This is a genomic window from Erwinia sp. GW821-FHT03D09 (assembly GCF_059420805.1).
Map to the genome: position 1 here is coordinate 196,055 of NZ_JBWKUK010000005.1, position 57,671 is coordinate 253,725.

At 55.1% G+C, this 57,671-nt stretch carries 53 protein-coding genes (2 of these 53 running past the window's edge); 36 read left to right on the forward strand and 17 right to left on the reverse strand.

Features of this window, described 5'->3' with window-relative positions:
• From pcnB to thpR, 5 genes are all read right to left on the reverse strand, one after another.
• Window positions 1-152, reverse strand: the start of a protein-coding gene (pcnB, locus tag AC07U6_RS06705) for a polynucleotide adenylyltransferase PcnB (protein ID WP_494764438.1). It extends 1,273 nt beyond the left edge of the window; only the first 152 of its 1,425 coding nucleotides appear in the window; its start codon is at window positions 150-152; its stop codon lies off the left edge, out of view.
• Window positions 153-210: 58 nt separating this feature from the next.
• On the reverse strand, window positions 211-1,119 hold the full coding sequence (gene gluQRS / locus AC07U6_RS06710) for a tRNA glutamyl-Q(34) synthetase GluQRS (RefSeq protein ID WP_494764439.1): 909 nt from the start codon (window positions 1,117-1,119) through the stop codon (window positions 211-213).
• Window positions 1,120-1,190: 71 nt separating this feature from the next.
• Window positions 1,191-1,646, reverse strand: a complete 456-nt coding sequence (gene dksA, locus AC07U6_RS06715; protein ID WP_494761610.1) for an RNA polymerase-binding protein DksA — start codon at window positions 1,644-1,646, stop codon at window positions 1,191-1,193.
• Window positions 1,647-1,915: 269 nt separating this feature from the next.
• Entirely contained in the window at window positions 1,916-2,620 is a 705-nt protein-coding gene (gene sfsA, locus AC07U6_RS06720; RefSeq protein WP_494761611.1) for a DNA/RNA nuclease SfsA, read from the reverse strand.
• Window positions 2,621-2,629: 9 nt separating this feature from the next.
• On the reverse strand, window positions 2,630-3,157 hold the full coding sequence (thpR, locus tag AC07U6_RS06725) for an RNA 2',3'-cyclic phosphodiesterase (RefSeq protein WP_494761612.1): 528 nt from the start codon (window positions 3,155-3,157) through the stop codon (window positions 2,630-2,632).
• Between the two features lie 76 nt (window positions 3,158-3,233).
• Between thpR and hrpB the strand changes: the two genes are divergently transcribed.
• From hrpB to fhuB, 7 genes are all read left to right on the forward strand, one after another.
• Window positions 3,234-5,675 carry an ATP-dependent helicase HrpB gene (hrpB, locus tag AC07U6_RS06730; protein WP_494761613.1) on the forward strand — a complete coding sequence of 814 codons (2,442 nt, stop codon included), beginning with the start codon at window positions 3,234-3,236 and terminating at the stop codon, window positions 5,673-5,675.
• A 121-nt stretch (window positions 5,676-5,796) separates the two neighbouring features.
• Window positions 5,797-8,331, forward strand: coding sequence for a bifunctional glycosyl transferase/transpeptidase (mrcB, locus tag AC07U6_RS06735; RefSeq protein ID WP_494761614.1), 2,535 nt, complete (start codon window positions 5,797-5,799; stop codon window positions 8,329-8,331).
• A 276-nt stretch (window positions 8,332-8,607) separates the two neighbouring features.
• Window positions 8,608-9,339 (forward strand): acid phosphatase, encoded by a 732-nt coding sequence (locus AC07U6_RS06740; protein WP_494764793.1) that lies wholly within the window; start codon window positions 8,608-8,610, stop codon window positions 9,337-9,339.
• A gap of 252 nt (window positions 9,340-9,591) precedes the next feature.
• The gene (gene fhuA, locus AC07U6_RS06745) at window positions 9,592-11,793 is read left to right on the forward strand and encodes a ferrichrome porin FhuA (protein ID WP_494761616.1); all 2,202 of its coding nucleotides are present in this window, start codon (window positions 9,592-9,594) and stop codon (window positions 11,791-11,793) included.
• A 48-nt stretch (window positions 11,794-11,841) separates the two neighbouring features.
• Window positions 11,842-12,636: a Fe3+-hydroxamate ABC transporter ATP-binding protein FhuC gene (fhuC, locus tag AC07U6_RS06750; RefSeq protein ID WP_494761617.1), complete on the forward strand. Its 795-nt coding sequence runs from the start codon at window positions 11,842-11,844 to the stop codon at window positions 12,634-12,636.
• 9 nt (window positions 12,637-12,645) lie between these two features.
• Window positions 12,646-13,527, forward strand: a complete 882-nt coding sequence (gene fhuD / locus AC07U6_RS06755; RefSeq protein WP_494761618.1) for a Fe(3+)-hydroxamate ABC transporter substrate-binding protein FhuD — start codon at window positions 12,646-12,648, stop codon at window positions 13,525-13,527.
• The gene (gene fhuB / locus AC07U6_RS06760) at window positions 13,524-15,503 is read left to right on the forward strand and encodes a Fe(3+)-hydroxamate ABC transporter permease FhuB (RefSeq protein WP_494761619.1); all 1,980 of its coding nucleotides are present in this window, start codon (window positions 13,524-13,526) and stop codon (window positions 15,501-15,503) included. The genes fhuD and fhuB overlap by 4 nt, the downstream gene beginning before the upstream one ends.
• Before the next feature lie 122 nt (window positions 15,504-15,625).
• Here fhuB and hemL read toward each other — a convergent pair whose 3' ends face one another.
• The gene (gene hemL / locus AC07U6_RS06765; protein WP_494761620.1) at window positions 15,626-16,906 is read right to left on the reverse strand and encodes a glutamate-1-semialdehyde 2,1-aminomutase; all 1,281 of its coding nucleotides are present in this window, start codon (window positions 16,904-16,906) and stop codon (window positions 15,626-15,628) included.
• Window positions 16,907-17,180: 274 nt separating this feature from the next.
• On the opposite strand from hemL, the gene erpA reads away from it, so the two are divergent.
• Entirely contained in the window at window positions 17,181-17,525 is a 345-nt protein-coding gene (gene erpA, locus AC07U6_RS06770; RefSeq protein WP_105595431.1) for an iron-sulfur cluster insertion protein ErpA, read from the forward strand.
• 74 nt (window positions 17,526-17,599) lie between these two features.
• On the opposite strand, the gene AC07U6_RS06775 is transcribed toward erpA, so the two are convergent.
• The 3 genes from AC07U6_RS06775 to mtnN form a co-directional block, all read right to left on the reverse strand.
• Window positions 17,600-17,857: a hypothetical protein gene (locus AC07U6_RS06775; RefSeq protein WP_494761621.1), complete on the reverse strand. Its 258-nt coding sequence runs from the start codon at window positions 17,855-17,857 to the stop codon at window positions 17,600-17,602.
• A gap of 146 nt (window positions 17,858-18,003) precedes the next feature.
• On the reverse strand, window positions 18,004-18,798 hold the full coding sequence (gene btuF / locus AC07U6_RS06780) for a vitamin B12 ABC transporter substrate-binding protein BtuF (RefSeq protein WP_494761622.1): 795 nt from the start codon (window positions 18,796-18,798) through the stop codon (window positions 18,004-18,006).
• Window positions 18,791-19,489, reverse strand: coding sequence for a 5'-methylthioadenosine/S-adenosylhomocysteine nucleosidase (gene mtnN / locus AC07U6_RS06785; RefSeq protein WP_494761623.1), 699 nt, complete (start codon window positions 19,487-19,489; stop codon window positions 18,791-18,793). Before mtnN ends, btuF begins: the two co-directional genes overlap by 8 nt.
• 89 nt (window positions 19,490-19,578) lie before the next feature.
• On the opposite strand from mtnN, the gene dgt reads away from it, so the two are divergent.
• Window positions 19,579-21,084 (forward strand): dGTPase, encoded by a 1,506-nt coding sequence (gene dgt, locus AC07U6_RS06790; RefSeq protein ID WP_494761624.1) that lies wholly within the window; start codon window positions 19,579-19,581, stop codon window positions 21,082-21,084.
• 147 nt (window positions 21,085-21,231) lie between these two features.
• Window positions 21,232-22,668: a serine endoprotease DegP gene (gene degP, locus AC07U6_RS06795; RefSeq protein ID WP_494761625.1), complete on the forward strand. Its 1,437-nt coding sequence runs from the start codon at window positions 21,232-21,234 to the stop codon at window positions 22,666-22,668.
• 105 nt (window positions 22,669-22,773) lie between these two features.
• Here the strand turns inward: degP and AC07U6_RS06800 are convergent, their stop codons facing one another.
• The 4 genes from AC07U6_RS06800 to map form a co-directional block, all read right to left on the reverse strand.
• Entirely contained in the window at window positions 22,774-23,166 is a 393-nt protein-coding gene (locus tag AC07U6_RS06800; protein WP_105595436.1) for a DUF3461 family protein, read from the reverse strand.
• Between the two features lie 336 nt (window positions 23,167-23,502).
• The gene (dapD, locus tag AC07U6_RS06805) at window positions 23,503-24,327 is read right to left on the reverse strand and encodes a 2,3,4,5-tetrahydropyridine-2,6-dicarboxylate N-succinyltransferase (protein ID WP_494761626.1); all 825 of its coding nucleotides are present in this window, start codon (window positions 24,325-24,327) and stop codon (window positions 23,503-23,505) included.
• Between the two features lie 96 nt (window positions 24,328-24,423).
• Window positions 24,424-27,081, reverse strand: coding sequence for a bifunctional uridylyltransferase/uridylyl-removing protein GlnD (gene glnD / locus AC07U6_RS06810; protein ID WP_494761627.1), 2,658 nt, complete (start codon window positions 27,079-27,081; stop codon window positions 24,424-24,426).
• Window positions 27,082-27,167: 86 nt separating this feature from the next.
• Window positions 27,168-27,962 (reverse strand): type I methionyl aminopeptidase, encoded by a 795-nt coding sequence (gene map, locus AC07U6_RS06815; RefSeq protein ID WP_494761628.1) that lies wholly within the window; start codon window positions 27,960-27,962, stop codon window positions 27,168-27,170.
• Here map and AC07U6_RS06820 point away from each other — a divergent pair.
• The 23 genes from AC07U6_RS06820 (at window position 27,950) to AC07U6_RS06930 (ending at window position 53,470) form a co-directional block, all read left to right on the forward strand.
• Complete coding sequence (locus tag AC07U6_RS06820) at window positions 27,950-28,144, forward strand: hypothetical protein (RefSeq protein ID WP_494761629.1); 195 nt, start codon at window positions 27,950-27,952, stop codon at window positions 28,142-28,144. The genes map and AC07U6_RS06820 overlap by 13 nt on opposite strands.
• 187 nt (window positions 28,145-28,331) lie before the next feature.
• The gene (rpsB, locus tag AC07U6_RS06825) at window positions 28,332-29,057 is read left to right on the forward strand and encodes a 30S ribosomal protein S2 (protein WP_205066781.1); all 726 of its coding nucleotides are present in this window, start codon (window positions 28,332-28,334) and stop codon (window positions 29,055-29,057) included.
• 199 nt (window positions 29,058-29,256) lie between these two features.
• On the forward strand, window positions 29,257-30,108 hold the full coding sequence (gene tsf / locus AC07U6_RS06830) for a translation elongation factor Ts (protein WP_105595441.1): 852 nt from the start codon (window positions 29,257-29,259) through the stop codon (window positions 30,106-30,108).
• A gap of 157 nt (window positions 30,109-30,265) precedes the next feature.
• Complete coding sequence (pyrH, locus tag AC07U6_RS06835; RefSeq protein ID WP_105595442.1) at window positions 30,266-30,991, forward strand: UMP kinase; 726 nt, start codon at window positions 30,266-30,268, stop codon at window positions 30,989-30,991.
• Window positions 30,992-31,236: 245 nt separating this feature from the next.
• Window positions 31,237-31,794, forward strand: a complete 558-nt coding sequence (frr, locus tag AC07U6_RS06840; RefSeq protein ID WP_205066813.1) for a ribosome recycling factor — start codon at window positions 31,237-31,239, stop codon at window positions 31,792-31,794.
• Window positions 31,795-31,943: 149 nt separating this feature from the next.
• Window positions 31,944-33,149, forward strand: coding sequence for a 1-deoxy-D-xylulose-5-phosphate reductoisomerase (gene ispC, locus AC07U6_RS06845; RefSeq protein ID WP_494761630.1), 1,206 nt, complete (start codon window positions 31,944-31,946; stop codon window positions 33,147-33,149).
• Window positions 33,150-33,328: 179 nt separating this feature from the next.
• Window positions 33,329-34,081 (forward strand): (2E,6E)-farnesyl-diphosphate-specific ditrans,polycis-undecaprenyl-diphosphate synthase, encoded by a 753-nt coding sequence (ispU, locus tag AC07U6_RS06850; RefSeq protein WP_494761631.1) that lies wholly within the window; start codon window positions 33,329-33,331, stop codon window positions 34,079-34,081.
• 18 nt (window positions 34,082-34,099) lie between these two features.
• Complete coding sequence (gene cdsA, locus AC07U6_RS06855) at window positions 34,100-34,957, forward strand: phosphatidate cytidylyltransferase (RefSeq protein WP_494761632.1); 858 nt, start codon at window positions 34,100-34,102, stop codon at window positions 34,955-34,957.
• A gap of 9 nt (window positions 34,958-34,966) precedes the next feature.
• Window positions 34,967-36,316, forward strand: coding sequence for a sigma E protease regulator RseP (gene rseP / locus AC07U6_RS06860; RefSeq protein ID WP_494761633.1), 1,350 nt, complete (start codon window positions 34,967-34,969; stop codon window positions 36,314-36,316).
• Between the two features lie 96 nt (window positions 36,317-36,412).
• A complete protein-coding gene (bamA, locus tag AC07U6_RS06865; RefSeq protein WP_494761634.1) occupies window positions 36,413-38,824 on the forward strand; it encodes an outer membrane protein assembly factor BamA in 2,412 nt (803 codons plus the stop codon).
• Window positions 38,825-38,947: 123 nt separating this feature from the next.
• Window positions 38,948-39,445: a molecular chaperone Skp gene (skp, locus tag AC07U6_RS06870; RefSeq protein WP_494761635.1), complete on the forward strand. Its 498-nt coding sequence runs from the start codon at window positions 38,948-38,950 to the stop codon at window positions 39,443-39,445.
• Between the two features lie 3 nt (window positions 39,446-39,448).
• On the forward strand, window positions 39,449-40,471 hold the full coding sequence (gene lpxD / locus AC07U6_RS06875) for a UDP-3-O-(3-hydroxymyristoyl)glucosamine N-acyltransferase (RefSeq protein WP_494761636.1): 1,023 nt from the start codon (window positions 39,449-39,451) through the stop codon (window positions 40,469-40,471).
• 159 nt (window positions 40,472-40,630) lie between these two features.
• Complete coding sequence (gene fabZ / locus AC07U6_RS06880; RefSeq protein ID WP_105595450.1) at window positions 40,631-41,086, forward strand: 3-hydroxyacyl-ACP dehydratase FabZ; 456 nt, start codon at window positions 40,631-40,633, stop codon at window positions 41,084-41,086.
• A gap of 3 nt (window positions 41,087-41,089) precedes the next feature.
• A complete protein-coding gene (gene lpxA, locus AC07U6_RS06885; protein WP_494761637.1) occupies window positions 41,090-41,878 on the forward strand; it encodes an acyl-ACP--UDP-N-acetylglucosamine O-acyltransferase in 789 nt (262 codons plus the stop codon).
• Window positions 41,879-41,881: 3 nt separating this feature from the next.
• Window positions 41,882-43,027 carry a lipid-A-disaccharide synthase gene (gene lpxB, locus AC07U6_RS06890; protein ID WP_494761638.1) on the forward strand — a complete coding sequence of 382 codons (1,146 nt, stop codon included), beginning with the start codon at window positions 41,882-41,884 and terminating at the stop codon, window positions 43,025-43,027.
• The gene (gene rnhB, locus AC07U6_RS06895) at window positions 43,024-43,647 is read left to right on the forward strand and encodes a ribonuclease HII (RefSeq protein ID WP_494761639.1); all 624 of its coding nucleotides are present in this window, start codon (window positions 43,024-43,026) and stop codon (window positions 43,645-43,647) included. The genes lpxB and rnhB overlap by 4 nt, the downstream gene beginning before the upstream one ends.
• 30 nt (window positions 43,648-43,677) lie before the next feature.
• Window positions 43,678-47,160: a DNA polymerase III subunit alpha gene (dnaE, locus tag AC07U6_RS06900; RefSeq protein ID WP_494761640.1), complete on the forward strand. Its 3,483-nt coding sequence runs from the start codon at window positions 43,678-43,680 to the stop codon at window positions 47,158-47,160.
• Window positions 47,161-47,172: 12 nt separating this feature from the next.
• Window positions 47,173-48,132, forward strand: coding sequence for an acetyl-CoA carboxylase carboxyl transferase subunit alpha (gene accA / locus AC07U6_RS06905; protein WP_494761641.1), 960 nt, complete (start codon window positions 47,173-47,175; stop codon window positions 48,130-48,132).
• Between the two features lie 131 nt (window positions 48,133-48,263).
• Entirely contained in the window at window positions 48,264-49,049 is a 786-nt protein-coding gene (locus AC07U6_RS06910; RefSeq protein ID WP_494761642.1) for a hypothetical protein, read from the forward strand.
• Window positions 49,050-49,155: 106 nt separating this feature from the next.
• Window positions 49,156-51,306 (forward strand): lysine decarboxylase LdcC, encoded by a 2,151-nt coding sequence (locus AC07U6_RS06915; protein WP_494761643.1) that lies wholly within the window; start codon window positions 49,156-49,158, stop codon window positions 51,304-51,306.
• Between the two features lie 83 nt (window positions 51,307-51,389).
• Window positions 51,390-51,785, forward strand: coding sequence for a VOC family protein (locus tag AC07U6_RS06920; protein WP_494761644.1), 396 nt, complete (start codon window positions 51,390-51,392; stop codon window positions 51,783-51,785).
• 54 nt (window positions 51,786-51,839) lie between these two features.
• Window positions 51,840-53,141, forward strand: a complete 1,302-nt coding sequence (tilS, locus tag AC07U6_RS06925) for a tRNA lysidine(34) synthetase TilS (protein WP_494761645.1) — start codon at window positions 51,840-51,842, stop codon at window positions 53,139-53,141.
• A gap of 14 nt (window positions 53,142-53,155) precedes the next feature.
• Entirely contained in the window at window positions 53,156-53,470 is a 315-nt protein-coding gene (locus AC07U6_RS06930) for a c-type cytochrome (RefSeq protein ID WP_494761646.1), read from the forward strand.
• 49 nt (window positions 53,471-53,519) lie between these two features.
• Here the strand turns inward: AC07U6_RS06930 and rof are convergent, their stop codons facing one another.
• Window positions 53,520-53,783: a Rho-binding antiterminator gene (gene rof, locus AC07U6_RS06935; protein WP_494761647.1), complete on the reverse strand. Its 264-nt coding sequence runs from the start codon at window positions 53,781-53,783 to the stop codon at window positions 53,520-53,522.
• The gene (locus tag AC07U6_RS06940) at window positions 53,770-53,970 is read right to left on the reverse strand and encodes a YaeP family protein (RefSeq protein WP_105595462.1); all 201 of its coding nucleotides are present in this window, start codon (window positions 53,968-53,970) and stop codon (window positions 53,770-53,772) included. Before AC07U6_RS06940 ends, rof begins: the two co-directional genes overlap by 14 nt.
• 130 nt (window positions 53,971-54,100) lie before the next feature.
• On the opposite strand from AC07U6_RS06940, the gene AC07U6_RS06945 reads away from it, so the two are divergent.
• Genes AC07U6_RS06945 through AC07U6_RS06955 form a run of 3 tightly spaced genes read left to right on the forward strand, consistent with a single transcriptional unit; the run spans window position 54,101 to window position 55,521 of the window.
• Entirely contained in the window at window positions 54,101-54,655 is a 555-nt protein-coding gene (locus AC07U6_RS06945; RefSeq protein WP_494761648.1) for a YaeQ family protein, read from the forward strand.
• A complete protein-coding gene (gene arfB / locus AC07U6_RS06950) occupies window positions 54,652-55,068 on the forward strand; it encodes an alternative ribosome rescue aminoacyl-tRNA hydrolase ArfB (RefSeq protein WP_494761649.1) in 417 nt (138 codons plus the stop codon). The genes AC07U6_RS06945 and arfB overlap by 4 nt, the downstream gene beginning before the upstream one ends.
• Before the next feature lie 39 nt (window positions 55,069-55,107).
• Window positions 55,108-55,521 carry a copper resistance protein NlpE N-terminal domain-containing protein gene (locus tag AC07U6_RS06955; protein ID WP_494761650.1) on the forward strand — a complete coding sequence of 138 codons (414 nt, stop codon included), beginning with the start codon at window positions 55,108-55,110 and terminating at the stop codon, window positions 55,519-55,521.
• Window positions 55,522-55,601: 80 nt separating this feature from the next.
• Here AC07U6_RS06955 and proS read toward each other — a convergent pair whose 3' ends face one another.
• On the reverse strand, window positions 55,602-57,320 hold the full coding sequence (proS, locus tag AC07U6_RS06960) for a proline--tRNA ligase (RefSeq protein ID WP_494761651.1): 1,719 nt from the start codon (window positions 57,318-57,320) through the stop codon (window positions 55,602-55,604).
• Window positions 57,321-57,411: 91 nt separating this feature from the next.
• Window positions 57,412-57,671: the 3' portion of a tRNA (N6-threonylcarbamoyladenosine(37)-N6)-methyltransferase TrmO gene (gene tsaA / locus AC07U6_RS06965; protein ID WP_494761652.1), read on the reverse strand. It continues 448 nt past the right edge of the window; only the last 260 of its 708 coding nucleotides appear in the window; its start codon lies beyond the right edge, outside the window; its stop codon occupies window positions 57,412-57,414.

Here is a 57,671-nt window from a genome sequence, read left to right on the forward strand (position 1 = left end):
ACCTTGAGGGCATTTTCGCTGATGTCCTTGCGTGAGATATTATGACGATCGCGAGGAATAACGGTCATCTGACGCACTTCCTCGATCCCGGCTGGTGCCACCTCATCGCGACTGAGAACTTTTCGGCAAAAATTAGCAACTCGGGTAAAAATGGGACACCTCGATAGTGACAATGAATTCTGTGCGGTAAAAACAGCGGCTAATCATAGCTCAGAGTGAACCGTTTGAGAATGCCGATGTCGCCGTATCCTGATGCTGTGCGTCGGTAATCGGGATTAAGTTTAGATCCCAGCGACTGACAGCCTGCTGTAAAAGTGCTTCCTGTGTCGCATCACGCCAGTTCTCCGTGACCGGCTGGCCAAGAAAGCGCAGCGCCTGTACCAGTGCGGGGCGCGGATCGCCCTCAGGCAGCGGCGTGGCATGATTCTGTTTCGACAGTTTGTTGCCGTCATGATTGAGTACCAGCGGCAAATGCAGATGGCCGGGGCTGGGCCAGCCAAACTGCCGATAAAGCGTTATCTGCCTGACCGTCGGTTCGATCAGATCGGCCCCGCGTACCACTTCGGTGATCCCCTGAAAACGATCGTCAACCACTACCGCAAGATTATAGGCAAACAGTCCATCGCGGCGGTGAATAATAAAGTCTTCGGCGGCCAGTCGCGCATCGGCCTGCACTACGCCGCGCAGGCGATCGCTGAAGGAGCTGACCGGCGCATCCACTTTCAGACGGAGCGCAGCCTGCTGCGGGCCGTGATTCAGGGCACGGCAGTGACCATCGTACAGACCACCGATCTGCTGGATGCGGCTACGTGTACAGGTACAGTAATAGCTCATCCCCTGCTGTTGTAGCCAGTCAAGTGCGGCGCGGTAGGCATCATGGCGCTGCGACTGCCAGAGCACGTCACCGTCCCAATGCAGGCCATAGTACTCAAGCTGCCTGAGGATGCGGGTGGCGGCACCGGGAATTTCACGGGGAGGATCGATATCTTCAATGCGCACCCGCCACAGACCCTGCTGTGCGCGAGCCTGCAGGTAGCTGCCAACGGCGGCAACCAGAGAGCCGAAATGTAATTCACCGGATGGAGAAGGGGCAAAGCGCCCGATGTAGGATGCTGACATCATGAATGGGGAAGGGCAGTGAAACGGGAACGGAGAACCGTCCCCTGATCCACTGCGCCATCCTTGTGCCGTTAACCGGCCATTTGTTTTTCACGGATTTCCGCCAGCGTTTTACAGTCGATGCATAGATCGGCAGTTGGACGCGCTTCAAGGCGACGGATACCGATTTCAACGCCACATGATTCGCAGTAGCCGAAATCGTCATCCTGCACTTTCTTCAGCGTCTTCTCGATCTTTTTGATCAGCTTGCGCTCGCGGTCACGGTTACGCAGTTCAAGACTAAACTCTTCTTCCTGTGTTGCGCGGTCAGAGGGGTCCGGGAAGTTAGCAGCTTCGTCCTGCATGTGCGAAACCGTGCGGTCCACTTCATCCCGAAGCTGGTTGCGCCAGGCTTCAAGGATCTTCTTGAAGTGCTCCAGCTGGGCTTCGTTCATGTACTCTTCGCCTGGCTTCTCTTGGTATGGCTCCACCCCAGCGATGGCGAGAATACTCAGGGACGATGTTTTACGGTTTTGCCCTTCTTGCATGTTGTTTCTCCTGGATAACACGCACTATACCCTGCACTTCTCAGGCTGCAGATACTGTCAGCCGGCGAAGTACCACACGGCTATTACCTGCCCTGCATCCCGAGACTTTCGGGCATCGATCCCCCGGAGGGGAAAAAACAGGCCGCTATAAATAACAGAAGCGATTAAGGTTGGCAATTATTCCTGAGCATGCCTTGACAGGCATGTGAGGAAGAGCGTATTCGGCCCCTTGCCGAAAGCGTGCTTATAACAGCAAATTGCGCCAATTTTTACAACTCTACCTTCAGGGGTCGAATCAGGCTTATCCCTTCGGGTGATAACTGCGCCTTATAGCAAAGCAGCTCAACGCCATTTTGCTGTGCCTGTACCAGTAGTTCTGCGTAGCGCGCATCAATGTGACTTGCGGGGGCAACGTCCTCAATCCCCGAGTGCAGAACGGCGAAAAACAGAACTGCCCGTTGGCCGGATTGCGCGATCTGGCTCAGCTCGCGCAGATGCTTCTGACCACGCGTGGTCACCGCGTCCGGGAAGTACCCTTTGCCCTGCTGTAACAACGTAACGGATTTGACTTCAATATAGCAGTTACGGCAACCCTCTGCCTGTAACAGGAAATCAATACGACTGTTTTCGGCACCGTATTTAACTTCAGGTTGCAGACGGGTGTAACCGGATAATTCTGCAATCCGTCCTTCTTGCAGCGCTTCACGTACTAACGTGTTAGCACGCAGGGTATTAATGCATATCAATTCTCCGCTTTGCGTTCCGGTCAGCTCCCAGCTGTGGGGATACTTTCGCGTCTGGCTGGCGGAGGTGGAATACCACACGGTATCCCCCGGCGTGGCGCAACCGGTCATCGCACCGGTATTGGCGCAGTGAATCGTCAGCGTCTCACCGTTGGGCGTCATCACATCGGCCAGAAAGCGCTTATAGCGTTTAATTAACGTTGCCGATTGCAGAGCGGGACTGTATTCCATAGGAATTCCTTATTGAAGCGCCCAGTCCTTAATCTCCTTAATACGGGTTCGCCCGCGGGAGAAGTGCGACTGAAACAGCACAAAACGCCCGACGGGCAGCGACCAGCTAAAATGACGTGCGGGTAGCTTTACCGGCTGCGTAGCCTGGCGCAGTAATGTGACATGCGGATGAAAGGGCTGTGGCGATTGATAGCACCCGCTGCGGGCAGCCTGGGAGCGCAGCAATTCTGCCAGCTGAAGCAGGCCCCGCGGGGCGCGATGTGGCCCGAGCCAGATCATCCCGGAACGCGGCCAGTGGCCGGCATCGTCCAGTGTCAGGGTGAATCCGGGCTGCCTGATGCGCCCGGCCAGCTGCATCAGCTGCTGCGCTTTCTCATCGCTCACTTCCCCCAGGTACGCCAGCGTCAGATACAGGCTCTCGGCGGCAACGGGAAAACCTGCCTCAGCGGGAAAGCTGTCGGCGCGCCACTGGATAATCTGCTGCTTCATCTCATCCGGCAGATAGAGGCCGAAGAACAGCCGTTTAGATTCGCCCATCGCGTCCTCCGGTAAATTAAACCCGGGAATGCTACAATGCGCGGAAGATTAAGACCATGTTGTTATGGAGCTAAACGTGAGTTCATTACCGGTCAGTGCTGTCTTGCCTGAGCTGCTGGTGCTGCTGCAATCCTCCCCGCAGGTCCTGCTGGCGGCCCCCACCGGTGCCGGGAAATCCACCTGGCTACCATTACAGATTTTAAATCAGGCTTCCTTTAGCGGGCGCATTCTGCTGCTTGAGCCGCGCAGGCTGGCGGCGCGCAACGTAGCGCAGCGGCTGGCGGAACAGCTGGGGCAGGAGCCGGGCGGGATCGTAGGCTATCGCATGCGCGGTGAAAGCCGCAGCGGGCCGCAGACCCGGCTGGAGGTGGTGACAGAAGGGATCTTAACCCGCATGCTGCAGCAGGACCCGATGTTGGAAGGCGTGTCGCTGGTTATCCTCGACGAATTCCATGAACGCAGTCTGCAGGCCGATCTGGCGCTGGCGCTGCTGCTGGATGTGCAGCAGGGGCTGCGTGATGATCTGAAGGTGCTGATTATGTCGGCGACGCTGGATAACGCGGCGCTAAGCAAACATCTGCCGCAGGCACCGATGATTGTATCTGAGGGTCGGTCGTATCCGGTGGATCGCCGTTACCAGCCGCTGGCGACGAATCAGCGCTTCGAAGAGGCGGTAGCCCGGCAGACGGCTCAGCTGCTGCGTGAAGAGCCGGGTTCGCTGCTGCTGTTTTTACCCGGCGTGGCGGAGATCCAACGGGTACAAACTCAACTGGCGGAGATGATCGCTGCCGATATCGATCTCTGCCCGCTTTACGGCGCGCTGCCGCTTTCTGAGCAGCAAAAGGCGATCCTGCCCGCGCAGGAAGGGCGCCGTAAAGTGGTGCTGGCGACTAATATTGCCGAAACCAGCCTGACCATTGAAGGTATCCGGCTGGTGGTAGACAGCGCGCTGGAACGTAGTGCACTGTTCGATGTGCGTACCGGCCTGACCCGGCTGCAAACCCAGCGCGTCAGCCAGGCTTCGATGACTCAGCGCGCCGGCCGCGCCGGACGACTTGAACCCGGCATCTGCCTGCATCTGCTGGCGAAAGAGCAGGCGGAGCGCGCGGCGGCACACGGCGAACCTGAAATTTTGCACAGCGACCTGTCATCCCTGTGGCTGGATTTGCTGCAGTGGGGCTGTCGAGATGCCGATCGGCTAAGCTGGCTGGATCGCCCTCCGCAGACGGGCATTGACGTGGCCCAACAGCTGTTATGCCAGTTAGATGTGACCGACACCGCCGGCCAGCTGACCGCGCGCGGGCGTAAAATTGCCGCGCTGGGCAGCGAACCGCGTTATGGCGCAATGCTGGCGGCCGCGGGCGAAAATGCTGATGCCGTTGCTACCGCCGCTCAGCTGGTGGCGATGCTTGAAGATCCCCCACGAGGCAGTGTCGATTTGCGCGAGGGGTTCCACCGCCGCCTGCCGCACTGGCAGCGCCGGGCAAAACAGCTACAGCAGAGGCTGGGCATTAACGGCGGCAGCGTGGATGAAGATCGGCTCGCTCCGCTACTGGCGGCAGCTTTCCCCGATCGTATTGCCCGGCGTCGCGGTGATGGTGGCCGTTATCAGCTGGCGAACGGCAGCGGCGCCACGCTGGAAAATGATGAGGCGCTGACCCGCTACGAATGGCTGATTGTGCCGGCTCTGTTACAAAGCGGCAGCCAGCCCGATGCGCGAATATTACTGGCGTTGCCGTTAACGATTGAGTCTCTGATCCGCGAGGATCCGGGGCTGGTACAGCAGCAAACGGAAGTGGAGTGGGACGAAGAAAAAGGCACACTGCGTGCCTGGAAGCGCGAACAGATAGGGCAGCTGATTCTGAAGTCGCAGCCGCTGGCCAAGCCCGATGAGCAGGAACTGCATGCCGCCATGCTGCGCTGGGTGCGCAGCAAAGGGCTGAGCGTGCTGAACTGGACGCCGCAGGCCGAACAGCTGCGCCTGAGGCTGCTGTGTGCCGCACAGTGGTTACCGGAGGGGGCATGGCCCCACGCGGATGAGGCCACACTGCTGGCCTCGCTTGACCAGTGGCTGCTGCCGGCAATGAGCGGCGTACGCGACGGCAAAGGACTGAAGCAGCTGGACGTGGTGGGCGCGCTCTTACAAATGCTGACATGGTCACAGCGTCAGCAACTGGATACTGTGTTGCCAACTCATTACACTGTGCCCACCGGAAGTCGGCTGCCGATCGTCTACCATGATGATAAGCCTCCGGTACTGGCGGTGCGACTGCAGGAGATATACGGCGAAGCGCAGAATCCGAGTGTTGCGCAGGGGAGGGTGCCGCTGGTGCTGGAACTCCTGTCCCCGGCGCATCGACCGTTGCAGATCACGCGTGATTTGGCGGCGTTCTGGGCCGGAGCATACCGTGAAGTGCAAAAAGAGATGAAAGGGCGCTATCCAAAACATCTGTGGCCCGACGATCCCGCCAGCGCGTTACCCACGCGGCGGGTTAAAAAATTTTCCAACCCGTCATAGAACCGGTCTTTTGGCCCGGTGTGACGGTCGTGCTAATTCGGAAGGTTCTTCTTCCGTAATAGCCAGAGTAAGACGAGAGTAGTCGGCGTTGCCGACGCCTGCCTCAGGAGAAATGAAACGAATGTCTGACGATCGCGAGCCTATCGGGCGCAAAGGTAAGCAGCCCAAGCCAACGCGGAAATCTGCGGGAAAAGGTCGCTACAGGGAAGAGGAGTATGACGAATATGACGATCGGGATGATGACGAGGACGACAAGGAGGTAACCCCGGTGCCACGTAAGGGAAAAAATAAACCGCCGCGTAAAAAACGCCGCTGGCTACGCCTGCTGCTTAAACTGCTGCTGATCTTTATTGTGGTGATGGCCGCTTATGGCGTTTATCTGGATTCACAGATCCGCAGCCGTATTGACGGCAAAGTCTGGCAGCTGCCAGCCACGGTCTACGGCCGCATGGTCAGCCTTGAGCCGGGCATGTCCTACAACAAAAAAGAGATGATCGCTCTGCTGGAAGGCACACAGTATCGCCAGGTGACGCGCATGACGCGCCCCGGTGAATTCACCGTGCAGGCGAACAGCATTGAGATGATCCGCCGTCCGTTTGATTTCCCCGACAGTAAAGAAGGGCAGATCCGCGCACGTCTGAGCTTCAGCGGCGACAGCCTGAGCGAGATTAAAAACCTCGACAACGGCCGCAGCTTTGGTTTCTTCCGCCTCGATCCGCGGCTGATTACCATGCTGCAGTCGCCAAACGGTGAGCAGCGCCTGTTCGTTCCCCGAGCCGGTTTCCCGGATCTGCTGGTGGATACGCTGGTAGCAACCGAGGACCGTCACTTCTATCAGCATGACGGTATCAGCCTTTATTCCATTGGCCGTGCGTTCCTCGCCAATATTACCGCCGGTCGTGCGGTGCAGGGCGGCAGTACGCTGACCCAGCAGCTGGTGAAGAACCTGTTTCTGACCAATGAACGCTCGCTGTGGCGCAAGGCGAATGAAGCCTATATGGCGCTGATTATGGACGCGCGCTACAGCAAGGATCGTATCCTTGAGCTGTATCTGAACGAGGTTTACCTCGGTCAGGCGGGCAGCGATCAGATCCGCGGCTTCCCGCTGGCCAGCCTTTACTACTTCGGCCGTCCGGTTGACGAGCTTAGCCTCGATCAACAGGCGCTGCTGGTGGGCATGGTGAAAGGGGCGTCGCTGTACAACCCGTGGCGCAATCCTAAGCTGGCGCTGGAGCGTCGTAACCTGGTGCTGCGTCTGCTTCAGCAGCAGAACGTGATTGACCAGGAACTCTACGACATGCTGAGCGCCCGTCCGCTGGGCGTGCAGCCGAAAGGCGGGGTGATTACGCCGCAGCCTGCATTTATGCAGATGGTGCGTAACGAGCTGCAGGCGAAGCTGGGCGATAAAGTTAAAGATCTCTCCGGGGTGAAAATCTTCACTACTCTGGACTCGGTATCGCAGGATGCGGCGGAAAAATCCGTTGAGGATGGCATTCCGGCGCTGCGTAAACAGCGCGGCCTGAACGATCTGGAAACCGCGATGGTCGTCGTCGATCGTTTCAGCGGCGAAGTGCGGGCGATGGTCGGCGGTGCCGATCCGCAGTTTGCCGGCTATAACCGTGCGCTTCAGGCGCGGCGTTCGATCGGCTCGCTGGCGAAACCGGCCACCTATCTGACGGCGTTAAGCCAGCCGGATACCTATCGTTTGAACACGTGGATAGCCGATAATCCTATCTCGCTGAAGCAGCCTAACGGCCAGATCTGGCGTCCGCAGAACGACGATCGTCGCTTCAGCGGTCAGGTGATGCTGGTGGATGCTCTGACCAACTCGATGAACGTGCCAACGGTCAATCTGGGTATGACGCTGGGTCTGCCGCAGGTGGTGGATACCTGGACCAAGCTGGGCGTGTCGAAAGATCAGCTACAGCCCGTTCCGGCAATGCTGCTGGGTGCGCTGAATCTGACGCCAATCGAAGTGGCACAGGCCTTCCAGACCATTGCCAGCGGCGGTAACCGCGCACCGCTGTCGGCGCTGCGCTCGGTGATTGCTGAAGATGGCACCGTGCTGTACCAGAGCTTCCCACAGGCGGAGCGTACGGTTAGCGCGCAGGCGGCCTATCTGACGCTTTACACTATGCAGCAGGTGGCCAATCGCGGTACGGCGCGTGCGCTGGGTGCCAAATATCCGAAGGCAATGCTGGCGGGGAAAACCGGTACTACCAATAATCTGGTGGACAGCTGGTTTGCCGGTATCGACGGTAAAGAAGTGGCGATTACCTGGATTGGCCGCGATAACAACCAGCCGACCAAGCTGTACGGGGCCAGCGGGGCGATGCAGCTCTATCGCCGCTATCTGGAAAATCAGGCACCGATGCCGCTGCAGCTGACGCCGCCGGAAGATATCGCCCGGATGAACGTTGACTCTGCCGGTAACTTTGTCTGTGGCACTGGCAGCAGCAGCTGGCGCTCCTTGCCGGTCTGGACCACCGACGCCGATGCGCTCTGCCAGCAGCAACAGCAGCAGTTTGAGCAGCAGACCGATGGACAGCAGCATATGTTGCCGCAGCAGACTCAGCCACAGCAGTCTCAGCAGCCCGATCGGCAAAAAGACAGTGACGGCGTCGCTGGCTGGATTAAAGATATGTTTGGCCAGTAACGTGTTATTTTAATCTGATTCCGGGGAATTCATTCCCCGGAAATAATATGTTAATCAATGCCTTTTCTCATTTATAAAAATTATTTTTAATTTAAAATATAACTATTATTGTATTTGTTTTCCCAGGGTAATTTTATTTGGTTTTATTTTTAACAATGTGTGCTTTTTAATTTTCTTCTGACTACTTAATTACGGAAGTAAGATCTTGCCCGCTTTTTTATTTTAGTTCTTCAGTAAGGTTAATCGCTCTGGTTATTTCAATATAAGGGATGTTATATGAAGAACAGTGCGATTGTTTCCGGCCTTTTATTTAGCGCGACCTTATTATCCTGTGCGCTCGCGAGTGCAAAGGAAACTGTTCCTGCAGCACCGCCGCTGCACCCGGAGTCTTATACCGTCGACAGTCTTTATTATTTACCTCCGCCACCTAAGGACGGGGATGCCGCCTTTGAAAACGATAAGGCGGCCTACCTTAACGGCTTCAAAATGAAGGGATCGGAGCGCTGGGCGCAGGCGGCGGAAGATGCCGATCTGCACCAGGCTAACCAGGCGAAAGTCTGGTCTGAAGCGCTGGGGGTTAACATCAGTGAGGCCACGACGCCCGCAACGTGGAAAATGCTGGGGGAATTACTGGTTGTCGGGTCGAACTATGCCAGCAATCGGGCGAAGGAGAATTATATGAGAACGCGTCCGTTCGTGGTGTTTAATAATCCGACCTGTCTGCCAGCTGATGAACCTGCACTACGAAAAAACGGTTCTTATCCTTCCGGCCATACCGCATTTGGTACGGTTACGGCGCTGACATTCTCACAGGCTAAACCGGAGAGGGCGAAAGAATTAATGAAGAAAGGCTATGAATTTGGTCAGAGTCGGGTGATTTGCGGTGCCCATTGGCAGAGCGATGTTGATGCTGGCCGATATGTTGGTGCAGCGGAATATGCTCGTCTTGAAACGCTGCCTGAATTCCATAAACAAATAGCGCTGGTTAAAGCAGAGCTTCATCAGTAATCGTCTTTAATTTAATTTAATTTAATTTCTACAAGATTACTGCTAACGATATTATTTAAAGTCTAACGGACAATAATCTCCTTTCGGGTTACGTGGGTAATGTGCACGTGGCCCTTTCTGCGTTTCCCCCGCGCCGATTTTTTCTTGCAGAGCTTGCTTTGTTTCGCATATGATCTAATCGTTATAATAATAATTCTCGTTTAGCTTCACATTTACCACTCACTCATCACTATTTGTTCAGAGAAAAGCAACATGGCCCATTCGCGTGATTTTTCATCAAATAATTCAATCATAAACACCCGTAAGCATCAGCTGGCAATTTTTGTCGCGATGTCGCTGGCGGGAATTGGCAATGCCATTGCCGCCGGTGAACAGACGATCACCGTGAGTGCTAACGCCGCGAATGGACCGCAGGAAAGTGCATGGGGACCCTCCCCGACGATTGCAGCAAAACATTCTGCGGCCGGAACGAAGACAGATACGCCAATTGAAAAAAATCCGCAGTCCGTTTCTATTGTTACTCGTCAGGAAATGGAAATGCGTCAGGTTCAGTCGGTCAAAAAAGCCTTCGGCTATACGCCTGGCGTGATGGTGGGTAACCGCGGTGCATCAAACGTGATTGATGCGCTGGCGATTCGTGGATTCAGTGAAACCAACACCAACCAGTATCTGGACGGTCTGAAACTGCAGGGGGATAACTACTCCGAGTTTAACATTGACCCTTACTTCCTGGAGCGAGCAGAGCTGCTGCACGGGCCGGCATCCGTACTCTACGGCAAAAGCAACCCGGGTGGCGTTGTCGCGCTGGTCAGCAAACGTCCGACAACCGAGACGCTGCGTGAAGTGCAGTTCCAGATGGGTAGCGATAATCTCTACGCGACCGGTTTTGACTTCGGCGGTGCGCTGGATGACAACAACGAATTCTCTTACCGTCTGACCGGCCAGGCCCGCAGCCAGGATGCTCAACAGGAGATGAATAAAGAGAAGCGCTACACCATTGCGCCGTCGTTCAGCTGGCAGCCAAACGATAAAACCAACTTTACCTTCCTCAGCTATTTCCAGAATGAGCCAGAAACCGGCTACTACGGCTGGCTGCCGCGTCAGGGTACGGTAGTGCCAATTATTGATTCCAACGGGAATCAGCATAAGCTGCCAACCAACTTTGATGAAGGTGAAGACAGCAACAAAATTTCCCGCAAGCAGCAGATGGTCGGATACAGCTTCGATCACCAGTTCAATGACACCTGGACTGTGCACCAGAACCTGCGCTATGCGAAGGTTACCACCGACTACCGCAGTATCTACGGCAATGGTTTCAACAACGCCACTAATGAAATCACTCGCGGTGTGGCCCTGTCGCAGGAAGAGCTGAATACCTTCACCGCAGATACCCAGGCTCAGGCGAAGTTTGCCACCGGTGATGTTGATCATACATTGCTGATGGGCGTTGATTATCTGCGCATGCGTAACGACATTAATGCCGACTTTGGCTCAGCAAATCCAATCAGTGCGATTAATCCGCAGTATGGCAACGACAGATACACGCTTAACTTCCCGTATAAATATCTGAACAAACAGGAGCAAACCGGCCTGTACGCTCAGGATCAGATGGAGTGGAATCGCTGGGTGCTGACGCTGGGCGGCCGCTATGATTTCGCGACCACTTCAGCCTATAACCGCACCGGTAACAGTACCGCTGAGAAAAACGATCAGCAGTTTACCTGGCGCGGCGGCGTGAACTACGTGTTTGATAACGGTATCGCGCCATACTTCAGCTACAGCGAATCGTTCCTGCCGACGGCAGGTACCACTTACGGCGGTCAGCCGTTCGATCCGTCACGCGCTAAGCAGTATGAAGCCGGGGTGAAATTCGTACCGAAAGATCGTCCGATTGTCATTACCGCCGCGGTGTATGAGCTGACGAAGAATAAAAACCTGACCGGCGATCCGGATCATGACTTCTTCAGCGTGCAGAGCGGTGAAATGCGTTCACGTGGTATTGAACTGGAAGCGAAAGCGGCCGTTAATGCCAACATCAACGTGACGGCGTCCTACAGCCTGACCGATGCGAAATACACGCACGATACCGATCTGCAGGATCAGCGCCCGGTACAGGTGCCAAGAAATATGGCCTCCCTGTGGGCTGACTACACCTTCCACGAAACGGCGCTCAGCGGCCTGACTATCGGCAGCGGCGTGCGCTACATCGGTAACAGCGTGGGTCAGTACAGCACCGGAACCGAGATTAATAAAGACTTCAGCGTGGCCTCCTACTCGGTGGTTGATGCGGCGGTGAAATACGATCTGGGCCGCTTCGGCCTGCCGGGTTCTTCCGTGGGTGTGAACATCAACAACCTGTTCGATCGTGAATACGTTGCCAGCTGCTACCGCGACTATGCCTGCTACTGGGGCGCAGATCGTCAAATCATTGGTACTGCTACCTTCCGTTTCTAAATGTCTAACCGGGCGCAGTTCACCGCGCCCGCCAATCAGAAGATCGCTATGCAACCTAAGCACGCTACAGAAACGACTTTCTCTCTCGATCACGTCAGTTTTACCGTCCCAGGCCGCACGCTGCTTCAGCCGCTGTCACTGGCCTTTCCCGCCGGAAAAGTCTGTGGGCTGATTGGCCACAACGGTTCCGGTAAATCCACGCTGCTTAAAATGCTCGGTCGCCATCATGCGGCGACGGACGGGCGCGTTTTGCTTAATGGCCGCCCGGTCGCGGAATGGCAGAACAAAGCCTTCGCCCGCGAGGTCGCCTATCTGCCGCAGCAGCTGCCTGCCGCTGAAGGGATGACGGTACGCGAGCTGGTAGCGATTGGCCGCTACCCGTGGCACGGCGCGTTAGGGCGCTACGGCATCGAGGACCGTGAACGCGTGGATGAAGCGATTGCGCTGGTCGGGCTGAAACCTTTTGCCCAACGGTTGGTGGACAGTCTCTCCGGCGGTGAGCGCCAGCGGGCGTGGATCGCCATGCTGGTGGCGCAGAACAGCCGCTGCCTGCTGCTGGATGAACCGACTTCCGCACTGGATATCGCCCATCAGGTTGAAGTTCTGGCGCTGATCCAGCGTCTCAGCCGCGAGCGTGGTCTGACGGTGATTGCCGTTCTGCACGATATCAATATGGCTGCCCGCTACTGCGATCATCTGGTGGCACTGCGCGGTGGTGAAATGATTGCTCAGGGCGATCCCGAGACGATTATGCACGGTGACGTGCTGCAGGAAATTTACGGTATTCCAATGGGGATATTGCCGCATCCGCAGGGTGGGGCACCGGTAAGCTTTGTTTACTAAGGATTGATTGTGACCCCGGATATCACACGCCGCCGTCTGCTGACGGCGCTCGCCTTTTCTCCACTGCTGGCCCATCTTCCTGCGGTAGCCCAACTGCCGAACGAAGAGCGCATTATCGCGCTGGAGTGGCTACCGCTGGAGCTGCTGATGGCGCTGGGCGTGACGCCGATGGGCGCCGCTGAACTGTTCAATTATCGCCAGTGGGTCGGTAAGCCGGAGCTGCCGTCTTCCGTTGTTGACGTCGGGCTGCGCACCGAACCCAACCTTGAGCTGCTTACCCAGATGCGGCCGTCGCTGATCCTCTATTCTCAGGGCTACGGTCCCGATCCGGCCCGCTTCGAGCGCATCGCTCCGGGAATGGGGTTCTCATTCAACGATGGCAAAGGTAAACCGCTGAGCGCCGCCCGCGACTCGCTAATGGCGCTGGCCAAACGCATTGATCGCGTTCCGCAGGCGGAGGCCCATCTGGCCGAGCTGGATGCGTTGATTCTTCGGGTTAAAACCCGCCTGGCGGCGCGACCGCAGCGTCCGCTGCTGCTGATGTCTATCTTTGATGCGCGTCATGCGATTGTGTTCAGCACTAACGGGCTGTTCCAGCAGGTGATGGACGATCTGGGGCTGGTGAATGCCTGGAAAGGGGAGAGCACCTTTTGGGGCAGTGTGGTGGTCGGCATTGAACGCCTGGCCGATATGCACGACGCCGAGGTGATTAACTTTGAACACGATAACCAGAATATCATTGACCAGGTGACCTCCGCTTCGCTCTGGCAGTCACTACCGTTTGTCCGCGAGGGCCGTTTCCGCCAGGTGCCGCGCGTGTGGTTCTACGGTGCAACGCTGTCGGCTATTCAGCTGATCCATACTCTTGACAGCGCGCTGGGGGAAAAATGATCAAAACGTATCGTCTACCCATTTTCCTGCTGCTGCTGCTGTTTGTTTCCGCGCTGCTGCTGACCCTCAGTAACTTTAAACATCATCTGCCGGTGGATCAGTGGCTGCTGGCGCTGCGTTCTCCGGATACCGATAACATTCAGCAGATGGTATTCCATCACAGTCTGCTGTCGCGGCTGGCTCTGTCACTGCTGGTTGGTGCCGGACTGGGACTGGTCGGTCTGCTGTTCCAGCAGGTGCTGCGTAACCCGCTGGCAGAGCCGACGACGCTCGGCGTGGCCAGCGGTGCCCAGCTCGGTATTACCGTGGTCACGTTGTGGAGCGTACCCGGTGGCATGGTGACGCAGCAGCTGGCGGCAACCATTGGTGCGGTGATTATCGGCCTGCTGGTATTCGGCGTGGCCTGGGGAAAACGCATGTCGCCGGTGACGCTAATCCTCGCCGGGCTGGTGCTGTCGCTCTACTGCGGGGCGGTAAACCAGATTTTCGCCATCTTTAACCACGACCAGCTGCAAAACATGTTCCTGTGGAGCACCGGTTCGCTGAATCAAATGGACTGGAGCAACGTCAGCTTTATCTGGCCGCGCCTGCTGGCCGGTGTGGTATTAACGCTACTGATGCTGCGACCGATGACCCTGATGGGACTGGACGACGGGGTGGCGAAAACCCTCGGGCTGGCGCTGTCGCTGGCGCGCTTTGCTGTGCTGGTCATCGCGATCCTGATCAGTGCTTCGCTGGTGAATGCCGCCGGAATTATCGGCTTTATCGGGCTGTTTTCACCGCTGCTGGCGAAGATGCTTGGCTTCCGCCGCCTGTTCAGCCGCCTGCTGCTGGCCCCGCTGATCGGCGCGCTGCTGCTGTGGCTGGCGGATCAGTGCGTGCTATGGCTGACCGATCGTCTGGGAGAAATCTCCACCGGCACGGTCACGGCTGTGATCGGTGCGCCGCTACTGCTGTGGCTGCTGCCGCGCCTGCGTACCGGCGGCAGCGGACCGGCAATGAACTTTGGCGATCGCGTGCCTGCAGAGCGCCAGAACGTGCTGCTCTGGTCGCTGTGCGGCGGCGGAGTTGTGCTGGTGCTGGCGGCCATCGCATTGAGCTTTGGTCGTGACGCTGACGGCTGGGTATGGGCAAGCGGTGACCTCTGGCAGCAGCTTCTACCCTGGCGCGGCCCAAGACTGGTTGCTGCGCTGGCCACCGGGATGATGCTCGGTGTGGCCGGCTGTATGGTCCAGCGCCTGACGGGGAATGCGATGGCCAGCCCGGAAGTGCTGGGTATCAGCTCCGGTGCTGCTTTCGGCGTGGTGATCATGCTGTTTATCGTTCCCGGCGATGCGTTTGGCTGGCTGCTGCCCGCGGGTACGCTCGGCGCGGCGGTGACGTTGCTGATTATCTCGATTGCTGCCGGCCGCGGTGGCTTCTCGCCGGAGCGTATGCTGCTGGCGGGGATGGCACTGAGCACCGCCTTCACTACCATTACCATGCTGCTGCTGGCCAGCGGCGATCCGCGTATGGCCAGCCTGCTGACCTGGATGGCGGGATCGACCTACAAAATCGATGCCCCACAGGCGCTGCGCACGGTGATGATCGCCGTGGTGCTGATTGCGCTGGTGCCGCTGTGCCGTCGCTGGCTGACCGTGCTGCCGCTGGGTGGAATGACAGCGAAAGCGGTGGGAATGGCGCTGACGCCTTCGCGGCTGGCGCTGCTGCTGCTGGCGGCCTGCCTGACGGCGGCGGCGACGTTAACCATTGGTCCTCTGAGCTTTGTCGGACTGATGGCACCGCATATGGCACGCATGCTCGGCTTCCGCCGCGCGCTGCCGCAGCAGGTGATGGCTGCGCTGCTGGGCGGTGGCCTGATGGTTGCGGCCGACTGGTGCGGACGCATGCTTGCCTTCCCCGATCAGATCCCCGCGGGGCTGTTAGCCACCTTTATCGGCGCGCCGTACTTCGTTTATCTGTTGAGAAAGTCGTGATGAAAAAGATGAACGCCAGCTGAAAAGAGGGATTCATCAGCAATATGAACGGGGCGAAAGCCCCGTTTTTTTATACTACGGTCAGCGACAGATGGCCGCCGACGCGATGCAGGGGAGCGTGATTAAAGCTTGGCGAAGCTGCGGCGTGCAGCAGAAATCGTGCGCTGAATATCCTCTTTACTGTGTGCGAGGGACATAAAGCCGGCCTCAAACGCGGAAGGCGCGAGATACACCCCTTCTTCCAGCATCAGGTGGAAGAAGCGCTTAAAGCGTTCTACGTCGCATTTCGTTACGTCTGCATAGCTGGTGACGGTTTTGGCATCGGTAAAGAACAGGCCAAACATACCGCCGACGTGGTTCACCACCAGCGGGATATTTTCCGCCGCGGCAGCTTCCAGCAGGCCTTCCGCTAACCGGGTGGTCAGATCGGTCAGCGTGGCATGGGTGCCCGGCTGAGAGATTTCGGTCAGGCAGGCAAATCCTGCCGCCATCGCAATCGGGTTCCCGGAAAGCGTACCGGCCTGGTAAACCGGGCCGACCGGGGCCAGCGCATCCATCACCTCGCGACGCCCACCGAAAGCACCCACCGGCATGCCGCCGCCAATGATTTTGCCCAGGCAGGTCAGATCCGGCTCAACATCGTAATAGGCCTGCGCGCCGGCCAGCGCCACGCGGAAACCGGTCATCACTTCATCGATAATCAGCAGCGCGCCGAACTCGTCGCACAACGCACGCAGGCCCGGCAGGAATTCCGGCAGCGGTGGGATACAGTTCATATTCCCGGCCACTGGCTCAACGATAATGCAGGCAATCTCTTCCGGGTACTGCTCAAAGGCGGCACGTACACTGTCTGGATCGTTATAGGTGCAGGTCAGCGTATGTTTGGCGAAATCGGCCGGGACACCCGGAGAGTTCGGCTGGCCGAGGGTCAGTGCGCCGGAGCCCGCTTTCACCAGCAGGCAGTCGGCGTGGCCGTGATAGCAGCCTTCAAACTTGATGATTTTATCGCGATGGGTGTAGCCGCGCGCCAGGCGAATGGCGCTCATCGTCGCTTCAGTTCCCGAGTTAACCATGCGCACTGTATCCATGGTCGGCACCAGTTCGGTCACCAGCTGCGCCATTTTTACTTCCATCTCGGTCGGTGCGCCGAAGCTGAGGCCGCGCTCGGCCGCTTCAATCACCGCATTGCGGATAGCGGGATGGTTATGACCAAGAACCATTGGCCCCCAGGAACCGACGTAGTCGATATAGGCTTTGCCATCGGCATCAAACAGATAAGCACCGTTAGCGCGTTCAATAAAGAGCGGCACGCCGCCGACGCCGGTAAAGGCTCGCACCGGCGAATTCACGCCGCCGGGGATGAATTGCTGCGCCTGAGCGTACAGGTTTTCAGACTTACTCATGGAACCGCTCCTGATTATTCATTAAAAAACCCGTCTATTCTAAGGGAACACCCGCGCGAAACGAAAGGCAGAAAAAATTAACTCAGCGGCGGCGCTTGTATTCCACATTATCTGCCCGCACTCTGAGTACTGTAGTGCAGCAGATAGGGATCGCCGCACGGGGTGGTACAGCCTAAACTTGATTGCTACCCCTGCGTATAAGATAATAGCCATAACAATGGTCGAATAATGACCTGTCGGGCACGTAGCCTGAGTGCATCCTGGAGTATTTTAAATGAGCGACGACGTAGCCGTACCCCTGCAGTTTACCGAAGCAGCGGCCAGTAAAGTGAAGAATCTGATTTCCGATGAGAACAACCCGGATCTGAAACTGCGCGTGTATATCACCGGCGGTGGTTGCAGCGGTTTCCAGTACGGCTTCACTTTTGACGATAAAATTAACGACGGCGATATGACCATTGAGAAAGCGGGCGTGGCGCTGGTTGTCGATCCGATGAGCCTGCAGTATCTGGTCGGCGGTGCGGTGGACTATACCGAAGGGCTGGAAGGATCGCGCTTCATCGTCACCAATCCGAATGCCAAAACAACCTGCGGCTGTGGTTCCTCCTTCAGCATCTAATCGCGTCTTTCCTGACGTTACCCTGACCCATGCGGTGAGGGTAATCACCCGGCACAACGGTGCCGGGCAAGGTTCTACCATTCAACGGTAATCAGTCTTTTTTCCCGATCGGTATGTGTTTTTGGACTGAGAACAGTCTCGGTGATTTTCGGCTGCGCGTCGTTACGTGTGACGCAGACTACGCTGGGAGTGCGCAGGGTGGCCAGCGTGCTGCTGTCAATCAGGCATGGTGGTGCAATGATAGTGAGTTGCACGCCGATGGTGCTGCTGGTTGAAGCCGCACAGGCATGCGCCGCCATTATCAGTCCCAGAGACAGATAAACGGTTTTCATGATCTGATTTTCCTGATGTTTCAATAAGGCCTGTTGGCCCAAAATCAGGCAGCTCGCGCGCCGGCACGGCTACCGTGTTTCTATTTCACGCTACTGGCCAAAAGCGGCATTCAGTGCGTGATTCTTAATTGTATTATGGGGGTTTCTTACTTTCTTTCGGGCTGCAGCTGGGCGCAGAGCTGTTGAGCGGCCAGAATGATGCGCGGTCCTGCCCGGCTGAGCCAGTCGTCGTTGACCGCGTAGACGGGTACCCGGAGCTGCGGCTGCCAGAACTGCGTAACCGTTGTGATTCGGGCAGCATCACCCGGTATCACGATGGCCTGCGGCTGGCGCACCAGCACCTGCTCGCGGCTGACCTGTGGCCAGGGTACGCGGCTGTCGGAAAAAATATTCTCTCCGCCGCACAGTCCGATCACTTCGTTTTGCAGTGTGTTATCCGCAGCGGTAAACAGCGGCTTTATACCAAACTGCAAAAACACCCGCTTGCGCTGCGGCTGATGATAGCGCTGCTGCAAATCGTCGAACTGCTGCTGAAGTGTGGCAGCGGCCTGCTCAGCCTGCTGCGGCTGCGGGCTGTACTCCGCAAGCTGACGCAGGGTGGCGATAAGCTGTTCGATAGAGTCCGGTGCCAGCCACAGCACCTTAATGCCCAGCGACTGGAGCTGCTTGATCTGGCGCGGTGATGTTCCGCCACGCCATGCCAGCACCAAATCGGGCTTCAGGCTCAGCAGCCTTTCGGTATTGATCCCCTGCCAGTTGGCCACGTGCACAATATTTTTTGCCGCCGCAGGATAATCCGAATAGTCGCTGACGCCGACCGGCGTCATGCCGGCGGCAAAGGCCAGTTCGGTAAGGTTGGGGGCCAGTGTGACCACGCGCAGCGGTGCTGCTGCTGCGGCAAACGTCAGCCACAGCAGCAGGGCGGTGAGGCATTTAGCCATTGGCCAGGCGGGCCAGCAGCGTTTCAACCATCAGCGAAGACTGGGTGGCAGCAACGGTCAGGAATTCTTCAAAGCTGAGGTGGGATTCCTGATCTGCCACATCGGAGATCGCGCGAACAACGACAAACGGCGTACCAAACTGATGGCAGACGTGGCCAATAGCCGTGGCTTCCATCTCTACGGCGATCGCCTGTGGGAAGGTGCCACGAATGCGTGCCAGCGGCTCTGCACCGTTGATAAAGGCATCACCGCTGACTACCAGGCCGCGCACCGCGTTCAGCTGCAGATCGTTGATACACTGCTCTGCCGCCATAATCAGCTTTTCGTCGGCTTTAAATGCTGCCGGGCAGCCGGCCATTTGGCCCGGCTCGTAGCCAAAAGCAGTGACGTCGGCATCGTGATAGCGTACTTCGTCGGAAACCACGATATCACCCACTTTCAGTGAAGGGGCCAGGCCACCGGCAGAACCGGTGTTGATAATAAACTCGGGTTTGCACAGTTCCAGCAACAGCGTGGTGCCCAGCGCGGCTGACACTTTACCAATGCCGGATTTCAGCAGAGCAACGTCAACGCCATTTAACGTACCGGTATAGATTTCACAGCCTGCCAGCGTCAGCGTTTGACGGTTTTCAATCTTGTCACGCAGCAGCGTAACTTCCTGTTCCATTGCACCAATAATGCCTGCTTTCATGGGAATACTCGCTATTTCAGTGGAATTTTTCGTGGTTTTCGGCGCATAGTCTATCATGGCAACAACATGGAAATAACAGGGAACACCGGATGACCGGGATCGACTTTCGCAAAAAAATTAACTGGCAGCGCTGCTATCGTCCCTATGAAGGCGAGAAGGACGAGCATGAAATCCTGCGTATTTTTGAAAGCGATCGCGGGCGGATCGTTAACTCGGCGGCAATCCGTCGGTTGCAGCAGAAAACTCAGGTTTTCCCACTAGAACGCAACGCCGCAGTCAGGACGCGCTTGACGCACTCGCTGGAGGTGCAGCAGGTGGGGCGCTATATCGCCAAAGAGGTACTCACCCGGCTGAAGGAGCAGGGGCAGCTGGAGCCGCTGGGGCTGTCACAGCTGACCGGGCCGTTTGAAAGCATCGTCGAGATGGCCTGCCTGATGCACGATATCGGCAACCCGCCGTTTGGTCATTTCGGCGAGTCGGCGATTAACGACTGGTTCCGCCAGCGGCTGGATGCTGACTGGCAGCCGCAAAGTGTCACCGCCGATCGCTGTGAGGTGGCGGTTTTACGCAGCAAAGGAGATGGGCTAGACCCGCTGCGTGCAAAGATTCGTCAAGATTTATCGCACTTTGAGGGCAATGCGCAGGCGATCCGCATGGTCCATACGCTGATGAAAATGAATCTGACGTGGGCGCAGGTCGGCTGTATTTTAAAATATACGCGCCCCGCCTGGTTTACCGGCGATATTCCCGAGAGCCATCGTTATTTAATGAAAAAGCCGGGTTACTATCTTGCTGAAGAAGAATATGTCGCAGATTTGCGTAGGGAATTGGATTTACAGCCGCATTGTCGTTTCCCTCTGACCTATATTATGGAAGCTGCGGATGATATTTCCTACTGTGTTGCCGATCTGGAAGATGCGGTTGAAAAAAATATTTTCACCGTTGAACAGCTTTACGAACATTTATACCGGCTTTGGCCGCAACATCAGTCCGGTGACCTGTTTTCTGAAGTCATTACCGTTGCGCTGGAGAAATCGCGCACATCGCCCTCCAGCCGTTGTAGCGAAGATCAGTTCTTTATGTATCTACGGGTTAATACCGTGTCGCGTCTGGTGCCTCACGCCGCCAGCCGTTTTACCGATAATCTGTCGGCGGTTTATCACGGCGAGTTTAATGAAGCGCTGCTGGAGGACGGCAGCCCACACAGCCTGCTGCTGGATATTTTCAAAAAAGTTGCCTTTAGTCATGTCTTTAACCATTCCGAAGTAGAACAGTTGGAGCTTCAGGGGTATCGGGTGATCAGCGGGCTGCTGGATATCTATCGGCCACTGCTTTTGCTCACGCAGCAGGAGTTTAGCGAGCTGGTTGAAAAAGATTATCTGAAAGGTTATCCGATCGAGACGCGACTTTTTCATAAGCTCTCCACCCGTTTCCGCCAGGCCTATAATGAAGCGGTGGAACGTCTTGATAAAACCGCCGCCGAGACTGAAATCTGGGAATATTATTATCGCGCCCGCCTGTTGCAGGATTACATTAGCGGAATGACAGATCTGTTTGCCTGGGATGAGTATCGCCGTCTGATGGCGGTAGAGTAAAAAATGTCAGTGATGAGTTTTGTAAAGATGCACAATAATTTTTTACTTTTCCTCAATATCCAAACATGAACTTCGCGCTAAAAAATTAATCTTAATGGCACGATCGCAGCAATGGTTAATTAACTGAATCACTTGAGAATCCAACGAATGAAAAAAACAACGTTAGTACTAAGCGCACTGGCCTTCAGCATTGGACTGGCAATGAACCCTGTTACCGCCAGTGCCGCTGAAACCGCGTCATCAACAACGACCACTCAGCAACTGCCAAGCCTGGCCCCGATGCTGGAAAAAGTCATGCCTTCCGTGGTCAGTATCAATATCGAAGGCAGCACGACCGTCCGTACTCCACGTCTGCCGCAGCAGTTCCAGCAGTTCTTTGGCGATAATTCTCCGTTCTGCCAGGACGGTTCACCATTCCAGAGCTCGCCAATGTGCCAGGGTGGTGGCGGTGCAGGCGGAGATGATACCCAGCAGCAGAAGTTCCGTGCGCTCGGTTCAGGTGTAGTGATTGATGCCGCTAAAGGCTATGTGGTGACCAACAACCACGTGGTTAATAACGCCACTAAAATTCTCGTTCAGCTGAGTGATGGCCGTAAATATGACGCGAAGGTGATCGGTAAAGATCCGCGTTCTGATATCGCGCTGATTCAGCTGAAAGATGCCAAAAACCTGACTGCAGTGAAAATCGCGGATTCCGACAGTCTGCGCGTGGGTGACTATACCGTGGCTATCGGTAACCCATACGGACTGGGCGAAACCGTGACCTCGGGTATCGTATCTGCGCTGGGCCGCAGCGGTCTTAACGTTGAGAACTATGAAAACTTTATCCAGACCGATGCCGCCATCAACCGGGGTAACTCCGGCGGTGCGCTGGTGAACCTGAACGGTGAACTGATCGGGATTAACACCGCGATTCTGGCGCCGGACGGCGGTAACATCGGTATCGGCTTTGCCATCCCAAGTAATATGGTGAAAAACCTGACCAGCCAGATGGTTGAGTATGGCCAGGTGAAACGCGGCGAGCTGGGAATTATGGGCACCGAGCTGAACTCCGAGCTGGCGAAGGCGATGAAAGTTGATGCCCAGCGCGGTGCATTCGTCAGTCAGGTGCTGCCGAAGTCTTCTGCAGCGCAGGCCGGGGTGAAAGCCGGTGACGTGATTGTCTCGCTGAACAACAAGCCGATCTCCAGCTTCTCTGCGCTGCGTGCTGAAGTGGGATCGCTGCCGGTGGGCACCAAAATGGAACTGGGTCTGATCCGCGATGGCAAGCCGTTAACGGTAAACGTTGAACTGCAGCAGGGTGCGGGCGCGAAAGTGGATTCCGGTACTATTTACACCGGCGTTGAAGGTGCTGCGCTGAGCAACTATGACAGCAAAAACGTTAAGGGCGTGAAGGTGGATAGCGTGAAAGCAGGTTCGGCTGCGGCGCGTATCGGTCTGAAGAAAGACGATATTATCCTCGGTGTTAACCAGCAGCCAATTACTAACCTTGGCGAGCTGCGCAAAATCCTGGATGCCAAACCTTCTGTGCTGGCACTGAATATTCAGCGCGGTGACAGCAGTATTTATCTGCTGATGCAGTAAATTCACGTTCAGAGCAACGGTCGGTTATCTGGTCGTTGCTGATGGGCAATAAAAAACGGTGCTATTGAATAGCACCGTTTTTTTAATCCTGCCGATCGGAATAAATTAGCGACCGCCGCGGGTTAGTTTATCCAGGTCAGATTCGATCTCAGCGATCTTATTAGATACTACGCTTTCTAAATGGCGCAGATCGTCAAGAATTTTGCGTTTCAGATCGACTTCAACCTGATCGCGCTGGCAGATCTGATCCAGCTCATCAATCACATAGCGCAGATTCGGGCTGATTTCCTGAATCTCTTTGTAGCCCTGGCTGGCGTTATCCGCTACGACGGTTTTACGCTGGCGTGGATATTTAAATTTCACGCTTTTGGCAAAGAACTCGCCTTTATCCTTACGGAAATAGATTTTCAGGATGTCGTTATTCGCTTCCTGACGGAGGCTGTAGCGATCGATATCTTCAGGCGAAGTAATTCCCAGACCTTTTAAATTGTCATACATAGCATCGGTTCCTTATAAGTTAGGTGACGATCCGGCTGCGCGTTGTGACTACTGCGTTGTGCAGAGCTGGCCTTGCATTCGTACCTTGTACGCTGCGGTGGCTGCGCGCTTACGCCTTGTCTTCACTTAGCTCGTGTGTTTCAAACTACGGTGTACCCGAGGGTTGCACCTGAAACAGTCAGGATCGTTGAAATTTAATACTGAAATTAACTGGCGCGAATTATACGCCTGGAATGTGCGCAATATCACTATCTGATGAAAGGCAAAAAAGCGGTTGTGTAACGAAAAAGCGTAAAGAAAAAATTACGGGCCACATAAGCGGCCCGCAGAGAGAAATCAGTCGATGGTACGCAGCAGCTCGTTGATGCCCACTTTGCCACGGGTTTTCGCATCAACTTTCTTCACGATCACCGCACAGTACAGGCTGTAGCTGCCGTCTTTTGATGGCAGGTTACCGGATACCACGACGGAACCCGCAGGTACGCGACCGTAGTGAACTTCACCGGTTTCACGGTCATAGATTTTGGTGCTCTGGCCGATGTAAACGCCCATTGAAATCACTGCACCTTCTTCCACGATCACGCCTTCAACGATTTCAGAACGCGCGCCGATGAAGCAGTTATCTTCGATGATGGTTGGATTAGCCTGCAGCGGCTCAAGAACGCCACCGATACCCACGCCGCCGGACAGATGTACGTTTTTACCGATCTGCGCGCATGAACCCACGGTTGCCCAGGTATCCACCATTGAGCCTTCATCAACATAAGCACCGATGTTGACGTATGACGGCATCAGTACGGTGTTACGGGCGATGTATGCACCCTGACGTACCGCCGCTGGTGGCACAACGCGGAAGCCTTCTTTTTTGAAACGCGCATCGTCATAGTCAGCGAATTTCATTGGAACTTTGTCGTAGTAGCGGCTCTCTGCGCCATCAATTACCTGATTGTCATTGATGCGGAAAGAGAGCAGAACGGCTTTCTTCAGCCACTGATGCGTCACCCACTGGCCGTCAATCTTTTCTGCTACACGCAGGGCACCACTATCCAGCAGGGCGATAACCTGGTCAACCGCTTCGCGGGTAACGGTGTCAGCATTCGCTGGGGTGATGTCAGCACGGCGTTCAAAGGCTGATTCAATAACACTCTGTAACTGTTGCATGGTTTCTGCTTTCCTGGTTCTGCCAACCCGTTAAACCGCATAACAATGCGCTTCGTAAGGCATTGCGGGGTGGCGAGGTTAAAAAGTAAATCCGGGTCACACTTTATCGTTTGGATTAAGGGCCTCTGTCAACCGTTGTTGCAGCACTTCGCGCATTTCTGCATCTAATGCCCGCCGATCGCTGTTGGCGAGGATAAATAAATCCTCTACCCGCTCTCCGATCGTACTGATCCGTGCCCCGTGCAGTGAAATATTCAGGTCGGCAAAGACTTCACCTACGCGGGCCAGTAACCCTGGCTGATCGAGGGCGATTAGCTCCAGGTAGGTACGACGGTCGGTGTGGGTCGGCAGGAAGTTAACCTCGGTATCGACGTTAAAGTGCTTCAGCCGCGCTGACTGACGACGGGCACGCGGCGGCTGCCAGCTGCTCTGGGTGATTGCCTGCTCCAGCGCGTGGCGAGTCAGCTCATGCCGATCGGCCGACAGCGGACTACCGTCCGGCTCCAGCACGATAAATGTATCCATGGCCATGCCGTCGCGGCTGGTAAAAATTTGCGCATCGTGAACGCTCAGGTTACGGCGATCCAGCTCACCGGCAACGGCGGCAAACAGATAGGGACGATCCGGGCTCCAGATAAAAATCTCCGTGCCGCCGCGCGTCGCCTGCGGACTGACGAGGATCAGCGGCTGGTCGAGATCGTGCTGCATCAGATGCCGCGCATGCCAGGCCAGCTGGTTCGGCGTATGCCGCAGGAAATAGTCCGCACGGCAGCGCCCCCAGATCTGATGCAGCGCCTCTTCGTTAATATTGTCCATTCGCAGCAGGGCCAGCGCCTGCAGGCGATGGTGGCGCACCCGCTCACGCAGGTCGGGGCTGTTTTCCATGCCCCGACGCAGCTGTTTCTCAGTGGCGAAGAACAGCTCGCGCAGCAGGCTCTGTTTCCAGCTGTTCCACAGGGTTTCATTGGTGGCGCAGATATCGGCCACGGTCAGGCAGACCAGGTAACGCAGCCGGTTTTCGTTCTGCATCACTTCGGCAAACTGCTGAATAACTGTCGGGTCCTGAATATCACGACGCTGGGCGGTCACAGACATCAGCAGGTGGTGCCGTACCAGCCAGGCCACAAGCTGGGCTTCCCGCGAGTTCAGACCGTGCATCTCGGCAAATTCCAGCGCATCCTGCGCGCCGAGAATCGAATGGTCGCCGCCGCGCCCTTTGGCAATATCATGGAACAGGGCCGCCATCAGCAGCAGCTCCAGCTGCGGCAGGCGCGGCCACAGTTCCACGCAGAGAGGATGAAGGGAGCGGGTTTCTTCGTTTGCGAAGCTTTCCAGCTTTTGCAGTACGCGAATCGTATGTTCATCAACCGTATAGGCGTGGAACAGATCGAACTGCATCTGGCCGACAATGTTGCTCCACTGGGGCATGTAGGCCCACAGCACGCTGTGGCGATGCATCGGTACCAGCGCCCGGCTGACCGCTCCCGGATGGCGCAGAATCGACATAAACAGCTCGCGCGCAATCGGGATGGTACACAGCGGTTGTTTCAGATTGCGCCGGGCGTGGCGAAGATGGCGCAGGGTTGTAGAGTAGATGCCGGTGATTTTTGGCGTGCGCACCATGGTGTAAAACATGCGCATAATCGCTTCCGGCTCACGGTTGAATAGCGTTTCATCGCGCAGATCGATCAGCGATCCGCGCAGTTGGAAATCATCATCAATAGGGCGCGGCTTTTCGTCCGTCGGCAGGGCAAGAATGGCCTCATCAAACAGCTGTAGCAGCATCTGATTCAGCTCGGCCACGCGGCGGGTGACGCGGAAGAAATCTTTCATCATGTGCTCAACCGGCTCATTGCCTTCGCCCTGATAGTTGAGGCGCCGGGCAACGTTGAGCTGTCGGTCGAACAGCAGGCGGTTATCGGAGCGGGTCAGCGTCAGGTGCAGGGCGAAGCGTATCCGCCACAGAAAGCTCTGGCACTCGTTGAGTTCGTTGCGTTCGGCCTGAGTTAAAAAGCCAAAGCCGACCATCTCATCCAGCGATGTTGCGCCAAAATGGCGGCGGGCAACCCACAGCAGGGTGTGGATATCGCGCAGGCCGCCGGGGCTGCTTTTGATGTCCGGTTCAAGGTTGTAGCTGGTGCCGTGATAGCGCTTATGCCGCTCCTGCTGTTCGCCAATTTTGGCGGCGAAGAAGCGGCCGGAAGGCCAGAACCCGTCACTGAAGACGTTTTTCTGCATTTCAAGGAACAGCGCCAGATCGCCGGTCAGCATGCGCGACTCAATCAGGTTGGTCGCTACGGTCAGATCTGACAGCCCCTCCAGCAGGCACTCTTCCAGTGTGCGCACGCTGTGGCCGACCTCCAGCCGGAGGTCCCACATGAGCGTCAGCAGGTCGCTGGTGCGCTGAGCATCAGCATTGGAAAGTGGCTTACGGCTGAGGATCAGCACATCGATATCGGAAAGTGGGTGCAGTTCTCCGCGCCCGTAGCCGCCCACAGCAACCAGTGCAATACCTTCTTTTTCCGGGAAGCCGAAGAAGCGCCACAGGCGGCGCAGGAGCCGGTCAATGAACAGCGTGCGCGCGGCGATCAGGCTTTCCGCATCCTGGCCTGCATCGAAGGCCCCGGCCAGGTGTTGCTGAAAGTTATCCAGATGGGTCTTCAGGAATTCGCGAGTGATTTCAGTATCTTCCCAAAGTATGGGCGACTTGGTTAATATTTTCAGCGTGCTGGCATCGGTCACATCTTTATTCATTTCACCGCTCCGGACAGATACTGCAGACATTAAAAAGCCGGCGGGTGCCGGCTTCAGACTCACTGTAAGGGTCGATTTTACGGCGATTAGCCTTCGTGCGTCAGAACGGACGGAAGGGGTTCATCTTTACGCAGCGTCATAATTTCGCAGCCGTTTTCCGTTACTACAATAGTGTGTTCATACTGAGCGGACAAGCTGCGATCTTTGGTTTTTACGGTCCAGCCATCTTTCATCGTGCGGATGCGGTAATCCCCAACGTTGACCATCGGTTCAATGGTGAACGCCATGCCAGCCTGCAGTACCACACCGCCGTCATCGGCATCGTAGTGCAGAACCTGTGGTTCTTCATGGAAGCCTTTACCGATACCGTGGCCGCAGTACTCGCGCACCACCGAGAACTGCTCGGCTTCCACATATTTCTGAATTTCGCGGCCAAGGGCGCGCAGGCGAATGCCTGGCTTAACCATGCGCAGCGCCAGATACAGGCTCTCCTGGGTGACACGGCACAGGCGTTCGCCCTGAATCGTTGGCTTCCCAACAATAAACATTGTAGAGGTATCGCCGTGATACTCATCTTTGATTACGGTAACGTCGATATTGACTACGTCGCCATCTTTCAGAATTTTTTCATCGCTTGGGATACCGTGGCACACCACTTCGTTGACCGAAATACACACTGATTTCGGGAAGCCGTGATAGCCGAGGCAGGCAGAAACGGCCTGCTGCTTGTTGACGATGTGCTCGTGGCACAGGCGGTCCAGTTCTCCGGTGCTTACGCCGGGTTTAACGTGAGGTTCGATCATCTCAAGAACTTCGGCAGCGAGGCGACCGGCCACACGCATTTTTTCGATTTCTTCAGGTGTTTTAATTGAAATTGCCATTCATTAAGTCCGCATTTGTCGTCATTTTCGACAATAATAAAGAAAGTGCTGCAATGGTAACAGCCCGTCCTGACGCTGCCAATTGTCGTTTATGGCAATGCTTGTTCGCTATCGGTATGGGTGATGCAGTGCAGCGTAAAGCGGCAACAACTATTGGCGTCAACGGCTGCTTTATGGTATAAAGCGCGCCGACGATTCTTTGTTCGGTGGATTGTTCCCCGGCGGAGAACGCGAAAATCTCACTTTGTGTAAATAACACACACGTATCGACACCTTACTCCGGGGTGCCCAAACGCATTAACGCTTTTGTGGTCGGTTGTATGGGATACGTGGAGGCCTAACCCCAATCAATCTATTTTAGAGGTAATCATGGCAACTGTTTCCATGCGCGACATGCTCAAGGCTGGTGTTCACTTCGGTCACCAGACCCGTTACTGGAACCCGAAAATGAAGCCATTCATCTTCGGTGCACGTAACAAAGTTCACATCATCAACCTTGAGAAAACTGTACCAATGTTCAACGAAGCTCTGGCTGAGCTGAACAAGATCGCTGCTCGTAAAGGCAAGATCCTGTTTGTTGGTACTAAGCGCGCTGCAAGCGAAGCGGTAAAAGAGCATGCTTTGAGCTGCGACCAGTTCTTCGTTAACCACCGCTGGTTGGGTGGCATGCTGACTAACTGGAAAACCGTTCGTCAGTCAATCAAACGTCTGAAAGATCTGGAAACTCAGTCTCAGGACGGTACCTTCGACAAACTGACCAAGAAAGAAGCGTTGATGCGCAACCGTGAACTGGCCAAGCTGGAAAACAGCCTGGGCGGTATTAAAGACATGGGCGGCCTGCCAGACGCACTGTTTGTTGTTGATGCAGATCACGAACACATCGCTATCAAAGAAGCAAACAACCTGGGTATCCCAGTATTTGCTATCGTTGATACTAACTCTGATCCAGACGGTGTTGACTTCATTATCCCTGGTAATGACGATGCAATCCGTGCTGTTAGCCTGTACCTGACTGCAGTGGCTACCACTGTACGTGAAGGTCGCTCTCAGGACCTGGCTCAGCAGGCAGAAGAAACCTTCGCCGAAGCTGAGTAATAAGGCTTGCTCTTTACAGAGCCCTTATCAATCAGATGTAAATCTGTAAGGGGCCAGAATGGCCCCTTTATTTTTTCGACTTCGCTTTGCCGTTTGTCACAATCGGCGAGGCAGAATGTATCTCCCGAGAAATAGACATGTGATGTGGACTTGCCCGATGGCGAGCTGCAGCAGATGCTGACTAACCGAGGATTAGAGAATGGCTGAAATTACCGCTGCTCTGGTAAAAGAACTGCGCGAGCGTACTGGCGCTGGCATGATGGATTGTAAAAAAGCACTGACCGAAGCGAGCGGCGACATTGAGCTGGCGATCGAGAACATGCGTAAATCTGGCGCAATCAAAGCCGCTAAGAAAGCGGGCAACGTTGCTGCTGACGGCGTGATCAAAACCAAAATCGTTGGTAACTACAGCGTGATTCTGGAAGTTAACTGCCAGACCGACTTCGTTGCTAAAGATGCTGGTTTCCAGGCGTTCGCTGATAAAGTGCTGGATGCCGCAGTTGCTGGCAAAATCACTGACATCGAAGTGCTGAAAGCACAGTTCGAAGAAGAGCGTGTTGCGCTGGTTGCTAAAATCGGTGAAAACATCAACATTCGTCGCGTATCTTCTCTGGAAGGTGAGGTGCTGGGTAGCTACCTGCACGGCGCACGTATTGGCGTTCTGATCTCTGCTAAAGGCGCAGACGAAGAACTGGTTAAGCAGCTGGCAATGCACGTTGCAGCAAGCAAGCCAGAATTCGTTAAGCCAGAAGACGTTTCTGCAGAAGTGGTTGAGAAAGAGTACAAGGTTCAGCTGGACATCGCCATGCAGTCCGGTAAGCCAAAAGAAATCGCAGAGAAAATGGTTGAAGGCCGCATGAAGAAATTCACCGGCGAAGTTTCTCTGACCGGCCAGCCTTTCGTTATCGACCCAAGCAAAACCGTGGGCCAGGTTCTGAAAGAGCATAACGCTGACGTTGTTAACTTCATCCGCTTTGAAGTGGGCGAAGGTATTGAGAAAGTTGAGTCTGACTTCGCAGCAGAAGTTGCTGCCATGTCTCAACAGTCTTAATTTCGATAAAGGAACCGCCGAACGGCGGTTCTTTTTTGCCTGCCTCTGGCGCAGCGCAATTTCAGTCTCATCCCAATAGCATTCTTCTCCTGCTTCCAGGATGATACCGCACAGTTTATACCCCTTTTTTCGATGATTGCTTGCAGGAAAAAACACCATGGCGACTAATGCAAAACCCGTATATCAACGTATCCTGCTGAAACTAAGTGGCGAAGCACTGCAAGGTGCAGAAGGCTTTGGTATTGATGCCAGCGTTCTGGATCGCATGGCTCAGGAAGTGAAAGAGCTGGTTGAACTGGGCATTCAGGTAGGCGTGGTCATCGGTGGGGGGAACCTGTTCCGCGGCGCAGGCCTGGCACAGGCCGGCATGAACCGCGTAGTAGGCGACCACATGGGGATGCTGGCAACCGTGATGAACGGCCTGGCAATGCGTGATGCACTGCACCGCGCCTATGTGAATGCCCGTCTGATGTCGGCAATCCCGCTGAATGGCGTTTGCGACAACTACAGCTGGGCAGAAGCGATTAGCCTGCTGCGTAATAACCGCGTGGTGATTTTCTCTGCCGGTACCGGCAACCCGTTCTTTACCACCGACTCTGCAGCCTGCCTGCGCGGCATCGAAATCGAAGCCGATGTGGTTCTGAAAGCCACTAAAGTGGATGGCGTTTATTCTGCCGATCCGGTGAAGAACCCGGATGCAACGCTGTATGAACAGCTGACCTATACTGAGGTGCTGGATCAGGAACTGAAAGTGATGGATCTGGCCGCCTTTACGCTGGCGCGCGATCACCAGCTGCCTATCCGCGTGTTCAATATGAACAAACCTGGCGCACTGCGTCGCGTGGTGATGGGCGAAAAAGAAGGCACGCTGATTACGCATTAATATCAGTCTGCATTTAAAATGGTTAAGATAAGGTATATTCTGCCAGTCAGGGTTATCCTTCATACTCTGAATAATTCGATCTGCGGCAGGCCGTGAGTCAGCGGGAGCACCGATAACGGTGTGATCGGGGTGAATGGTTACAGCAAACGCACCTGCAGCTTGAATTAAGACGCGTAAACATATATTTGAACGGCTTCCGGCGTTGCCGGATGCTGGTGGATCAAACAGAATCCAAGGGTTTCAACGTGATTAACGACATCAAGAAAGATGCAGAAGTACGCATGGATAAATGCGTAGAAGCATTCAAAAACAACATCAGTAAAATTCGTACCGGCCGCGCATCACCGGCTATTCTCGACGGCATTATGGTCGATTACTACGGTTCTGCCACCCCGCTGCGCCAGCTGGCGAGCGTGACCGTGGAAGACTCCCGTACGCTGAAAATCAACGTGTTTGACCGTTCGATCAGCAATGCCGTTGAAAAAGCGATTATGTCTTCTGACCTTGGTCTGAATCCAATGTCTGCGGGCACCGATATCCGTGTTCCACTGCCAGCGCTGACGGAAGAGCGTCGTAAAGATCTGATTAAAATTGTTCGTGGTGAAGCAGAGCAGGGCCGCGTGTCCGTGCGTAACGTGCGTCGCGATGCCAACGACAAAGTCAAAGCGTTGCTGAAAGACAAAGAAATCAGTGAAGACGATGACCGTCGCTCACAGGAAGACATCCAGAAAATGACCGATGTTGGCATCAAGAAAATCGATGCTGCGCTGGCCGAGAAAGAAGCGGAGTTGATGGAATTCTGATTTCATCATGATCCGATGAAACGCCGTACAGATCGCCTTTCCCGGGAACGGCCGATCTGGCGGCGTTTTGCATTTACTCATTCCCCCAAAGGGCGGTTTTGCCTTTCCCTGGTTGCCGCCTGTGACGGGTCACTACACAGAGCAGCCTCATGAAGCAATTGACCATTCTCGGTTCGACCGGCTCAATCGGCACCAGTACGCTGGGCGTCATTCGTGCAAATCCTCATCTTTTTTCCGTCAGGGCGCTGGTTGCCGGGCGTAATGTTGAATTGATGGTTGAACAATGCCTGGAGTTTCGCCCCACTTATGCCGCGATGTCGGATGAGCAGGCCGCGGTAGAACTGCGCCTGCGCCTGCAGAGCCTTAACGTGAAGACGGAAGTGCTGAGCGGCGAGCAGGCGGCCTGCGATCTGGCCTCGCTCGATGATGTCGATCAGGTGATGGCAGCGATTGTCGGCGCAGCGGGGTTACTGCCGACTCTGGCGGCCATTCGCGCTGGTAAGCAGGTGCTGCTGGCGAATAAAGAAGCGCTGGTGACCTGTGGACGCCTGTTCCTTGATGCTGTCAGCGCGTCAAAAGCCCAGCTTTTACCCATTGATAGTGAACACAATGCGATTTTTCAGAGTTTGCCTGCTTCCTTACAGCAGAAGTTGGGGTACGCTTCTCTCGAGGAAAATGGCATAGACAGCATTATCCTCACGGGGTCGGGTGGCCCGTTCCGTGATACACCGTTGGCTGAACTCAGTCGCGTTACGCCAGATCAGGCGTGTGCACATCCGAACTGGTCAATGGGGAGAAAAATTTCCGTTGATTCGGCCACCATGATGAACAAAGGCCTGGAATATATCGAAGCCCGCTGGCTGTTTAACGCCACGGATGCGCAAATGGAAGTGATTCTGCATCCGCAGTCCGTTATCCACTCAATGGTTCGCTACCGTGACGGCAGCGTGATTGCACAGTTGGGGTCACCGGACATGCGCACGCCTATTGCTCATGCGATGGCGTGGCCGGAGCGCGTTAGCTCAGGTGCTCCGCCGCTGGATTTCACCCGCATGAAGGCACTCACTTTTGCGGAGCCGGACTACGCGCGTTACCCGTGCCTGAAGCTTGCAATCGATGCAAGTCTTGCGGGACAGGCGGCGACGACTGCGCTGAATGCGGCCAATGAGATCGCCGTTGCGGCGTTTCTGGCATCGCAAATCCGCTTTACCGATATTGCAGCACTCAATGTTGCGGTGCTGGAAAAACTGTCCAGCCAGGAGCCGCAAAGCGTAGGGGCGGTACTCGCTATCGATCGTGAAGCGCGTGCTTTGGCGACGTCCCTGGTACCTCGTTTTTCCGCTCCCTCGGCGTAACGCGATTTCGCGCGTCGCCATTTGTGGGCACCGGGAGGAGATGATATAGTCTTCGCCCACCGAACAGAGGTACTACGTGATAAAGCGGATGAGCCAACCCTTTTTGCACGAATTTTGTGCTGTGCGGGTGAAATATTCCAAAGCCGTTGTATTTCTGAACAAGGAAATCATTACGCGTTATGTCGTCCGAAAATTTATTACAAAGCGATGACCAGACGGGGCTGAAGCCTCGCCATGTGGCCATCATTATGGATGGCAATGGCCGCTGGGCTAAAAACCAGGGTAAGCTGCGCATTTCCGGCCATAAGGCGGGTGTTAAATCCGTGCGCCGCGCCGTCAGTTTCGCCGTCAGCAATAAGCTGGACGCGCTGACACTGTATGCCTTCAGCAGCGAAAACTGGAATCGTCCGCAGCAGGAAGTTCTGGCTTTGATGGAGCTGTTTGTCTGGGCACTCGACAGCGAAGTAAAAAGTCTCCATAAGCATAATGTCAGATTGAGAATTATTGGTGACATCAGCCGCTTTAATTCCCGTCTGCAGGAACGTATTCGCCGCGCTGAGGAACTTACTCAACAAAATAATGGACTAACGCTCAACATAGCCGCGAATTATGGCGGTCGTTGGGATATTATCCATGGTGTCAGAAAATTGGCCGAGCAGGTCCGGGAAGGTCTTCTTCGCCCCGATCAAATTGGGGAAGAGACGCTGGAGCCCTATCTTTGCCTCAATGAACTGGCCCCTGTGGATTTAGTAATAAGGACTGGGGGAGAGCATCGCATCAGTAACTTCCTGCTGTGGCAAGTCGCTTACGCAGAGTTCTGGTTCACTGATACTCTCTGGCCTGATTTTGATGAACAAGTTTTTGAAGGTGCACTGAATGCGTTTGCACAACGAGAGCGCCGATTTGGCGGCGCAGCACCCGGCAGCGTATAGGCGCACTGGGGGTAATCTTTGCTGAAGTCTCGCCTGATTACCGCATTTATTTTAATTCCGATTGTGATTGCAGCGCTGTTTCTGCTGCCACCGTTAGGATTTGAGATCGTCATTTTAGTTATTAGCATGCTGGCTGCCTGGGAATGGGGGCAGTTTTCCGGTTTTGCTTCGCGTTCGCAGCGGATCTGGCTGGCACTGCTTTGCGGTTTGCTACTGGCCTTTATGCTTATCACTCTCCCGGCTTATCAACATCTGGTTCAGTTGCCACAGGTTAGCGGTGCGCTCTGGATCGCGTTAGGCTGGTGGATTGCGGCGCTGCTGCTGGTGTTGTTCTATCCGGGCTCTGCAGCGCTCTGGCGGACGTCAAAGCCGCTACGACTGATATTTGGTCTGCTCACTATTGTGCCGTTTTTCTGGGGCATGTTGGCGCTACGCCAGTATCATTACGAATCCGACCATTTCGCCGGTGCCTGGTGGCTGCTGTACGTAATGCTGCTGGTGTGGGGCGCTGACTCCGGTGCCTATGTGTTTGGCAAGCTGTTTGGCAAACACAAGCTCGCGCCGAAAGTGTCTCCGGGTAAAACCTGGGAAGGTTTTTTCGGTGGGCTGGTCACTTCTGCGCTGCTCTCGTGGTTATTCAGCGCGTTTGCCCCGCTTGAAGTTTCTTTGGGCACGTTGTTGGTCTGCTCGATCGCGGCCGCACTGGCCTCGGTGCTGGGTGATTTGACCGAGAGCATGTTCAAGCGTGAAGCGGGCATCAAGGACAGCGGCAATCTTATTCCCGGCCATGGCGGCATTCTCGATCGTATTGATAGTCTGACCGCGGCGGTTCCCGTTTTTGCCTGTCTTCTACTGCTAGTGTTTGGGACTCTGTAGGGAAACATTATGTTGAGCGTACTCTGGAGTCTGGCTGCTTTTATCGTTGCGCTGGGAATTTTAATCACCGTGCATGAGTTTGGTCACTTTTGGGTGGCCCGCCGCTGCGGCGTCAAAGTCGAACGTTTCTCGGTCGGTTTTGGTAAAGCCCTGTGGCGTCGCCGTGATAAGCAGGGAACAGAGTACGTTATCGCCCTGATCCCGCTCGGCGGCTACGTCAAGATGCTCGATGAGCGTGTTGAGAGTGTACCGCCTGAACTTCGCCACCAATCCTTCAACAACAAAACCGTTCTTCAGCGCGCTGCGATTATCGGCGCGGGGCCAATGGCCAACTTCATCTTTGCTATCATTGCCTACTGGCTGGTATTTATCATCGGCGTTCCCGGTGTTCGACCGGTTGTTGGTGAAATAACCAGCAATTCGCCTGCTGCAATCGCGCAAATTACCCCAGGCATGGAACTTAAAGCCGTTGACGGTATCGAAACGCCTGATTGGGATGCTGTGCGTATGGCACTCGTTGCGAAGATTGGTGATGAAAGCACCACCGTCAGCGTAGCGCCGTTCGGTAGCGATCGGGCCAGTGACAAACGTATCGATCTGCGCAACTGGCAGTTCGAACCCGATAAGCAAGATCCGGTTGTGGCTCTGGGTATTCAGCCCCGAGGACCACAAATAGAGACGACGCTGGCGCAGGTGCAGAAGAACTCGGCGGCAAGTAAGGCGGGTTTGCAAGCGGGCGACAGGATCGTTAAAGTCAGTGGTCGGCCGCTGGACCAGTGGCAGGATTTTGTGACGACGGTGCGTGATAATCCGGGAACGGCAATCGCACTGCAGGTTGAACGTCAGAGTGGCACGGTTGATTTAACGCTGACGCCGGACATCAATCCGCGTAATAAGGCAGAAGGGTTTGCCGGGGTTGTCCCGCGGGTTATTCCACTGCCTGATGAGTACAGAACGGTACGTCAGTATGGACCGTTTGCCGCTATCGGTGAGGCCAGTGCAAAAACCTGGCAACTGATGAAGTTAACGGTAAGCATGCTGGGTAAACTGATTGTCGGTGATGTGAAACTGAACAATCTCAGCGGGCCGATTTCTATCGCCCAAGGGGCTGGGATGTCAGCGGAGTATGGCTTGATTTATTATCTGATGTTCCTCGCTCTGATTAGCGTGAACCTTGGGATAATCAACCTGTTCCCACTGCCGGTGTTAGATGGTGGACATCTGTTGTTCCTGGCGATCGAAAAGATCAAAGGAAAGCCGGTGTCCGAGCGAGTTCAGGACTTCAGTTATCGTATCGGCTCTATTTTGCTGGTGCTGTTAATGGGGCTTGCACTATTCAATGATTTCTCGCGCCTCTAGGAGCTCAGGAATCAGTCAGCGAAGGCCACAACAGGCCGGCGTGAACTGAAATCCCCTTAAGCGATGAGAACCAGTTAGGAAGAATGCATAACAACGATGGCGATGAAAAAGTTGCTCATAGCGTCGCTGCTGCTTAGCAGCGCTACCGTATACGGTGCAGACGGATTCGTAGTGAAGGATATTCATTTCGAAGGCCTGCAGCGAGTCGCCGTCGGTGCGGCATTGCTCAGTATGCCAGTCCGCGTGGGAGACACTGTCTCCGATGAAGATCTCAGTAATACTATTCGTGCACTTTTTGCGACCGGGAATTTTGAAGACGTTCAGGTTCTGCGCGACGGCAATACGCTGATCGTACAGGTTAAAGAGCGTCCGACAATTGCCAGCATTACTTTCTCCGGCAACAAAGCGGTGAAAGAGGACATGCTGAAGCAAAACCTTGAAGCTTCAGGTGTGCGCGTGGGTGAAGCGCTGGATCGCACCACTATTTCCTCGATTGAAAAGGGACTGGAAGACTTCTACTACAGCGTCGGTAAATACAGTGCCAGCGTGAAGGCGGTGGTTACGCCGCTGCCGCGCAACCGTGTTGACCTGAAGCTGGTGTTTACCGAAGGTGTTTCTGCGCAGATTCAGCAGATTAATATCGTGGGTAATAAAGCCTACAGTTCTGAAGAGTTGATCTCCCGCTTCCAGCTGCGCGATGAAGTGCCGTGGTGGAATGTGGTGGGCGATCGTAAATACCAGAAACAGAAGCTGGCCGGTGACCTTGAGACGCTGCGCAGTTTCTATCTGGATCGCGGCTATGCCCGTTTCAACATCGACTCCACCCAGGTCAGCCTGACGCCGGATAAAAAAGGTATCTACATTACCGTGAACATTTCAGAAGGCGATCAGTACAAGCTTTCCGGCGTGACGGTTAACGGCAACCTGGCTGGGCACTCGGCAGAGATCGAAGGGCTGACTAAAATCACCCCGGGCGAACTCTATAACGGCGCCAAAGTGACCCGTATGGAAGACGATATCAAGAAGCTTCTGGGGCGCTATGGCTATGCCTATCCGCGCGTTCAGACTCAGCCTGAAATCGACGACAGCAATAAAACCGTTAAGCTGCATGTGAATGTGGATGCGGGTAACCGTTACTACGTGCGTAAAGTTCGCTTCGAAGGTAACGATACGTCGAAAGATTCCGTACTGCGCCGCGAAATGCGTCAGATGGAAGGCGCATGGCTGGGCAGCGACCTGGTTGAGCAGGGTAAAGAGCGTCTGAATCGCCTTGGCTACTTCGAAACCGTGGATACAGACACGCAGCGCGTTCCAGGCTCGCCTGACCAGGTAGACGTCGTCTACAAGGTTAAAGAACGTAACACCGGTACGCTGAACTTTGGTATTGGCTACGGTACAGAAAGCGGCGTCAGCTTCCAGGTGGGTGTGACCCAGGATAACTGGCTGGGTACCGGTAATACCGTTGGTATTAGCGGTACCAAAAATGATTATCAGACCTACGCTGAATTCTCACTGACTGACCCGTACTTCACGGTCGATGGTGTCAGCCTGGGCGGTCGTCTGTTCTATAACGACTTTAAAGCCGATGATGCCGACCTGTCTGACTATACCAACAAGAGCTATGGTTTAGACGGCACGCTGGGCTTCCCGGTGAACGAGAATAATACCCTGCGCGTGGGACTTGGCTATGTGCATAACAGCCTGTCCAACATGCAGCCGCAGGTCACCATGTGGCGCTACCTGCGTTCCGTTGGGAAAAACCCGACGCTTGATGGCGACGAAGAGTACTCGGCAGATGACTTCACCTTCAACTACGGTTGGACGTACAACACCCTGGACCGCGGTTTCTTCCCGACCTCCGGTAACCGTACTAACCTGAATGGTAAGGTGACGATTCCTGGTTCCGATAACGCCTTCTACAAAGCGACGTTGGACACGCAGCAGTATCTGCCGCTAAACCAGGACCGCACCTGGGTGATGTTAGGCCGTGGTCGTGTAGGCTATGGTGACGGTCTGAGCGGCAAAGAGCTGCCGTTCTACGAGAACTTCTATGCTGGTGGTTCCAGTACGGTGCGCGGCTTCCGCTCCAATAACATTGGTCCGAAAGCGTCATACCTGAATAATGGTTCTTCAGACTGCTCAGGCACTGACGTGAACAAAGTGTGTAATTCAGACGATGCCATCGGTGGTAACGCCATGGCCGTGGCCAGCCTTGAGCTGATTACGCCAACGCCATTCATCAGTGAGAAGTACTCTAACTCGGTACGTACGTCACTGTTTGTGGATGCGGGTACGGTCTGGGATACTAAGTGGGAAAACACCGCAGAGACGCGTGCGGCGGGTATTCCTGACTACAGCGATCCAAGCAACATTCGTATGTCTGCCGGCTTAGCGTTGCAGTGGATGTCACCTTTAGGTCCATTGGTGTTCTCCTACGCTCAGCCGTTCAAAAAGTATGATGGAGATAAAGCTGAACAGTTCCAGTTTAACATTGGTAAAACCTGGTAATTCGGTGTAGCAAGGAAGTACGCAAAAGAGTATCGCGCAGTTAAGTGATGGCCTGCTTAAGCGGGCCACACAATGCGCAACACATGTGTCCATGACACAAACGTTGATGGTAAGGAGTTTATAGTGAAAAAGTTGTTGTGTGCCGCAGGTCTGGGTATTGCTATGGCGGTTTCCGCTGGAGCCCAGGCAGCTGACAAAATTGCAGTGGTGAACGTTTCCAGCATTTTCCAACAGTTACCAGCGCGTGCGACCGTTGCGAAGCAGCTTGAGAATGAATTCAAAGGCCGCGCTACAGAACTTCAGGGCATGGAACGCGATCTGCAAACTAAAATGCAGCGTTTACAGCGTGACGGTTCTACCATGAAAGCCAGCGATCGTAGCCGTCTGGAAAAAGACGTGATGGCGCAGCGTGAAACCTTCTCAACCAAAGCCCAGGCTTTCGAGCAGGATAACCGTCGTCGTCAGGCTGAAGAGCGCAACAAAATTCTGACCCGTATCCAGGATGCCGTGCGGAAAGTTGCTGATAGCGAAGGCTATGATGTGGTTATCGATCAGAATGCCGTAGCCTACTCGGCTAAAGCAAAAGACATCACTGCCGATGTACTGAAACAGGTTAAATAATACATGTCTTCAATTCGACTGGCTGATTTAGCCCAGCAGTTGGATGCAGAATTGCACGGAGATGGCGATATCGCCATCTCCGGCATCGCTTCTATGCAATCCGCTCAAACCGGTCAGATCACTTTCCTTTCCAACAGCCGCTATCGTGAGCAGCTGGCTACCTGTCAGGCGTCTGCCGTGGTGCTGTTAGAAGCAGATCGCGAATGTTTTGCTGGCGCGGCTCTGGTAGTGCAAAATCCTTATCTGACTTATGCCCGTATGGCGCAGCTGCTGGATACGACACCGCAGCCGGCCACAAATATTTCGCCTGCAGCAGTAATAGATTCAACTGCTACGCTGGGTCAAAATGTCTCGATTGGCGCTAATGCGGTGATCGAATCCGACGTTGTGCTGGGCGATAACGTGGTTATCGGCGCTGGCTGCTTCGTGGGGAAAAAGGCACGAATTGGTGCAGGCAGCCGCCTGTGGGCCAATGTGACCGTTTATCATGAAGTGCAGATTGGCAGTGATTGCCTGATCCAGTCAGGTACGGTCATTGGTGCTGACGGTTTCGGCTATGCCAACGATCGCGGCAACTGGGTGAAAATTCCTCAGCTCGGTACGGTCATCATTGGCGATCGCGTTGAGATTGGTGCCTGTACCACAATCGATCGTGGTGCGCTGGATAACACTCAAATCGGGAATGGTGTTATCATAGATAACCAGTGCCAGATTGCACACAATGTTGTAATCGGTGATAACACTGCCGTTGCAGGTGGCGTGATTATGGCTGGCAGTCTTAAGATCGGTCGTTACTGCATGATCGGTGGTGCCAGCGTAATTAATGGTCATATGGAAATTTGTGACAAAGTAACCGTCACGGGAATGGGAATGGTGATGCGACCAATCACCGAACCTGGGGTATACTCTTCGGGGATCCCACTCCAGCCCAACAAAACCTGGCGCAAAACTGCAGCGCTGGTGATGAACATTGACGAACTGAGCAAACGCTTGAAGGCCGTCGAACGCAAGGTTGATAAAGACTGAGCGACGATTCATCACTTACGCTGCCCAGCTTTCATAAATAGAACATGCTAAGCAGGGAAAGCCAAGCGCACGGAAATGATTTGCGGCCTGCTAACGATCGGCGATTGTTGCAGGCCGTGTTATTGATGCCATCAGAATGTTTAGGACAGGAAGAGTATTTTGACTACTGAAACTCATACTCTGAAGATTGAAGAGATTATTGAATTACTGCCGCACCGCTACCCGTTTCTGCTGGTCGATCGCGTACTTGAGTTTGAAGAACACAAGTATCTGCGTGCGGTGAAGAATGTCTCGGTTAACGAACCGTTTTTCCAGGGCCATTTCCCTGGTAAGCCGATTTTCCCAGGTGTATTGATCCTGGAAGCGATGGCTCAGGCCACGGGAATTCTGGCGTTCAAAAGCGTAGGGAAACTGGAACCGGGTGAGCTGTACTACTTCGCCGGAATTGACGAAGCGCGCTTTAAGCGCCCTGTAGTACCTGGTGACCAGATGATCATGGAAGTGACCTTCGAGAAAACCCGCCGTGGGTTGACGCGCTTTAAGGGCGTGGCGACCGTTGACGGTAAAATTGTCTGCGAAGCAACAATGATGTGTGCCCGCAGCCGGGAGGCTTAATTCGTGATTGACAGCACCGCCGTAATTCACCCAAGTTCGATCGTTGAAGAAGGTGCCGTCATTGGCGCTGGCGTTCAGATTGGTCCCTTTTGCGTCGTAGGCGCTAACGTATCAATCGGTGAAGGCACGATTCTCAAATCGCACGTTGTGGTGAATGGCCATACCCGTATCGGTAAGGACAATACCATTTACCAGTTTGCCTCCATCGGTGAGGTAAACCAGGATCTGAAATACGCCGGTGAACCTACCCGTGTTGAGATTGGCGATCGTAACCGTATTCGCGAGAGCGTCACCATCCACCGTGGCACGGCTCAGGCTGAAGGCGTGACCAGGCTGGGTGACGATAATTTGCTGATGGTGAATGCGCATATCGCCCATGACTGCGTTGTCGGTAATCGCTGTATCCTGGCAAATAATGCCACTCTGGCAGGCCATGTTACCGTCGATGATTTCGCGATTATCGGTGGTATGACGGCGGTGCATCAGTTCTGCATTATTGGCGCGCATGTTATGGTCGGTGGTTGTTCCGGCGTGGCGCAGGACGTTCCTCCTTACGTCATCGCTCAGGGTAATCACGCGACGCCATTCGGTATTAACCTTGTGGGTCTGCAGCGCCGAGGCTTCAGCAAAGATGCCCTGCATGCAATTCGCAACGCCTACAAGCTGTTGTACCGCAGCGGCAAAACGCTGGATGAAGTGAAGCCCGAGATTGCCGAGCTGGCCAAAGCGCACCCTGAAGTTCAGCCTTTCTATGACTTCTTTGCGCGTTCGACCCGGGGCCTGATTCGTTAACTCATGCCTAAGCATCCCTTAACGATAGCCCTTGTCGCCGGAGAAACCTCCGGCGATATTCTTGGTGCCGGTCTGATTCGTGCGTTGAAGGCAAAGCATCCTGACGCCCGTTTCGTCGGTGTAGCGGGCCCGCTGATGCAGGCCGAAGGCTGCGAAGCGTGGTATGAGATGGAAGAGCTAGCCGTGATGGGTATCGTCGAGGTACTCGGACGGCTGCGCCGTATCCTGCATATTCGCCGCGATCTCACCGCACGGTTTACCGAGCTTAAGCCGGACGTCTTTGTTGGTATTGATGCGCCCGATTTCAATATCACGCTTGAAGAGCGCCTGAAGCAGCGTGGTATTCGCACGATCCATTACGTCAGCCCGTCAGTCTGGGCATGGCGGCAAAAGCGGGTATTTAAAATAGGCCGTGCCACCGATCTGGTGCTGGCCTTCCTGCCGTTTGAAAAAGCCTTTTACGACCGCTTTAACGTTCCCTGTCGCTTTATTGGTCATACCATGGCCGATGCGATGCCGATAGAGCCGGATAAGCTGGCAGCGCGGCAGGAACTGGGCATTGCGCCCGATGCGCTTTGCCTCGCTCTGCTGCCGGGCAGCCGGAATGCTGAAGTGGAAATGCTCAGTGCTGATTTCCTGCGTACCGCCATGCTGTTGCGTCAAAAGTATCCGCAGCTGGAGGTGGTTGTTCCGCTGGTCAATCCGCGCCGCCGGGAGCAGTTTGAAAAGATAAAAGCTGAAGTTGCGCCAGATCTGACCATGCATTTGCTGGATGGCAAAGGTCGTACTGCAATGGTCGCCAGCGATGCCGCACTGCTGGCCTCTGGAACCGCCGCGCTGGAGTGTATGCTGGCGAAATGTCCCATGGTTGTGGGCTATCGAATGAAGCCGTTCACTTTCTGGCTGGCGAAACGCCTGGTGAAGACCGACTATGTTTCACTGCCTAATCTGCTGGCCGGTCGTGAGCTGGTGAAAGAGCTGTTGCAGGATGAGTGTGAACCGCAGAAACTGGCTGCGGCGTTGGAACCCCTGCTGTTTAACGGTGAAGCCCGTCAACAGTTACTGGCGACCTTTGCCGAGCTGCATCATCAAATCCGCTGGAATGCGGATGAACAGGCTGCGGCCGCCGTACTGGAGCTGTGTCCATGAGTGATTTTATTTATCCCAACGCTGCGCTGATTGCCGGCGTTGATGAAGTTGGGCGTGGCCCGCTTGTCGGTGCCGTGGTAACCGCCGCAGTGATCCTCGATCCTGCCAACCCTATCCAGGGCCTGGCCGATTCGAAAAAGCTGTCTGAAAAGCGGCGCCTGGCGCTGTACGATGAAATCGTCGAAAAAGCGCTGAGCTGGAGCCTGGGACGAGCAGAACCGGAAGAGATCGATCAGATCAATATCCTGCATGCCACTATGCTGGCAATGCAGCGTGCCGTGGCAGGTCTGCACATCGCGCCTGATTTTGTGCTGATTGACGGCAACCGCTGCCCGGTGCTGGCGATGCCCAGCCAGGCCGTGGTCAAAGGGGATAGCCTGGTGCGTGAAATCAGTGCGGCTTCCATTATCGCTAAGGTGACGCGCGATCGTGAAATGGCCGAGCTGGATCTGCTGTATCCCGAATACGGCTTTGCCCAGCATAAAGGCTACCCAACCGCCTTGCATATGGAAAAACTGACGCAGCACGGTGCAACGCCGCATCATCGCCGCAGTTTTGCCCCGGTGCGCAATGCGCTGCTGGATGCTGAAATTGCCGCTACGCGTTCCCGTACGCTGTAATCCTTTCCCTCAGTTTTAACGGAATTCCAGATGGCCGAACCTCGTTTTATTCATTTACGCGTTCACAGCGACTACTCCATGATCGATGGACTGGCGAAGACGGGCCCGTTGGTGAAAAATGCGGCGAAGATGGGCATGCCGGCGATTGGCATCACCGATTTCACCAACCTGTGCGGGCTGGTCAAATTTTACGGGACCGCGCACGGGCAGGGCATGAAGCCGATCATCGGCGCAGACTTTAACGTTGCCAGCTCACTGATGGGCGATGAACTCAGCCAGCTGACCGTCCTTGCAGCAGACAACGAAGGCTATCAAAATCTTACCCTGCTGATTTCCCGCGCCTACCAGCGTGGCTACGGACCGGCGGGCCCGACCATCGATCGCGACTGGCTGATGGCACACCAGCAGGGCATTATTCTGCTCTCCGGTGGGCGGCGCGGTGACGTCGGCAAAATGCTGTTGCGCGGTAATCCCACCGGCGTTGCCGAGTGCCTGAGCTTCTACCAGACTCATTTCCCCGATCGCTACTATCTGGAACTGATCCGTACCGGCCGCCAGGATGAAGAAGTTTACCTGCATGCGGCGGTCGATCTGGCGATTGCCGAAGGGGTGCCGGTGGTGGCAACCAACGAAGTCTGCTTCCTGCAGGAAGATGACTTTGATGCCCATGAGATCCGCGTAGCGATCCACGACGGCTTTACGCTGGACGATCCAAAGCGCCCGAAAAATTACAGCCCCCAGCAATATATGCGGACAGAAGAGGAGATGTGCGAGCTGTTCTCGGACATCCCGGAAGCGCTGGAAAACAGCGTGGAAATTGCCCGCCGCTGTAACGTGACCATTCGCCTGGGTGAATACTTCCTGCCGCAGTTCCCGACCGGTGAAATGACCACCGAAGATTTCTTGGTCATGAAATCGAAAGAGGGGCTGGAAGAGCGTCTGGAATTCCTGTTCCCCGATGAACAGGTGCGCGCAGAGCGCCGCCCGGAATATGACGACCGTCTGGATATTGAACTCAACGTTATCAACCAGATGGGCTTCCCGGGCTACTTCCTTATCGTAATGGAGTTCATCCAGTGGTCGAAGGATAACGATGTGCCGGTGGGGCCGGGGCGTGGCTCCGGTGCCGGTTCGCTGGTGGCGTATGCGCTGAAAATCACCGACCTCGATCCGCTGGAGTTTGACCTGCTGTTCGAACGCTTCCTCAACCCTGAACGTGTTTCCATGCCGGACTTCGACGTTGACTTCTGTATGGAGAAGCGCGACCTGGTGATTGACCACGTGGCTGAGATGTACGGGCGTGAAGCGGTATCGCAGATCATTACCTTTGGTACCATGGCGGCAAAAGCGGTGATCCGCGATGTGGGGCGCGTGCTCGGGCATCCGTACGGCTTTGTCGATCGTATATCCAAACTGGTGCCGCCCGATCCGGGTATGACGCTGGAAAAAGCGTTTGCCGCAGAACCGCAGCTGCCGGAAATCTACGAAGCGGATGAAGAGGTTAAAGCGCTGATTGATATGGCGCGTAAGTTAGAAGGCGTCACGCGTAATGCCGGTAAGCATGCCGGGGGCGTGGTTATCGCGCCCACTAAAATTACCGACTTTGCGCCGCTTTACTGTGATGAAAATGGCAACCACCCCGTCACTCAGTACGATAAGAATGATGTGGAGTATGCGGGCCTGGTCAAATTCGACTTCCTCGGCCTGCGCACGCTGACGATCATTGACTGGGCGCTGGGAATGATTAACGCCCGGCGTGAAAAAGAGGGGCTTGAGCCGATCGATATTGCGGCCATCCCACTTGAAGACCAGAAAAGCTTCGATATGCTGCAGCGCTCGGAAACCACCGCGGTATTCCAGCTTGAATCGCGCGGCATGAAAGATCTGATTAAGCGCCTGAAGCCTGACTGCTTCGAAGACATGATCGCTCTGGTGGCCCTGTTCCGTCCCGGACCGCTGCAGTCCGGCATGGTAGATAACTTTATTGACCGTAAGCACGGGCGTGAGGAAATCTCCTATCCTGATATTCAGTGGCAGCACGAGTCGCTGAAGCCGGTGCTGGAACCCACCTACGGCATCATTCTGTATCAGGAACAGGTCATGCAGATTGCCCAGGTGCTGGCGGGATATAGCCTGGGCGGCGCGGACATGCTGCGCCGTGCAATGGGTAAAAAGAATCCGGTCGAAATGGCCAAGCAGCGCGGCGGCTTTGAAGATGGTGCGAAAGCACGCGGCGTTGACGGCGAACTGGCGATCAAGATCTTCGACCTGGTGGAGAAATTCGCCGGTTACGGCTTTAACAAATCTCACTCCGCAGCGTATGCGCTGGTGTCTTATCAGACCCTGTGGTTGAAAGCGCACTACCCGGCGGAGTTTATGGCCGCGGTTATGACCGCCGATATGGACAACACCGAGAAGGTGGTTGGGCTGGTGGATGAGTGCTGGCGTATGGGGCTGAAGGTGCTGCCGCCGGATATTAACTCCGGACTGTATCAGTTCCACGTCAATGACGATGGTGAAATCGTTTACGGCATCGGGGCGATTAAGGGCGTTGGCGAAGGCCCAATCGAAGCGATTATAGAGGCGCGTAACGAGGGCGGATACTTCCGCGAACTGTTCGACCTCTGTGCACGGGCCGACACCAAAAAGCTGAACAAGCGGGTGCTGGAAAAACTGATTATGTCCGGCGCGTTTGACCGTCTGGGGCCACACCGTGCTGCGCTGATGAGTGCGCTGCCTGATGCGCTGAAGGCCGCCGATCAGCATGCGAAAGCGGAAGCGATTGGCCAGGCGGATATGTTTGGCGTACTGGCGGAAGCGCCTGAGCAGGTAGAAAAGTCCTATTCTGACGTTACGCCATGGCCTGAACAGATCCAACTGGATGGCGAAAGGGAAACTTTAGGGCTTTACTTAACCGGTCACCCGATAAATCAGTATTTAAAAGAAATTGAGCGCTATGTCGGTGGACTGCGCCTGAAAGACATGCACCCGACCGAACGTGGAAAAATGACCACTGCGGCCGGTCTGGTGGTGGCGGCCCGCGTTATGGTAACAAAACGCGGTAACCGGATTGGTATCTGTACACTTGACGACCGTTCGGGTCGTCTTGAAGTGATGTTATTCACAGATGCGTTAGATAAATTCCAGCATATGTTGGAAAAAGACCGTATCCTGATCGTCAGCGGACAGGTCAGCTTTGATGACTTCAACGGCGGGCTTAAAATGATGGCCCGAGATATGATGGACATCGACGAAGCACGCGAAAAATATGCGCGTGGACTTGCTATATCGCTGACGGACAGGCAAATTGATGACCAGCTTTTGAACCGTCTCCGTCAATCCCTGGAACCCCATCGTTCGGGGACAATTCCGGTACATCTCTACTATCAGAGAGAGGATGCGCGGGCGAAGTTGCGCTTTGGCGCGACCTGGCGCGTGTCGCCCAGCGATCGTTTATTAAACGATCTGCGGTCGTTGATAGGATCGGAGCAGGTGGAACTGGAGTTTGACTAAAACAGGATTATTATGAGTCTTAATTACCTGGATTTTGAACAGCCAATCGCAGAACTTGAAGCGAAAATTGATTCACTTAAATCGGTTGGCCGTCAGGATGAAAAACTGGATATTAATCTGGATGAAGAAGTTCAGCGTCTGCGCGATAAAAGCGTAGAACTGACGCGTAAAATCTTCTCCGATTTAGGTGCATGGCAGATCGCGCAGCTTGCGCGTCATCCGCTGCGTCCTTATACGCTGGATTATGTTCGTAACGTTTTCACCGATTTTGATGAGCTGGCGGGCGACCGTGCCTATGCCGATGATAAAGCCATTGTTGGCGGTATCGCTCGTCTGGAAGGTCGTCCGGTGATGATCATTGGTCATCAGAAAGGGCGCGAAACCAAAGAGAAGATTCGCCGTAACTTCGGCATGCCGGCACCGGAAGGTTACCGTAAAGCGCTGCGTCTGATGGAGATGGCCGAGCGTTTTAAAATGCCTGTCGTTACCTTTATTGACACCCCGGGTGCCTATCCTGGTGTGGGTGCGGAAGAGCGCGGTCAGTCTGAAGCCATCGCCCGTAACCTGCGTGAGATGTCCGGCCTGAAAGTGCCGGTTATCTGTACGGTAATTGGTGAGGGTGGCTCAGGTGGTGCACTCGCTATCGGCGTGGGCGACAAAGTGAACATGCTGCAGTACAGCACCTATTCGGTGATCTCACCGGAGGGCTGTGCGTCGATTCTGTGGAAAAGCGCCGACAAAGCGCCACTGGCTGCGGAAGCGATGGGGATTATTGCCCCGCGCCTTAAAGAGCTGAACCTGATCGACAGCGTGATCCCGGAGCCGCTGGGCGGTGCGCACCGTAATCCACTGGCGATTGCTGATTCTCTGAAAGCACAGCTGCTTTCAGACCTGGCGGAACTTGATGCGTTAAGCACAGAGGAACTGCTGGATCGTCGCTATCAGCGTCTGATGAACTACGGTTACGCTTAATTTAGCACCCGTCGTGATAAAGGCCCCTCAGGGGCCTTTTTTGTCTCAGCATTTTCACAATTTATGCTATCTTTAATCTTTCCCGAGTCATGTTAGCCTTTTTTGCTAACTTATTAAAAGGAAGGGATATTATGGATATTAATCGTCGTAAATTAGCCATGGGTTTACTGACCCTCCCGGCTGTCGCCGCCGTTAGCGGCTGCGTTTCAGCAGAAAAGCCCCACAAAGATAAAACCTTCGATCGGATGGCGCTTAATCAGCTGAGCGACCAGCTGGAGGATCGTCACACGGCCGATATTCTGGCCCCGTTCATTCTGGATGCCGCTTTTAATATGACACCGCCGGCCGGCCACATACAGGAGGCCAGCATGGTGATGGCTTTCGCTTTCGGCAACCGACCGAATCCTGAACACGATCCCAATAAGCTTGCTCTGCCGGGACCGATGAATCGGGTGCTGGCCCAGTGTTGCGCTGCCGTATGGCGTAAAAAACGCATGCCGCTCTATTTGCAATGGGAAATTGCGCGCTGGATGGAATCTACTGAGTTCTCAGACATTCCACGCAGTGACATTATTTCCATTGAGCCCTACTGGGATGAAGGCGGTAAGCTGGTTTATCTCAGTACCGATGGCGTTGTGCAGGAAATTATTAATAAGTACTTTTCCGGCGATCCTGCAAAAATGGGCAAGGCAGCGATCGTGGGTCATCGCGACCATGTTAAACGCTGCATTATGACCTGTGCGGCACGTCAGGTGCGTGGGTTTGCACCCAGGGGAGTTTCCCTGCCGCGATGGTATGACCCACAGTCCGATCAACCCTGGACCCGGCGTAGGGATCTTTATGTGCTACAGGACATTACCGCACAGTTGTCGATGAGCGCCCAGGCAAACATCGCGAAGGCTTACCCGCAGGGATAAGCGCAAGAGGATGCGATCCGCTATGCTTACAGTTTGACTGCAGGGTCAACCGGTCTTGACCAGGCGGAAGCAATCTTCCGCCTTTGTATGCAGATGGAGGTAAGCATTGAACATTATCGCGATCGTAGGACCGCACAACGTTTTTTATAAAGATGAACCGATCCGACAGCTGGATGCCGCACTGCAATTACAGGGCTTCCAGACCATCTACCCGCACGATGCTGCGGACCTGCTGAAGCTGATTGAACACAACCCGCGAATAAGCGGCGTGATTTTTGACTGGGATGAACACAGCTTTGAGCTTTGCAGTGAAATCAATCAGCTGAACGAATATCTGCCGCTGTATGCTTTTATCAATACCCATTCGACGATGGACGTCAGCATTAACGAGATGCGTATGGCGATCTGGTTCTTCGAATATGCGCTTAACGCGGCAGAGGATATCGCCCAGAGGATACGCCAGTACACCGATGAGTATCTGGAAAACATCACGCCGCCGCTGACCCGCGCGCTGTTTACCTACGTTAAAGAGGGGAAATATACCTTCTGTACGCCCGGGCACATGGCCGGAACGGCTTTCCAGAAAAGCCCGGTAGGCTGCCTGTTTTACGATTTCTTTGGCGCCAACACCCTGAAGGCGGATATTTCTATCTCGGTGACCGAACTGGGATCGCTGCTCGACCATACCGGCCCGCATCTTGAGGCCGAAGAATATGTTGCCCGTACCTTCGGCGCCGAGCAGAGCTACATGGTCACTAACGGAACCTCGACCTCTAATAAAATTGTCGGCATGTATGCAGCCCCCGCCGGAAGCACCGTGCTGGTCGATCGTAACTGCCATAAATCGCTGACCCATTTGCTGATGATGAGTGATGTTATCCCGCTCTGGCTGAAACCAACGCGTAACGCGTTAGGGATACTAGGCGGCATTCCTAAGCGGGAGTTCACCCGAGAGAGCATCAAGCAGAAAGTGGCCCAAACACCGCGTGCCAGCTGGCCGGTCCATGCGGTGATTACCAATTCAACCTACGACGGTCTGCTTTATAACACGCAGTATATTAAAGAGACGCTGGACGTTCCCTCCATCCACTTTGATTCTGCCTGGGTGCCGTATACCAATTTTCATCCTATCTACAGCGGGCTGAGCGGCATGAGTGGGGAGCGAACGGCGGGAAAAGTGATTTATGAAACGCAGTCTACGCATAAACTGTTGGCCGCTTTCTCGCAGGCGTCGCTGATCCACATTAAGGGCGACTACGACGAACAGACCTTTAATGAGGTCTATATGATGCACACGACCACATCACCCAACTATTCAATTGTCGCCTCTATTGAAACGGCGGCGGCCATGCTACGCGGCAATCCCGGTAAGCGGCTGATTAACCGCTCGGTTGAGCGGGCACTGCATTTCCGCCGTGAAATCCAGCGCTTGCGCGAAGAGTCCGACGGCTGGTTCTTTGATATCTGGCAGCCGGAAGGCATTGATGAACCGGAATGCTGGCCGATCCAGCCGGGCGAGGAGGACTGGCACGGTTTTCGCGATGCGGATGCCGATCATATGTACCTTGATCCGATCAAAGTCACCATCCTGACTCCCGGTATGAGCGAGCTTGGCGAGATGGCGGAAGAGGGCATTCCGGCGGCTCTGGTAGCGAAATTCCTCGATCAGCACGGCATCGTGGTGGAGAAAACCGGGCCTTACAATCTGCTGTTCCTGTTCAGTATTGGCATCGATAAAACCAAAGCGATGAGCGTGCTGCGCGGGTTGACGGAGTTCAAGCGGGCCTACGACCTTAACCTGCGGGTCAAAAATATGCTGCCGGATCTGTATGCGGCAGATCCGGACTTTTATCGCAATATGCGTATTCAGGATCTGGCGCAGGGAATCCACTCACTGATCTGCCAGCATGACTTATCGCGCCTGATGCTGCAGGCGTTTGCCGTACTGCCGGAGATGAAACTTACCCCGCACCAAATGTTCCAGCAGCAGGTCAAGGGCAATGTTGAAACCGTGGATATCAGCGAGCTGGTGGGGCGGATCTCGGCCAATATGATCCTGCCCTATCCGCCGGGCGTACCGGTGGTAATGCCGGGTGAGATGATCACCGCTGAAAGCCGCGCCGTGCTCGATTTTCTGTTGATGCTGTGTTCGGTAGGGGAACGCTATCCCGGCTTTGAAACGGATATACACGGTGCCACTCTTACCGAGGACGGGCAGTATCGGGTGCGGGTACTGAAAAATGACGCGGTAATTTAGACCATTTTACGGAATCTCACCCGTTGCGGTCAGGCTCGTCGCTGAGTAAGGTACTGCTAAACAGCATTGAGTCAGGTGGCAGCATGTCCGGTTTACAGTTAAAGCAGGTGCATCATATTGCGATTATTGCGCGTGACTATCCGCTCAGCCGAGCGTTTTACTGCGATATTCTGGGGTTTACGCTCATGGCAGAGGTATATCGTGAAGCGCGTGATTCCTGGAAGGGCGATCTGGCACTGAACGGCAGCTATGTGGTTGAGCTGTTTTCGTTCCCTAATCCCCCGTCGCGGCCGTCGCGGCCGGAAGCCTGCGGCCTGCGTCATCTGGCGTTCAGCGTGGAGGATATTGATGCCGCCACGCAATATCTGAGCGAACGCGGCGTGGCCTGTGAAGATATTCGCATCGATCCGCTGACCGGCAAGCGTTTTACCTTCTTCAGCGATCCTGACGGTTTGCCCCTGGAACTATATCAGGCTTAAAATAGGAACGGTTAAACCCGGTGTACCGCGCCGGGTGTTCTATTTAGGATTACCATGTCAGATCTTGCTCATCTCGAACGTTCACTGACCGCAGAGCAACCTGTACTGCTGGCCTACAGCGGCGGGCTGGATTCAACCGTGCTACTTCACCAGCTGGTGCAGCTGCGCCAGCAGTGGCCGACGCTGCGACTGCGGGCGTTACACGTTCATCATGGTCTTAGCCCGCTGGCGGATGGCTGGGTGGCACACTGCCGCCGCCAGTGTGCGGAGTGGCAGGTGCCGCTGGAGGTGGTGAAGGTGACGGTTGATGCGCGGCAGGGGGGCATTGAGTCGGCGGCGAGAAGCGCACGCTATCAGGCGCTGGCTCAGCATATCGATCCGAAGGAAACGCTGCTGACCGCGCAGCACCGGGACGATCAGAGTGAAACCCTGCTGCTGGCGCTCAAGCGCGGTAGCGGCCCGGCGGGCCTGGCGGCCATGTCACCGGTGCAGATGCGTGGTGACAATCTGCATCTGCGCCCACTGCTGGATTTCAGTCGCCAGCAGCTTGAGGCGTGGGCCGCGCGCCATCGACTCAGCTGGATTGAAGATGAGAGTAATCAGGACCCGCGCTATGACCGCAACTTCCTGCGCTTAGAGATATTGCCGTTACTGAATGAACGCTGGCCACACTTTTCTGCTGCAGCTGCCCGCAGCGCCGCACTGTGCGGCGAACAGGAGCAGCTGCTTGACGAGCTGCTGGCCGAGTCGCTTGATGCACTGATCGCCGAAGACGGCAGCCTGGGTTTTACGCCGCTGTTGAGCATGAGCCCGGTCCGTCGCGCTGCGCTGCTGCGGCGCTGGATTGCGCGGCAAAACGGTGCGATGCCCTCGCGGGAAGGGTTGGAGCGACTGTGGCAGGAGGTGGTTCTGAGCCGTGAAGATGCCACGCCGTGCCTGCGGCTGGGGGCTGCTGAAGTTCGCCGTTTTCGCGATCGCCTGTGGTGGTTACTCCCATCTGAGCCGCTGGCCGATCGTCATATCGACTGGGCTGCACCCTGGCTGCCGTTGACGTTACCGGCTGAGCTGGGGCAGCTGATGGTCGATGATGACGGGATCTCGCTGCGCCGGCCTCAGGCGTCGGAAAGGGTCAGCGTTCGCTTTCAGGCTCGGGGCACGTTTCATATTGTGGGCCGCGCAGGGAGCCGCCCGTTGAAAAAGCTCTGGCAGGAGGCCAGTATTCCGCCCTGGCAGCGTGAGCGCATTCCAATGCTGTTTTATGGTGAGCAACTAATTGCTGCGCTGGGGGTATTTGTGACCCGTGATGGAGCACCATCTTCAGCGGAAACCGCCTGGCGGGTACGCTGGCAACAATGAATCCAGGAAATGCTATGTTTAAAAAAAATCTGACGGTAGCGATATTTCTGTTAACCAGCCTGCCGGTTATCGCGGTGGGTGACAGCAGCGCCGGGCAGCAAAAATCCGCAACTTGCATGGCCTGTCATGGCGCAAACGGTAAAGCCGCTGCGCCGATCTACCCTAATCTGGCTGGGCAGAATGAGGCGTATCTCGGGTTGGCGTTACACGCGTATAAAACTGGTGCGCGCAGTGGCGGGCAGGCTGAGGTGATGAAGGCGTTTGTCGCCGGTCTCAGTGACGAAGATATCGATGATTTAGCAGCGTACTACGCGGGCCTGAAGCCCTGACGGGACAGGGGCGAGCTGTTTGCCGCCCCTGTTATGATTGACGTGTGGGTTAATCGGATTCGCTGACCACGACGGTGCCGAGGTCGGGATGGCTGAAACTGGCGATATGATCGAGACGAAGGTCGCTGGTTTCACCGGCAATCTCCACCGTCAGGTACTCAACGTTTTTCCGCGACAGAATGTCTTTCGCTTTGGCTTTCAGCTGCTCGCCGTTTTTCAGCGTCAGCGCCAGCGTCCAGTGTTTTTGGCAGGCGAGTTCCAGGCTGTCATAGTCATCGCAGTTGATCGGTTTGTAGGCTTCATTCATCAACATAGTCGCTCACCAATAAGTTAGCGGCAGCAAAGGCTGCCTGTTCCCTGATGGAAGAGTTTAGCTCAGGATTCCCGGCTATTTCATCGAGTGCTTTCAATACGCAGGCCAGAGCATCCGGCACGTATCCCAGGTCGCCACTGCCGATCTCGGCATATTTACGGCGAACTAATTCACAATAGTTTTGCACTTGCACCCCCTTCAGAGTGTTTCTCTGACTAACATCGACTATAGCACAGGCTTTTATCGGAAATCAGCCGGGTACGGGTGAATTGCTGCACCATCGGTTACAATGACCGGCAACTAAGATAAGGATACCTATGGCACTGAAAGCAACGATTTACAAAGCGACCGTTAACGTCGCGGATATGGACCGCAATGTATTTATTGACCAGGTACTGACGCTGGCGCGTCACCCGTCTGAAACCGAAGAGCGTCTGATGCTACGGCTGCTGGCGTGGATGGTGCATGCCCATGAACGTTTAACCTTTACCCGCGGCTTAAGCGCCGAGGATGAACCCGAAATTTGGCAGCTTAACGATCATAACGGCATCGACCTGTGGGTTGACCTGGGGCTGCCCGAAGAGCGGCGCATTAAAAAAGCCTGCAGTCGTTCACAGCATGTATGGCTGTATGCCTATAACTGGCGCGCGGCACAGCCGTGGTGGCAGCAGAACCAGAACAAACTGGCACAGCAGGATAATCTGTCCATTCGTTACCTGGGCGATGAACAGCTCAGTGCGCTCACCCAGCTTGCCTCCCGTTCAATGCAGCTACAGGCAACCATTCAGGATGGCACAATATGGCTATCTGATGACACCCACCACCTTGAAACTCAGTTTGAGACGTGGTTGGATGCAGGTAAGAAGCCATGATTATTCTTTCACGTAATGTCACCATTCCCGACGCTGAAATCGAAATTACGGCGATTCGCGCACAGGGGGCGGGTGGGCAGCACGTGAACAAAAGCTCTACGGCCATTCATCTGCGGTTTGATATCCGGGCTTCCAGCCTGCCCGAGTTTTATCAGTCGCGTATGCTGGCCGCCAGCCATCATTTGATTACGCCAGAGGGCATAGTGATTATCAAGGCGCAGGAGTATCGCAGCCAGGACATGAACCGTGAAGCGGCGTTAAAAAGGCTGGAGAATTTAATTCTTGAGTTGACGATTGTTGAAAAGGTTCGCCGCAGTACGCGCCCGACACTGGCATCTAAAAAGCGCAGGTTGGAGAGCAAAGCGCGTAAATCGTCAACTAAATCGCTGCGAGGCAAAGTTCGCAGCGACTAACGGACCCAGGGTCTACTTATTCAGGCAGCAGGAGATGTGATGAAAACGGTTTTGTTAAGCTTTAGTGCGGCACTGGTACTTGCCACGCTGATTGGCTGTAATAACCATCAGCCCGCGCAGCAGTATGCGGCACTGGAACCGATGCGCCAGAGCTATAGCGGGCTGATGCCCTGTGGGCAAAATTGCCGCGACAGCGAATCTTCGCTTTTCCTGGCTGCCGATGGCAGCTATGTACTGGCGCAGCGAGAAGCAGGTGCCAGTGGAATGCGGTTTGCCCAGTACGGGAAGTGGGCGCGTACGGCAGACACATTAACGCTGGTGGCGATGAACGGCGAGAAACAGCTGTTCCGCCCAACGGAAGAGGGGCTTGAGGTGTTATCGGTCCGCGGTGTGCCGGTAAGCAATCAGCAGCGCTATCATTTAGCCGCCCGAACGCAGCAGCCCGCCAGCTGAAGATATTGAATACTATCCCCGCTTAAAATAAAACGGCCACCGCATTAGCGATGGCCGTTTTTCGTCAACAAACCGGGGAATTACTTCGCCAGTTCGGCAACCAGGAACTCAACGATCTCGTTGGTTTTGATCATACGCTTCTCACCTTCGCGACGGGATTTGTATTCAATCTCTTCGCTGTCGAGGTTCCGATCGCCAATCACGATGGTATGAGGTACGCCAATTAGTTCCATATCGGCAAACATTACCCCCGGACGCTCTTTGCGGTCGTCGAGGATCACATCAATGCCTTTGGCACGTAGCGTGCTGTAAAGCTCTTCCGCCAGCTCTTTCACGCGGAACGATTTCTGCATGTTCATTGGCAGGATCGCGACCTGGAACGGTGCCAGCGCCGCTGGCCAGATGATGCCGCGTTCGTCGTGGTTCTGTTCAATTGCAGCGGCCACGACGCGGGTGATACCGATACCGTAGCAGCCCATGGTCAAAATCTGGTTACGGCCATCTTCACCCTGCACGGAGGCTTTCATCGCCTCCGAGTACTTGGTGCCGAGCTGGAAGATATGACCCACCTCGATGCCACGCTTGATTTGCAGCGTACCTTTCCCGTCAGGGCTGGCATCGCCTTCCACCACGTTACGGATATCCGCAACGCGCGGCAGCGGCAGATCCCGCTCCCAGTTAATACCCGAGAAGTGTTTGTGATCGATGTTCGCACCGGCGCTGAAATCGCTCATCGCGGCAACGGTACGGTCTGCGACGATTGGCATCGGCAGGCCAACGGGACCGAGCGAACCCGGGCCGGCGCTGACCAGTGCACGGATTTCCTCTTCGGTAGCAAAGGTCAGCGGCGCGGCAACGATATCAATTTTCTCTGCTTTGACTTCGTTCAGTTCGTGATCACCGCGCACCAGCAGGGCAACCAGCGTGTGGCCGCTCTCTTCTGCCGCTCTCACCATCAGCGTTTTCACGGTTTTCTCAACCGGCAGATTAAACTGCTCGACCAGCTCGGCGATGGTTTTCGCATTTGGCGTATCGAACTGTGCCATTGCCTGAGAGGGGGCTGCACGGCCACCGGCGGGTGCGACCGCTTCCGCTTTTTCCATATTGGCCGCGTAATCTGATTCGGTGGAGAACACCACGTCGTCTTCACCACTTTGCGCCAGTACCTGGAACTCATGGGAAGCGCTACCGCCGATTGAACCGGTATCGGCATCCACCGCACGGAAATTCAGGCCCATACGGGTGAAGCTCTGGCTGTAAGCGCGATACATCGCATCGTAGGTATCCTGCAGCGACTCCTGCGTGGTGTGGAAGGAGTAAGCGTCTTTCATGATGAATTCGCGTGAACGCATCACGCCAAAGCGTGGGCGGACTTCATCGCGGAATTTTGTCTGGATCTGGAACACGTTCAGCGGCAGCTGCTTGTAGGAGCTGAGTTCATTACGGATCAGATCGGTGACCACTTCTTCATGCGTTGGGCCCAGTACAAATGGACGATCGCCGCGATCGACAAAGCGCAGTAGTTCCGGACCGTACTGCTCCCAACGACCGCTCTCCTGCCAGAGATCGGCAGGCTGGACCACCGGCATCGAAATCTCAATAGCACCGGCGTTGTTCATCTCTTCGCGCACGATGTTTTCAACTTTTTTCAGCACGCGCAGACCGGTCGGTAACCAGGTATAAAGTCCGGATGCCAGTTTGCGGATCATCCCGGCGCGCAGCATCAGCTGGTGGCTGATCACTTCAGCGTCGGCAGGTGTCTCCTTTTGAGTGGAGAGCAGGTATTGAGTAGTACGCATGAGTTACGATTCCATATGAACGGAAGAGAGTCAAAAAACGTGGCGGCTAGTGTACCAGCGTGTCGGGTGAGTCAAAAGATGCCGGGCTAAATTAACGTGGGTCGATAGCGATAACTTCGGTACCCGCAAGGGTGACGCGCCAGCGAACGTTAAAATCCAGCAGCCAGGCGGCATATTCCCGATCCGGCTCTTCGCCTTTACGATAGGCAGGTCGCGGGTCCTGTGCCAGCACCTGAGAAATAAAACGCTTCAGATACGGATAGCGAGGCAGTTGTTGTGCCAGCTGCTCGTAGGCTGCCGGAGTAAAGGATACGGGCATATCGGCCGCAGGAGCCTGTTGGGCAAAACCGG

What these genes read in the sequence shown, in the direction of transcription:
- gluQRS (WP_494764439.1), bottom strand. Translation starts at nt 1,119, where the DNA reads ATGTCAGCATCCTACATCGGGCGCTTTGCCCCTTCTCCATCCGGTGAA.
- dksA (WP_494761610.1), bottom strand. Translation starts at nt 1,646, where the DNA reads ATGCAAGAAGGGCAAAACCGTAAAACATCGTCCCTGAGTATTCTCGCC.
- sfsA (WP_494761611.1), bottom strand. Translation starts at nt 2,620, where the DNA reads ATGGAATACAGTCCCGCTCTGCAATCGGCAACGTTAATTAAACGCTAT.
- thpR (WP_494761612.1), bottom strand. Translation starts at nt 3,157, where the DNA reads ATGGGCGAATCTAAACGGCTGTTCTTCGGCCTCTATCTGCCGGATGAG.
- mrcB (WP_494761614.1), top strand. Translation starts at nt 5,797, where the DNA reads ATGTCTGACGATCGCGAGCCTATCGGGCGCAAAGGTAAGCAGCCCAAG.
- AC07U6_RS06740 (WP_494764793.1), top strand. Translation starts at nt 8,608, where the DNA reads ATGAAGAACAGTGCGATTGTTTCCGGCCTTTTATTTAGCGCGACCTTA.
- fhuA (WP_494761616.1), top strand. Translation starts at nt 9,592, where the DNA reads ATGGCCCATTCGCGTGATTTTTCATCAAATAATTCAATCATAAACACC.
- fhuC (WP_494761617.1), top strand. Translation starts at nt 11,842, where the DNA reads ATGCAACCTAAGCACGCTACAGAAACGACTTTCTCTCTCGATCACGTC.
- fhuB (WP_494761619.1), top strand. Translation starts at nt 13,524, where the DNA reads ATGATCAAAACGTATCGTCTACCCATTTTCCTGCTGCTGCTGCTGTTT.
- hemL (WP_494761620.1), bottom strand. Translation starts at nt 16,906, where the DNA reads ATGAGTAAGTCTGAAAACCTGTACGCTCAGGCGCAGCAATTCATCCCC.
- erpA (WP_105595431.1), top strand. Translation starts at nt 17,181, where the DNA reads ATGAGCGACGACGTAGCCGTACCCCTGCAGTTTACCGAAGCAGCGGCC.
- AC07U6_RS06775 (WP_494761621.1), bottom strand. Translation starts at nt 17,857, where the DNA reads ATGAAAACCGTTTATCTGTCTCTGGGACTGATAATGGCGGCGCATGCC.
- btuF (WP_494761622.1), bottom strand. Translation starts at nt 18,798, where the DNA reads ATGGCTAAATGCCTCACCGCCCTGCTGCTGTGGCTGACGTTTGCCGCA.
- mtnN (WP_494761623.1), bottom strand. Translation starts at nt 19,489, where the DNA reads ATGAAAGCAGGCATTATTGGTGCAATGGAACAGGAAGTTACGCTGCTG.
- dgt (WP_494761624.1), top strand. Translation starts at nt 19,579, where the DNA reads ATGACCGGGATCGACTTTCGCAAAAAAATTAACTGGCAGCGCTGCTAT.
- degP (WP_494761625.1), top strand. Translation starts at nt 21,232, where the DNA reads ATGAAAAAAACAACGTTAGTACTAAGCGCACTGGCCTTCAGCATTGGA.
- AC07U6_RS06800 (WP_105595436.1), bottom strand. Translation starts at nt 23,166, where the DNA reads ATGTATGACAATTTAAAAGGTCTGGGAATTACTTCGCCTGAAGATATC.
- dapD (WP_494761626.1), bottom strand. Translation starts at nt 24,327, where the DNA reads ATGCAACAGTTACAGAGTGTTATTGAATCAGCCTTTGAACGCCGTGCT.
- glnD (WP_494761627.1), bottom strand. Translation starts at nt 27,081, where the DNA reads ATGAATAAAGATGTGACCGATGCCAGCACGCTGAAAATATTAACCAAG.
- map (WP_494761628.1), bottom strand. Translation starts at nt 27,962, where the DNA reads ATGGCAATTTCAATTAAAACACCTGAAGAAATCGAAAAAATGCGTGTG.
- rpsB (WP_205066781.1), top strand. Translation starts at nt 28,332, where the DNA reads ATGGCAACTGTTTCCATGCGCGACATGCTCAAGGCTGGTGTTCACTTC.
- tsf (WP_105595441.1), top strand. Translation starts at nt 29,257, where the DNA reads ATGGCTGAAATTACCGCTGCTCTGGTAAAAGAACTGCGCGAGCGTACT.
- pyrH (WP_105595442.1), top strand. Translation starts at nt 30,266, where the DNA reads ATGGCGACTAATGCAAAACCCGTATATCAACGTATCCTGCTGAAACTA.
- ispC (WP_494761630.1), top strand. Translation starts at nt 31,944, where the DNA reads ATGAAGCAATTGACCATTCTCGGTTCGACCGGCTCAATCGGCACCAGT.
- ispU (WP_494761631.1), top strand. Translation starts at nt 33,329, where the DNA reads ATGTCGTCCGAAAATTTATTACAAAGCGATGACCAGACGGGGCTGAAG.
- rseP (WP_494761633.1), top strand. Translation starts at nt 34,967, where the DNA reads ATGTTGAGCGTACTCTGGAGTCTGGCTGCTTTTATCGTTGCGCTGGGA.
- bamA (WP_494761634.1), top strand. Translation starts at nt 36,413, where the DNA reads ATGGCGATGAAAAAGTTGCTCATAGCGTCGCTGCTGCTTAGCAGCGCT.
- lpxD (WP_494761636.1), top strand. Translation starts at nt 39,449, where the DNA reads ATGTCTTCAATTCGACTGGCTGATTTAGCCCAGCAGTTGGATGCAGAA.
- lpxB (WP_494761638.1), top strand. Translation starts at nt 41,882, where the DNA reads ATGCCTAAGCATCCCTTAACGATAGCCCTTGTCGCCGGAGAAACCTCC.
- rnhB (WP_494761639.1), top strand. Translation starts at nt 43,024, where the DNA reads ATGAGTGATTTTATTTATCCCAACGCTGCGCTGATTGCCGGCGTTGAT.
- dnaE (WP_494761640.1), top strand. Translation starts at nt 43,678, where the DNA reads ATGGCCGAACCTCGTTTTATTCATTTACGCGTTCACAGCGACTACTCC.
- accA (WP_494761641.1), top strand. Translation starts at nt 47,173, where the DNA reads ATGAGTCTTAATTACCTGGATTTTGAACAGCCAATCGCAGAACTTGAA.
- AC07U6_RS06910 (WP_494761642.1), top strand. Translation starts at nt 48,264, where the DNA reads ATGGATATTAATCGTCGTAAATTAGCCATGGGTTTACTGACCCTCCCG.
- AC07U6_RS06920 (WP_494761644.1), top strand. Translation starts at nt 51,390, where the DNA reads ATGTCCGGTTTACAGTTAAAGCAGGTGCATCATATTGCGATTATTGCG.
- tilS (WP_494761645.1), top strand. Translation starts at nt 51,840, where the DNA reads ATGTCAGATCTTGCTCATCTCGAACGTTCACTGACCGCAGAGCAACCT.
- AC07U6_RS06930 (WP_494761646.1), top strand. Translation starts at nt 53,156, where the DNA reads ATGTTTAAAAAAAATCTGACGGTAGCGATATTTCTGTTAACCAGCCTG.
- rof (WP_494761647.1), bottom strand. Translation starts at nt 53,783, where the DNA reads ATGTTGATGAATGAAGCCTACAAACCGATCAACTGCGATGACTATGAC.
- AC07U6_RS06945 (WP_494761648.1), top strand. Translation starts at nt 54,101, where the DNA reads ATGGCACTGAAAGCAACGATTTACAAAGCGACCGTTAACGTCGCGGAT.
- arfB (WP_494761649.1), top strand. Translation starts at nt 54,652, where the DNA reads ATGATTATTCTTTCACGTAATGTCACCATTCCCGACGCTGAAATCGAA.
- AC07U6_RS06955 (WP_494761650.1), top strand. Translation starts at nt 55,108, where the DNA reads ATGAAAACGGTTTTGTTAAGCTTTAGTGCGGCACTGGTACTTGCCACG.
- proS (WP_494761651.1), bottom strand. Translation starts at nt 57,320, where the DNA reads ATGCGTACTACTCAATACCTGCTCTCCACTCAAAAGGAGACACCTGCC.